This is a genomic window from Pseudomonas sp. FA-1 (genome assembly GCF_056856075.1).
Genome location: NZ_JBWXTH010000005.1, coordinates 189,605 through 247,275 on the forward strand (window position 1 = coordinate 189,605; position 57,671 = coordinate 247,275).

Sequence of the window (57,671 nt, forward strand, 5' to 3'; positions counted from 1 at the left end):
TGGTGCGAGGTGCCTGGGAATGGGCGGGTGATCATCAGCGGGCGGGGGGCGTTGTACCTGCGTGGGGTGATCTCTATCTGATGGGTTGCCTTCGGTTTCCTGGCGGCGTTCAAGTTACCGGTTGCGCCAATCGCGACGTCAGGAGGCCGGATGCAGGAGCCAGCGGTTTTGCCTACTTTTGCCCAAGAGCAAAAGTAGGTCGCCGTAAAGGCGAAAAGCGCGAGGGTGTCAGAAATTTTGTGTTCGGGCATAACATGAGTAAGAGGTGCATGTATGCCAACCAAAAAGAAACCCTTGCGTGACCTGCCCAAAATCCCCAAAGAGCTGCTGGAGCAGTTCGGTGAGGGCCTGATGACTGCAGAGGCTATCGAGGATGCGTCTGCGGCGTTCAAGAAGGCCTTGATCGAGCGCGCCCTGCATGCCGAGCTCGGCCACCACCTGGGTTATCCGCCGGGCGCGCAGCGCCCAGAGGATGAAACCAATCAACGTAACGGCAAGAGTGGCAAGACGGTTTTGACCGGTGATGGCCCGCTGCGGCTGGAAATTCCTCGTGACCGAGACGGCAGTTTTGCGCCCATTCTCATCCCAAAGCACGAGCGGCGGTACACCGGTTTCGATGACAAGATCATCGCCATGTATGCCCGTGGAATGACTGTCAGAGAGATCCGGGCCTTTCTGTCCGAGCAGTATGGAACAGAGGTCTCACCCGACTTCATCAGCTCTGTGACAGACGAGGTCATGGAAGAGATTGGCGCCTGGCAACAGCGGCCATTGGAGCCGATGTACCCGGTCATTTTCTTTGATGCACTGCGGGTGAAGATCCGCGAAGAAGGCCTGGTGCGCAACAAGGCCATTTACCTGGCACTGGGCGTTCTACCCGACGGGACGCGCGATATCTTGGGCATCTGGATTGAGAACACCGAAGGTGCGAAGTTCTGGATGAAGGTGTTCAACGATCTCAAGACGCGTGGTGTCGAGGATGTGCTGATTGCCGTGACCGATGGGCTTAAGGGCATGCCAGAGGCCCTCAGCGCAGTGTTTCCAGAGACGACGCTACAGACGTGCATCGTGCACCTGATCCGCAACAGCCTGGACTTTGCAGCCTGGGACAAGCGACGGGCACTGGCCAAGACACTTAAGCCGATCTATCAGGCCATCAACGCCGAAGCGGCTGAGCAGGCACTCGATGAGTTTGAAAATGGGCCCTGGGGCAAGCAATACCCAACGGTCGTCGCGGCCTGGAGACGCGCCTGGGATCGAGTGATTCCCTTCTTTGTCTTCCCGCCTGCCATCAGGAAAGTAATCTACACCACCAACGCCATCGAGAGTATCAATGCCCAGCTGCGTAAGGTCATCAAGACCCGGGGCCATTTCCCGAACGATGACGCAGCCACCAAGCTGATCTGGCTGGGGCTGCGAAACATCACGGCGAACTGGGGCTCAGCGGCGCATGATTGGAAAAATGCGATGAATCAATTCGCGATTTTGTACGGAGATCGGTTCATCAGGCCGACCTGGTGAAAATCAGGGCCTGCCTGACGGCAGGCCGTTACCGGCCCGCACACAAAAAATCTGACACTTCCACCACCAGAAACGAATACCCACACGACCTAAATGCCCAAGCCCAACAGGAGATCCCCAACCTATACTTCCAAACCCAATCCCCAAGGAGCTCCACCCATGCCCCTGGAAAAACAAGGCACCTGCCTCTGCGGCCAAACCCACCTGAAAGTCACCGTCGACAATACCCATATCAGCGCCTGCCACTGCAGCATGTGCCGCAAATGGACCGGCGGCCCCCTCTTGGTCGTACACTGCAGCCAACCCCCCCAGATCGAAGGCACGCCCCCCACCGTCTACGACTCCTCCGACTGGGCCCAACGCGGCTTCTGCGGCCAGTGCGGCACGCACCTGTACTACCGCCTGAAGGCCAACGACTTCTACGCCATCCCGGTTGGCCTGCTGGATGGTGATGAAACCTGGGACTTCGATCTACAGATCTTCGTCGAACAGAAACCCGCCTGGTACTGCTTCGCCAACCAGACCAAGGAACTGACCGGCCAGGAAGCCTTCGAGCAGCTCGGCTAGGCGACCCTAGGCGCCTCGCGGCCTTGCCAAAGCGGTTCATTCCTGAGAAAACGGCGGCCACGAAATCCGTTTCAGGAACAACAGGCATGAGCAGCGAACTGCAAATCATCGATCTCGAGGAAGGCCAGGGCAAGGCCGTGGTCAAGGGCGCCTTGATCACCACCCAGTACACCGGCTGGCTGGCCGACGGCAGCGAGTTCGACTCGTCCTGGTCGCGGGGCAAGCCGTTCCAGTGCGTGATCGGCACCGGTCGCGTGATCAAAGGGTGGGACCAGGGCCTGATGGGGATGCGCGTCGGCGGCAAGCGCAAGCTGCTGGTGCCGGCACACCTGGGCTATGGCGAGCGCAGCGTGGGTTCGATCCCGCCCCACTCGGACCTGACATTCGAGATCGAGTTGCTGGAAGTGCTGACGCGGGATGATTGAGTCGTTCATAGGCTCAGCCGCAACGTGCGGCAGTGGCGCGACCATGGAGCGCATAGCTGCCCGACCTGAGCCAGTGGGTCGGGCAGCGCGCAATTGAGAACCTATCGACCGAACATCATCGGCCAGCCCACCACTTTCTTCGCCCGAGGCGTGGCGTAGGTCCGCACCTTGGAAGTGCTCAGGCCCATGCGCACCAGCGACTCGGCGATGGTCACCGCCGCACTGACACCATCGACCACTGGCACGCCGGTGCGCTGACGGATCTGCTCGTCCAGCCCGGCCATGCCGCCACACCCGAGGCAGATCACCTCGGCCTTGTCGTCGCGCACGGCCCGTTCAGCCTGCTCGACGATCGCCTCCACCGCGCGCCGTGGGTCGGCTTCCAGGTCGAGCACGGCCAGGCCGCTGGCGCGCACCGAGGCGCATCGATCGAACAGGCCCGAGAGCTTGAGGCGGTCCTCGATCAGCGGCACGGTGCGGTCCAGGGTGGTGACCACCGAGTAGGCGTGCCCCAGGTACATGGCGGTGCTGGCTGCGGCATCGGTGATGTCCACCACCGGCACATCCAGCAGCTCCTGCAGGCCCTCGCGGCCATGCTCGCCGTAACCTGCCTGGATCACTGCATCGAAGGGGTCTTCGTAGGCCAGCACGCGGTCCATGACGGCGATGGCGGCCAGGTAGCTCTCGAAATTGCCTTCCACCGACTCGGCACCGAACCAGGGGGTCAGGCCGATGATTTCGGTACCCGGCGAGGCCACGCTGCGGGCCTGTTCGGCGATGGCGTCGGTGATGGCGCAGGTGGTGTTCACATTGGCGATCAAGATGCGCATGAAGGATCTCCCTATCAATGGCTGCTGTGGTCGACGGCGATGGCTTCGCCGCTGACGTCGAGGTATTGGCGGTTGCGTGGCGCGAGCAGCAGGTACAGGGCGGCGGCGGTGCCGGCGCCGATCAGCCAGGAGAACGGCGCGACGCTGTGGAAGTTGGGCACCAGGGCCAGGACGATGGCCAGCAGCGCGGTGGGCAGGAAGGCGGCGACGGCGCGCAGGTTGATGCCTCGGGTGTAGAAATAGGCGCCGGCCGGGTTCTCGCTGTACAGCTGCGGGACGTTGACCTGGCCTTTGCGCAGCAACCAGTAGTCGGCCATGATCACACCGTACAGCGGGCCGAGCAGGGCGCCCAGGCCAGACAGGAAGTACACGATCACCAGCGGGCTGTTGTACAGGTTCCAAGGCAGGATCAGCACTGCCAGGGTCGCGCTGATCAGCCCCGCGCGGCGGAAGTTCAGGTGGCGTGGCGCCAGGTTGCTCAGTACGAAGGCCGGGGCGACGAAGTTGGCCATGATGTTCACCGCCACGGTGACGATCAAGAAAGCCAGGCAACCCAGGACCAGGAACGGCGTGCTGGGGATGTTGGCGACGATCTGGGTGGGGCTGTCGATCACCTGGCCGTTGATCTGGAACTGGGCACCGCACAGCACTGCGGTGATGGTCGCGAACACCAGGATGTTCACCGGCAGGCCCCAGAAGTTGCCCACGCGGATGGTCTTGCGGCAGGGCGAGGAGCGGGCGAAGTCACAGAAGTTCAGCACCAGCGTGCCGTAGATCGCCAGCCACAGGGCGCCGCCAGCGAAGATGTTGCGCCACATCTCGTAGCCGGTCAGCGGCTCGGCCACCGACCAGGCGATGCGCGCATCGGCCTGGAAGTACATCCAGCCCGCAAGGCTTGCCACGGTCAGCAGGATCACCGGGCCGGCGAAGGCTTCGTAGCGGCGCACCATCTCCATGCCGTAGGCCAGGATCACCAGCTGCACCAGCCAGATCGCCACGAAGCACACCCAACCCAGGCTCGACAGGCCGAGGATGCTGTCTTGGTCATGGATGGCCAACTGCGGCCATATCGCCGTGAGCAATACCCGCAATACCACCGAGGCCAGGTACGTCTGGATGCCGAACCAGGCGATGGCGATGACCGCGCGGATCAGGGCTGGGATCTGTGCGCCATGGATCCCGAACGCGATGCGGCTGATCACCGGGAAGGGCACGCCGGTCTTCTGCCCCATATAGCCGGACAGGTTCATGAAGAAATACACCAGTGCTGCGCCGATGGCCAAGGACAGCAGGATCTGCCAGCCACCCAGGCCGAGCGCGAACAGCCCCATGGCGAATGAATAGTTGGCGATGTTGTGCACGTCGTTGGTCCACAGCGCGAAGATGCTGTAGCGCCCCCAGCGTCGGCCTTCGCTGCGGGTCGGGGCCAGGTCGCGGTTATGCAGGCGTGGGCTGAGTTCGAGGTCCGGTAGATCACCGGCGAGTGGAGTGGAAGTGGGGTTGGTGCTGGCAACGGATAGTTCAGGGGCAAGGTTGAGGCTGGTACTCATTCCGGCAGGCTCCTGATGCGTGTGGACTGCGATGATCGGGCATGCGCACGGGCTCGCCATCTCGTCGGTGCAGCGTTGGCATCACTGGGTTCTGGGCGCAACGGCCTGCCGGGGCAGGTGCTGCGGGTTCTTATGTATTTACGTTTTGTTTAACTTGTATACAAAACACGAGGACACAAAAGCGAGTTCCATGCCAGGCGAAAAGCAACTTTCAGCGTGAGGCTTTTTCGAATTTATCTTGTTGAAAGATAAGTGAATGAAATTGAGGAATTATAAGTTGACCAAATGAACAGTTTTTATTTTTGAGGTGCGCTGTTAGTTGATCGATTGGTCAGTTTTTAGCGGCGGAAGTATGTAACGTGCTGAGGCGTTACTGCACAAAAGTGCACACAAAAATGGCACCTAAGGTGACATTTGTGTGTACAAAAATTAACCGTTGCGTATCCGAACTGCTATTCCATGGGTGGCAGCCGGCGTTTGACCGGTGTCTTCTTGATGATCGCCGTGTTGGTTTCGGCCAGCACATTGATGCGATCGAGCAGGGTGTCCAGCTGTTCCATGGAGCGCACGTGCAGACGGGCGATGAAGCAATCCTCGCCAGTGACCTTGTCGCATTCGGTGAATTCGGGGATGGCGATGATCTGCCGCTCGACTTCCTGCAACTGTCCTGGCAGTGGCCTGATACGCACGATGGCCTGTAGCTGGTAACCGAAGCTGCGAGGGTCGACATCCACCGTGTAACCGCGCAGCACGCCACGTTCCTCCAGGCGGCGTAGGCGTTCGCTGACACTGGGTGCCGACAGGCCGCTGACCTGCGCCAGTGCCTTGAGCGAACGGCGGGAGTCTTCCATCAAGGCATTGATCAACAGCTGGTCTATGGCATCGGTCATGTCGCCCTCGTTAGGTGATTTCCTGTATTCGCCTTGATAGTAAAGGTGAATGCCCGAGAACGGCTTTGTTTTCCGCTGGATGGTCGACCGTCGCCTCGCACATACTGTGGCCCTGTTCGACAGGAGGTGTGAGATGGACAATTCGTTGCGTCGCGGCTCGCTGGAGATGACGGCCGCCATGCTGATTTCCGGTACCATCGGTTGGTTCGTACTGGTGTCCGGGCAGCCGGTACTGGAGGTGGTGTTCTGGCGTTGTGTGTTCGGCGCCGGCACCTTGCTGTTGATCTGCGCAGCCATGGGGTTGCTCAAGCCCGGTGCGCTGACCCGCACGACCTTCCTGCTGGCCGTGACCAGCGGGGTGGCCATCGTCGGTAACTGGGTGCTGCTGTTCGCCTCCTACGCCAAGGCTTCGATCGCGATCGGCACGGCGGTGTACAACGTCCAGCCGTTCATGCTGGTGGGGCTGGCGGCGCTGTTCCTGGGCGAGAAGATCACCCTGCCCAAGATGACCTGGCTGAGCCTGGCGTTTCTCGGCATGCTGGCCATCGTCAGTGCCCATGGCAGCGGCCAGGAAGGGGCGGGGGATTATCTGCAAGGCATCGGCCTGGCGTTGGGCGCAGCCTTCCTCTACGCCGTGGCGGCGCTGATCATCAAGCGCCTGAGCGGTACCCCACCGCACCTGATCGCCTTGGTCCAGGTGGTGACCGGTATTGTGCTCCTGGCACCTTGGGTCGGGGTGCGAGGGCTACCGGCAGAAACATCGGCACTGGCCAGCCTGGTGACCTTGGGCATCGTCCATACCGGGCTGATGTACGTGCTGCTGTACAGCGCCATCCAGCGCCTGCCTACGGCGCTGACCGGTGCGCTGTCGTTCATCTACCCGATCGCGGCGATCCTGGTCGATTGGGTGGCGTTCGACCATCGCCTGGCACCGCTGCAGTGGCTGGGTGTGGCGGCGATCCTGCTGGCGGCGGCAGGCATGCAGCAGGGATGGTGGTTCCGGTCGGGCAGGGGAGCGGTGAAGGGGTATTGAGCGAGGTTTGCCTTGCGGCCCTATCGCGGGACAAGCCTGCTCCCACAGGGATGCGCCGCTCTTGCGAACAGCGGTGAACCTGTGGGAGCGGGCTTGTCCCGCGATGGGGTACGTAGCAGCCTCTGACAGTGCTTATAGGCTGGCATTAGGTAGAATGCGTTCTTTTTGCTTGCGACCCCACCATGACCTCGCCGATCCATATCCTCGAGCAACACCTGCTCGCCGCCTTTGACCCCGCCCCGCAGGAAACCCGCCGCCTGTTCCACGGTCGTGGCCGCTGCTGGCCGGGCCTCGAGCAGATCACGGTCGACTGGCTGCAGGGCGTGCTGCTGGTAGCGCTGTTCCGCGAGCCGCCCGAGGGCCAGCTGGCCGAGCTGGAGGCCATGCTGCGCAGCCTCGCCGAGCGCCCGCAGTGGGCCGGGCAGGCCATCCTCATCCAGCACCGCTACCTGCCGGACAGCCCTGGCCAGTGGCTGTTGGGCGAGCCGTGCCAGCAACGCGAAGTGATCGAGGATGGCCTGACCTATCTGCTGGACCTGGGCGTGCGGCAGAACAACGGCCTGTTCCTCGACATGCGCTACGGCCGCCGCTGGGTACGCGAGCAGGCCGCGGGCAAGCGGGTGCTCAACCTGTTCGCCTATACCTGCGGATTCTCGGTGGCCGCCATTGCCGGCGGGGCGCAGCAAGTGGTCAACCTGGACATGGCCAAGGCGGCGTTGTCCCGTGGCCGCGACAACCACCGGCTCAATGGCCACGATGCCTCCCGGGTCGCCTACCTGGGGCATGAGCTGTTCAAGTCATGGGGCAAGGTGCGCAAGTACGGGCCCTATGACTTGATCATCATCGACCCACCGACCTTCCAGAAAGGCAGCTTCGTGCTGACCCAGGACTACGCGAAGATCCTGCGGCGCCTGCCGGAGCTGCTGACGGGAGAGGGGACGGTGTTGGCGTGCATCAATGACCCGGGGATCGGGCCGGACTTTTTGATCGAGGGCATGGGCGAGCATGCACCGGGGCTGGTATTCGTCGAGCGGCTGGAGAACCCGCCGGAGTTTCCGGATGCCGATCCGGCAGGGGGCTTGAAGGCATTGGTGTTTCGCCAGCGAGCCTGAGTAAGCTTCAATCGCGGGACAAGCCCGCTCCCACAGAGATCGTATCTGTCGGTGCGGGCTTGTGTCGCGAACCGTTACTGGTTGGTATAGATCTGGTCGAACACGCCACCGTCATTGAAGTGGGTTTTCTGCACGGTACGCCAGTCGCCGAAGGTCTTCTCCACCGATAGGAAATCGACTTTCGGGAAGCGGTCGGTGTACTTGGCCAGAACGGTCGCGTCACGTGGGCGCAGGTAGTTCTGCGCGGCCAGTTCCTGGGCGGCCGGCGACCACAGGTATTTGAGGTATTCCTCGGCCACGGCGCGGGATTTCTTGCGCTCGACAACCTTGTCGACCACGGTCACCGGCGGCTCGGCCTCGGCCGACACGCTCGGGTAGACCACCTCGAACTGGTCGCGACCGAATTCGCGGGCGATCATTTCCGCCTCGTTCTCGAACGTCACCAGCACGTCGCCGATCTGGTTGGTCATGAAAGTCGTGGTGGCGGCGCGTCCGCCGGTGTCCAGCACCGGAGCCTGCTTGAACAGCTTGCCGACGAACTCGCGCGCCTTGGCTTCGTCGCCGCCTTGCTTGAGCACATAGCCCCAGGCCGACAGGTAGGTGTAGCGGCCGTTACCCGACGTCTTGGGGTTGGGCACGATCACCTGCACGCCGTCCTTGAGCAGGTCGGGCCAGTCCTTCAGGGCCTTGGGGTTGCCCTTGCGCACGATGAACACGGTGGCGGAGGTGAACGGCGCGCTGTTGTTCGGCAGGCGCGTGACCCAGTTGTCCGGCACCAGCTTGCCGTTGTCGGCCAGGGCATTGATGTCGGTGGCCATGTTCATGGTGATGACGTCTGCTGGCAGGCCGTCGATCACGGCGCGTGCCTGCTTGCTCGAGCCGCCGAAGGACATTTGCACGTTGACCTTCTCGTTGTGCTCGGCTTCCCAGTGCTTCTGGAATGCTGGGTTGTAGTCCTTGTAGAAGTCGCGCATCACGTCGTAAGACACGTTGAGCAGGGTCGGTGCAGCCTGGGCCAGGTTGCCCAGGGCCATACCGGCGGCGAGCAGCGATGCGGTGAAGAGCTTTTTCACGTTGCTTCCTTGTTCTTGAGAGGTTGTAGGCAGTTTGCCAGCGACTATAGCGGGTGGCTTGGCAGGGGTTAAAGAACAAAAAACACTTTGGTTATGCCGGTGCTTGTGCGGCCCCTTCGCGGGCAGGGCATCACTGCTTCGGGAACAACGCATTGCCACAGCGCGAGCAGAACGCCGCGCCGTGTTCATGGGTGTTCTTGCGGCACGTCGGGCAATCATGCTGCAGCTGTTCGCCGCGCAGGGCGTTGGCCAGCTCCGCCGTGAAGATGCCCGTGGGTACGGCGATGATCGAATAACCGGTGATCATCACCAGCGACGACAGTACCTGACCCAGCGGCGTCTTCGGCACGATATCGCCGAACCCTACGGTGGTCAGGGTGACGATCGCCCAGTAGATGCCCTTGGGGATGCTGGTGAAGCCATGCTCGGGGCCCTCGACCACGTACATCAAGGTACCGAACACGGTCACCAGGGTCGATACGCTGACCAGGAACACGATGATCTTCTGCCGGCTGCCCTGCAGTGCCGCGAGCAGGTAATGGGCCTGCTTGAGGTAGGGGCTGAGCTTGAGCACACGGAAGATCCGCAGCATGCGGATGACCCGCACGATCAGCAGATACTGGGCGTCGCTGTAGTACAGGGCGAGGATGCCCGGGATGACCGCCAGCAGGTCCACCAGCCCATAGAAGCTGAAGGCATAGCGCAGGGGCTTGGGCGAGCAGTAGAGCCGCACCAGGTACTCCACCAGGAAGATCGCGGTGAAGCACCACTCGATCCCGGCCAGCAGGCCGGCGTATTGCTGGTGCACTTCGTCGATGCTGTCGAGCACGACTGTGACCAGGCTGGCGAGGATGACCAGCAGGAGGATCTTGTCGAAACGCCTGCCGGCGACGGTATCGGTCTGGAAGACGACGACGTAGAGCCGCTCGCGCAGGTTCGCAGGGTTATCCATGGGCTCGTTCCATTGTGCGATGGCCTGAGCCTAGGGGGTGCGTTCTAGCTGTGCAAGCGGTCTGCGTTGCGGCGCTGGGCCGATTGCGCCAGGTGGCTGCCCAGGTGCATCAGCCAGCAGGCGACGACAAAGGGTGCAGTCAGGCCAGCGATAGGCATCAGGTTGAACAAAGGCTGCAGCAACAGTGCCACGGCGATGGCCGACAACGTCACCCAGGCACGTTCGCCCTGGCGGCTGAAGGCCAGCGCGGCGAGCGCTGCGTTGAAACCGAACAGCCCCATCCAGGCAGCCTGGGCCTCGCCCGCCAGCAGGGCCACACCGCCGCCGACGGCCGAGCCGATCAACGCCCAGAGTGCGGCATAGGGGTTGGCGATGAACATGCCGATGACGATCAGCAGGCCGGCCAGCGGGTTGTCCAGCAGGAAGATCTGGCCGACACCGCGTAGCAAGGCATACAACGGGTTGGCCTCGGTGTAGAGGGCCGGCATGGGCTCTGTCACCAACAGGGTGGCCCAGCCCAGCAGCACGAAAGGTGCGGTATAGGCGATCAGCAGCTTGCCGCCGCGCTTGCGCCATTGGTGCGTGAGGATGCTGGAAAGGCCGCCGGCGGCGATGATCAGCGGTGGCATGATGGCCGACCACGGCAGCAGCGCGGCGATCAGCAGGCCGATCAGTACGCCGTTGTAGCAGTACAGGCCGGCCTGGCGATCGGCGCGTTCGTAACCGCGGCGCTGGGCGGTCAGCAGCCCGGCCAGGGCGCCGAGCAGGGCGCCGCCGACCAGGTTCGGGGCGGTGACCAGGATGGCCAGCAGACAGCACAGGCCGCACAAGGGATTGCGCAGCAGCAGTACCTGGCTGAAGCCGTTGAGCAAGGCCGTGGCCCAGTCGGGGCACGGGTTGACGAAATTCTTGGTGTACATGGGGCAGTCGGGAAGGTGGATGGAAGAGCGGTGGGCCTCTTCGGGCCTCGGTTTTCCGCAGGTTTCATGGATCGGTGTAACGGGAGGGCTGCGCCCTCCAATCGCCGGCAAGCCGGCTCCCACAGGGGGGCGCACAGCGCCCCCCCGGCATTCTCAGACCAAGGTCTCGATCCGCAGCGTGTTAGTCGTCCCTGGCTTGCCGAAAGGCACACCGGCGGTGATCAGCAGCGTGTCGCCACGGCTGGCCATGCCTTGGGCCTGGGCAATTTCCAGCGCAGTGGAAACGACCTCATCGACCTGGCGCAGGCGATCGTTGACCACCGAGTGCACGCCCCAGGTCACGCTCAGGCGGCGGGCGGTGGAGAGGTTCGGCGTCAGGTTGAGGATCGGTGCACGTGGCCGTTCGCGGGCAGCGCGCAGGGTCGAGGAGCCCGACTCGCTGTAGTTGACCAGCACGGCCACCGGCAGGATGCCACTGATGCGGCGAATCGCGCAGCTGATGGCGTCCGACACCGTGGCTTCGGCCTTGGGCCGGCCGACGTCGAGCTGGGCCTGGTAGTCCGGGCCGTTCTCCACCTGGCGGATGATCTTGCTCATCATCTGCACGGCTTCGAGCGGGTAGTCGCCCGAGGCGGTCTCGGCCGACAGCATGACTGCGTCGGTGCCTTCGGCCACGGCGTTGGCCACGTCGGTGACCTCGGCGCGGGTCGGGGCAGGGGAGAAGCGCATCGACTCGAGCATCTGGGTCGCCACCACCACGGGTTTACCCAGCTGGCGGCAGGTGCCGATGATGCGTTTCTGGATCTGCGGCACGCTTTCGGCCGGCACTTCCACACCCAGGTCGCCACGGGCGACCATGATCGCGTCGGACAGCTCGGCGATCGCCTGCAACTGCTCGACCGCCGACGGCTTCTCGATCTTGGCCATCAGGTAGGCGCGCTCGCCGATCAGTTGACGGGCTTCGACGATGTCTTCCGGGCGCTGGACGAACGACAGGGCCACCCAGTCCACGCCCAGGTCCAGGCCGAAGGCCAGGTCGCGGCGGTCTTTCTCGGTCAGCGGGCTGAGGTCGAGCACGGCCTGGGGCACGTTCACGCCCTTGCGGTCGGACAGCTCGCCGCCGGCAACCACCTCGGTGTCGATGGCGTCGCTGTGCTTGGCGGTCACCCGCAGGCGCAGCTTGCCGTCATCGAGCAGCAGGTCCATGCCCGGTTCCAGCGCAGCGATGATCTCGGGGTGCGGCAGGTTGACCCGGCGGCTGTCGCCCGGGGTAGTGTCCAGGTCCAGGCGCAGGGCCTGGCCGCGTTGCAGCTGCACCTTGCCGTCGGCGAAACGGCCGACGCGCAGCTTGGGCCCTTGCAGGTCCATGAGGATGCCCAGCGGATAGTTCAGCTGTTGCTCCACTTCGCGGATCCACTGGTAGCGCAGGGCGTGGTCGGCGTGCTCGCCATGGCTGAAGTTCAGGCGGAAGATGTTCACGCCGGCCTCGACCAGCTGGCGGATATCGCCGACGCCTTTGATCGCAGGGCCCAGGGTTGCGAGGATTTTGACTTTCTTGTCTGGCGTCATGATGGCTGAGTCTCGAGGATCAGGATGGCACGGAAGTCGTTGACGTTGGTGCGGGTCGGCTCGGTGACGATCAGCGCATCCAGTGCGGCGAAGTAGCCATAGCCGTTGTTGTTGTCCAGCTCGTCGGACGCCGACAGGCCCAGGGCCTCGGCGTTGGCATAGCTTTGCGGGGTCATGATGGCGCCGGCGTTCTCCTCGGAGCCGTCGATGCCGTCGGTGTCCCCGGCCAGGGCGTAGACACCCGGCAGGCCCTTGAGGTTTTCGGTCAGGCTGAGCAGGAACTCGGCGTTGCGCCCGCCACGGCCGTTGCCGCGCACGGTGACCGTGGTCTCGCCGCCGGACAGGATGATGCAAGGCGCCTTGAGCGGCTGGCCGTGCAGCACGATCTGCCGTGCGATACCGGCGTGCACCTTGGCCACTTCGCGCGACTCACCTTCCAGGTCACCCAGGATCAGCGGACTGAAGCCCGCTTGGCGAGCCTTGACGGCCGCGGCCTCGAGCGACTGCTGGGGCTTGGCGATCAACTTGAAGTGGCTGCGCGCCAGGGCTGGGTCGTCGGCCTTGACGGTTTCCGAGGCGGGGTTGTTGAGCCAGTCGATGACGGCCTTGGGCGCTTCGATGTCGTAGCGCTTGAGGATGGCCAGGGCATCGGCCGAGGTGCTCGGGTCGGCCACGGTGGGGCCGGAGGCAATGACGGTGGCCAGGTCCCCGGGGACGTCGGAGATGGCATAGGTGTAGACCGTCGCCGGCCAGCAGGCCTTGGCCAGGCGGCCGCCCTTGATCGCCGAGAGGTGCTTGCGTACGCAGTTCATCTCGCCGATGGTGGCGCCGGACTTGAGCAGGGCCTTGTTGATCTGTTGCTTGTCGGCCAGGGTCAGGCCTTCGGCAGGCAGGGCCAGCAGGGCCGAGCCGCCACCAGAGAGCAGGAAAATCACCCGGTCGTCTTCATTGAGGTTGCTGACCAGCTCCAGCACGCGCTTGGCCACGGCCAGGCCGGCGGCATCGGGGACCGGGTGGGCGGCTTCGACCACTTCGATCTTCTGGCAGTTGGCGCCATGGCCGTAGCGGGTCACGACCAGGCCGGACACCTCGCCCTGCCAGCTCTTCTCGACCACCTCGGCCATGGCCGCGGCAGCCTTGCCGGCGCCGATGACGATGACGCGGCCGGTGCGGTCGGTGGGCAGGTGGGGTTCCAGGACCTGGCGGGGGTGAGCGGCGGCGATGGCCGTATCGAACAGCTCGCGGAGAATTCTTTGTGGATCGACCGACATGGCAGGCTCCCAAAATCTTATTGTTCTGCAGAATCGAAAACGCCCCTGGAACTGCCTCCGTGCAGGCCGAACCAGGGGCGGGTGTTGCTCGGTGTCACCGTTGAGCCTGTGGTCGCAGGTCCAAAGGTGTGGATTTCATCGCCGACAAGCCGGCTCCCACAGGTACAGCGGAGTACTTCGGGCTGGTGGGAACCGACTTGCCGGCGATTGGGCTGCAAGGCAGCCCCTTGTCACTTGTCGTCGCGGATCGAGAAGTTGGCCATGTGCTCCAGGCCTTTGATCAGCGCCGAGTGGTCCCAGTTGCCGCCGCCCAGGGCAACGCAGGTGCTGAACACTTGCTGGGCGTTGGAGGTGTTGGGCAGGTTGATGCCCAGCTCCTTGGCGCCTTGCAGGGCCAGGTTCAGGTCCTTCTGGTGCAGGTTGATGCGGAAGCCTGGGTCGAAGGTGCCCTTGATCATGCGCTCGGCGTGCACTTCGAGGATCTTCGAGGAGGCGAAACCGCCCATCAGCGCTTCACGTACCTTGGCTGGGTCCGCGCCGTTCTTGGCAGCGAACAGCAGGGCTTCGCCGACGGCCTGGATGTTCAGGGCGACGATGATCTGGTTGGCGACCTTGGCGGTCTGGCCGTCACCGTTGCCACCGACGCGGGTGATGTTCTTGCCCATGGCTTCGAACAGCGGCAGGGCGCGCTCGAAGGCTTTCGGGCAGCCACCGACCATGATGCTCAGGGTGCCGGCCTTGGCGCCGACTTCGCCGCCGGACACCGGGGCGTCCAGGTAGGCAGCGCCGGTGGCCTTGATCTTCTCGGCGAAGGCCTTGGTCGCGGTAGGGGAGATCGAGCTCATGTCGATCACCACCTTGTTCGGGCCGACGCCTTCGGCCACGCCATTCTCGCCGAACAGGACAGCTTCTACCTGCGGGGTGTCCGGGACCATGACGATGATGAACTCGGCTTCCTGGGCCACTTCCTTCGGGTTGGCCAGGGCGACGGCGCCAGCGGCGACCAGGTCGGCCGGGGCGGCGTCGTGGTGAGTGGAGACGAACAGGCTGTGACCTGCCTTTTGCAGGTTCTGGGCCATTGGTTTGCCCATGATGCCGGTGCCGATGAAACCGATTTTAGCCATGACAATGTGCCTCTTTGTATTTGTTCGCGGAGCCTGTAGGAGCGGGCTTGTCCCGCGATGGCGGCGGTGAATCCGCCATCGCAATCGCGGGGCGAGCCCGCTCCTACAGGTCGGTGTTCAATCTTTAGATTGCGTTATGGGTCTTCAGCCAGCCCAGGCCTGCTTCGGTGGTGGTCAGCGGCTTGTATTCCGCGCCCACCCAGCCCTGGTAACCGATGCGGTCCAGGTGCTCGAACAGGAAGCGATAGTTGATCTCGCCGGTGCCTGGTTCGTTGCGGCCGGGGTTGTCGGCCAGCTGGATGTGGTTGATCAGCTTCAGGTTGGCTTCCATGGTACGAGCCAGGTCACCTTCCATGATCTGCATGTGGTAGATGTCGTATTGCAGGAACAGGTTGTCGCTGCCGACTTCGGCCTGGATTTCCAGGGCCTGCTTGGTGGTGTTCAGGTAGAAGCCCGGGATATCGCGGGTGTTGATCATTTCCATGACCAGGCGGATACCGGCGGCCTTGAGCTTGTCGGCGGCGTACTTGAGGTTGTCGACGAAGGTCTTGCGCACGGTGGCGCAGTCCGGGCCTTGCGGGCGGATACCGGCCAGGCAGTTGACTTGGGTGTTGCCCAGGACCTTGGCGTATTCGATGGCCTTGTCGACACCTGCGCGGAATTCCTCGACGCGCTCGGGGTTGCAGGCGATGCCGCGCTCGCCCTTGCCCCAGTCACCGGCCGGCAGGTTGAACAGCACCTGGGTCAGGCCGTGGGCATCGAGCTGTTGCTTGATCTCGGCGGCGCTGAAATCGTACGGGAAGAGGTATTCGACACCGCTGAAACCAGCGTCGGCGGCGGCCTTGAAGCGGGCCAGGAAGTCCTGCTCGGTGAACAGCATGGACAGGTTGGCAGCGAAGCGAGGCATGGTTGTCTCCTTGCAGATGAAGGCCCCCGGCACAGCCGGCGCGGGGGCGTCAGGCGGTCAGTCCAGCATCGAGATCGCGGTAGGCGCGTCGTTGCCGACCAGGGCGAGGTCTTCGAACTCGTTGACCGCGTTGATCTCGGTACCCATGGAAATGTTGGTCACGCGCTCGAGGATCACTTCGACCACCACCGGCACGCGGAACTCTTCGGCCATCTTCTGCGCCTTGAGCAGGGCAGGGGCGATTTCAGCCGGCTCGAACACGCGCAGTGCCTTGCAGCCCAGGCCCTCGACCACGGCCACGTGATCGACGCCGTAGTTGTTGGCCTCGGTGGCGTTGATGTTCTCGAACGCCAGTTGTACACAGTAATCCATGTCGAAGCCACGCTGGGCCTGGCGGATCAGGCCGAGGTAGGCGTTGTTCACCAGTACGTGGACGTACGGCAGGTTGAACTGCGCGCCCACGGCCAGCTCTTCGATCATGAATTGGAAGTCGTAGTCACCGGACAGCGCGACGACCTTGCGCTTGGGGTCAGCCTTGACCACACCCAGGGCAGCCGGAATGGTCCAGCCCAGCGGGCCGGCCTGGCCGCAGTTGATCCAGTGGCGTGGCTTGTACACGTGCAGGAACTGGGCGCCGGCGATCTGCGACAGGCCGATGGTGCTGACGTAGCAGGTGTCCTTGCCGAAGACCTGGTTCATTTCTTCATAGACGCGCTGCGGCTTGACCGGCACGTTGTCGAAGTGGGTCTTGCGCTGCAGGCTCGACTTGCGCTGCTGGCAGTCTTCCAGCCACTCGCGGCGGCACTTGAGCTTGCCGGCGGCTTTCCACTCGCGGGCCACTTCCAGGAACGCGTCCAGTGCCGCGCCTGCGTCGGAAACGATACCCAGGTCCGGGGTGAACACACGGCCGATCTGGGTCGGTTCGATGTCCACGTGAACGAACTTGCGGCCTTCGGTGTAGACGTCGACGGAGCCGGTGTGACGGTTGGCCCAACGGTTACCGATACCGAACACCAGGTCGGACTTGAGCAGGGTGGCGTTGCCGTAGCGGTGCGAAGTCTGCAGGCCGACCATGCCGACCATCTGTGGGTGGTCGTCCGGGATGGTGCCCCAGCCCATCAGGGTCGGGATGATTGGTACACCGGTCAGTTCGGCGAATTCGACCAGTTTTTCGCTGGCATCGGCGTTGATCACGCCGCCGCCGGAAACGATCAGCGGGCGCTCGGCTTCGTTGAGCATGGCCAGGGCTTTTTCAGCCTGGACACGGTTGGCGGCTGGCTTGTGCACCGGCAGCGGCTCGTAGGCGTCGATGTCGAATTCGATCTCGGCCATCTGCACGTCGAACGGCAGGTCGATCAGCACAGGGCCTGGGCGGCCGGTGCGCATTTCGTAGAAGGCCTTCTGGAAGGCGTAGGGCACCTGGCCTGGCTCCAGAACGGTGGTCGCCCACTTGGTGACTGGCTTGACGATGTTGGTGATGTCAACGGCCTGGAAGTCTTCCTTGTGCAGGCGGGCACGAGGCGCTTGGCCGGTGATGCAGAGAATTGGGATGGAGTCGGCCGAAGCGCTGTACAGGCCGGTGACCATGTCGGTGCCGGCTGGGCCGGAGGTGCCGATGCACACACCGATGTTGCCCGGGTTGGCGCGGGTGTAACCCTCGGCCATGTGGGAAGCGCCTTCGACGTGGCGAGCGAGGACGTGATCGATGCCACCGACTTTCTTCAGGGCCGAGTACAGCGGGTTGATGGCTGCCCCCGGGATGCCGAACGCGGTATCTACACCTTCACGGCGCATGACCAGAACGGCTGCATCGATTGCTCTCATTTTGCTCATGGTTTGTGCCTCATCGATTTTGTAATTGTATACAACTTGCTTTGCGACAGAGTGTATTCACGCTCGACGCCCTAGGTCAATCCATTTTCATCTGTAGAAGTGGCTTTCGTCGGGAAGCCGGTGAAAACGGCATTTCGTCTGATCGTGCACGATAGTCTAAAAATATTGTATACAAAAAATCTGGCCGTTGTGTTCTATTGTCGTATCGGTTTTCAACTGCCCTCAGGGCTTCTCACAACAAGAAGAGGACCTTTCCATGAACGCATTGACCCTGAAAGTCGCCGTCAGCCTGGTGAACGCCGCGCTGGACGCTGGTCGCAAGATCAACGCCGCCCCCTTGACGGTGGTGGTACTGGACGCCGGTGGGCATCTGCTCGCGCTGCAGCGCGAGGACGGCGCCAGCTTGCTGCGCCCGCAGGTGGCCATGGGCAAGGCCTGGGGGGCTGTCGCCCTGGGCAAGGGCTCGCGCCTGCTGGCGCTGGATTCGCAACAACGGCCGGCTTTCTTCGCGGCGCTCAATGGCCTGGGCGAGCGTCCGGTGGTACCGGCGCCGGGTGGTGTGCTGATTCGCGATCAGGACGGCAAGGTGCTGGGTGCGGTAGGGATCAGCGGCGATACGTCGGATATCGACGAGCAGTGCGCGATCAGTGCGATCGAGGAGGTGGGGCTGACGGCGGATGCCGGAGTGGTGGCGTAAGCGTCTGAAATCCTGGGGCCGCTGCGCGGCCCTTTCGCGGCACAAGGCCGCTCCTACAGGTTCAACGATGATCCTTGTAGGAGCGGCCTTGTGCCGCGAAAGGGCTGCGTAGCGGCCCCGCTTTTTATCAGGCCGCCTCGGGCTCGCAGCCTTTGAGCACCAGGCGGATGATGGTTTCGGCCGCCGCTTCGTAGTCGGTGTCGGACAGCTTGGCCTTGCCGGTGATCACCGAGATCTGCCAGTCGAAGTCGGCGTAGGTCTGGGTCGCCGCCCAGATGCTGAACATCAGGTGGTGCGGATCGACCGGGGCGATCTGCTTGCGCTCGATCCAGCGCTGGATGCACTCGATGTTGTGCCGCGCCTGCTCGTTGAGCTGCTGCACCTGGTTGGGCGACAGGTGCGGGGCGCCATGCATGATCTCGCTGGCGAACACCTTCGACGCATGGGGCAGGTCACGGGAGATGCGGATCTTCGAGCGGATGTAGCCGCTGAGCACCTCCTTGGGATCGCCGTCGGCGTTGAATGGCGTGGAAGCCTGCATGATCGGCGCGATGATGCTCTCCAGGACCTCGCGATAGAGGTTTTCCTTGGATTTGAAGTAGTAGTACACGTTCGGCTTGGGCAGGCCAGCCTTGGCGGCGATGTCGCTGGTCTTGGTGGCGGCGAAGCCCTTGTCGGCGAATTCTTCGCTGGCCGCGCGCAGGATCAGCTCCTTGTTGCGCTCGCGAATGGTGCTCATGTCGGGAATCTTCCTTTGTCTGGCCACCTCTAAAGAGGGTCCGGCATGGTAGCACCCGCCTTGTCGGGCGCTCAAGGCAGCCGCTTTGGGCTAGACTTCGGCCCATTCAACCCATTGGAAACACGCAAACATGGCAGGAAGCAGTCTACTGGTACTGATCGACGACATTGCTACGGTGCTCGACGATGTCTCGGTGATGACCAAGGTCGCGGCGAAGAAGACCGCAGGCGTGTTGGGCGACGATCTGGCACTCAATGCTCAGCAGGTCACTGGCGTGCGTGCCGACCGGGAACTGCCGGTAGTCTGGGCGGTGGCCAAGGGGTCGTTGGTCAACAAGGCGATCCTGGTGCCAGCGGCCTTGCTGATCAGTGCGTTCATACCCTGGGCGGTGACCCCGCTGTTGATGCTCGGTGGCGCCTTCCTGTGCTACGAAGGCTTCGAGAAGCTCGCGCACAAGCTCCTGCACAGCAAGGCCGAGGATGCGACGCAGCATGCGGCGCACACCGAAGCCCTGGCCGACCCGAACATCGACCTGGTGGCCTATGAGAAGGACAAGATCAAAGGCGCGGTGCGCACCGACTTCATCCTCTCGGCCGAAATCATCGCCATCACCCTGGGCATCGTTGCCGATTCACCGCTGACGCAGCAGATCGTCGTGCTCTCGGGCATTGCCGTGGTGATGACCATCGGGGTGTATGGGCTGGTGGGTGGCATCGTCAAGCTCGACGACTTGGGGCTGTGGCTGACCACCAAGGCATCCGGGCTGGCCCAGGCGGTGGGCAATGGCATCCTGCGCGCGGCGCCCTACATGATGAAGAGCCTCTCGGTGATCGGCACTGCGGCCATGTTCCTGGTCGGCGGCGGCATCCTGGTGCATGGCATCGAGCCGCTGCACCACGCCATCGAGGCCTTCAGCGAAGGGCGCGGCGGTGCCTTGACCGGAGGCGTGCTCAACGGCCTGGCCGGCGTGGTGGCCGGGGCGGTGGTGCTGGCCGTGGTGAGTGGGGTGGGCAAGGTGTGGAAGGCGCTGCGGCCGGCCAGGTGACCGTGGAGGATGGCCGGGGCAAGCCCCCGGATCGCGGGACAAGCCCGCTCCCACAGTCAGGAAGCGCCCTACGCCTGTAGGAGCGGCCTTGCGCCGCGAAAGGGCTGCGCAGCAGCCCCCGCGCACCGTCAGAAGTGATACTTGAGCAGGAAGCTCATGGTGTTCTGGTCGGTGGTGAACGCATCGCTGTCCTTGATGCCGTACTTGTTCTTCCAGTAATCGTACTCGATACCCACGTACAGCTGCTTCTGGCCGATCTTCAGCGCCTTGCCCAGGTCGTACTTGACCTGTGGATTGAAGTGCAGGTTGGCCTGGTAGGTGCCGCGGCGGTTCTCGTCGTTGTCCACCACCCAATCCATGAATCCGTCGATCAGGATGTCAGACGAACCCACAGGCAGCGTGTAGGACCACACCGGGGTGATCTGCCAGACGTTGTCACCCGGGCGGCTGCCGTCGGTGGTGCGCTGGTAGAAGTTCAACTGGAAGTAGTCGAAGCCCGGGATATCCAGGTCGAAGCCTGGGCCGATCAGGTAGGCCTCGGTGTCGCCTTCGCCGAACTCGTAGGTCATGGCCAGCAGCACGTCCTTGACCGGGCCGAACGAGAGCTTCTGGTCGAAGATCTTGCCGAACGACAACCGCGGACTGATTTCGCCGTAGTAGGTGTTCGGGCCATTGCCGGCGTCTTTCTTGCCCTGGTAGAAGATCTTGTCGAAGAAGATGAAGTTGTCCCCGTACTTCCAGCCATCGGCATGCTCGAAAGTGAAGGTCTGCTGGGTTTCCGGGTTCACCTTGAAGTTCTTGCCCCACAGGTAGGTGAGGCTGTTGTTCTGCCATTGCAGCAGATCGCCGGCGAACGTGGCTCCGGATGCCAGCAGGCCGCCGGCGAGTATCAGGCTATTGATGGTACGCATTGCGAAGGTCGCTCCCTTGAGTCAGATCTGTTGTCAGCGCTCTTTGGCGCTATTCTTGTCTTTCGAGTCAGCTTTTTTCGATTGGCCACAGCTGTTTGGCAAGAGCTGCGCCAACTTTCCGGGTTGGTCACAACCATCCTGCTCGACTTCGTTCTGAACGGATGAAAAGGGTGTTTCAGGCTGGCAACACGTTGGCCAACCGCCCGAATTCATTGACTGAGCGGTCAGGAAACGCGGGCAGGATCCTTCCTGCCCTGATCGAGGGGGCGCGCAGATTACTCACTTGCGCGCTGGGCCTCAAGTGCTCCGTCCTGGCGCACTATGGCATAAAACCTGATCTTTGAGTCAACTTTTAGAAGTGAACTTTCACCAAGGCGCTGGTTACGCTCTGGTTGCTGTCGATGTTGCCTTGGCTGTCGATGCCGTACTTGTCCTTCCAGTAGCTGTATTCGATACCCACATAGAGCTGCTTGGCGCCCCAGTTCAGGGCCTTGCCCAGGTCGTACTTGACCTGTGGGTTGAACTGCAGGTTGGAATGGTAGGTGCCGCGGCGGGTCTGGTCGTTGTCCACCACCCAGTCGATGTAGCCATCGATGAGGATGTCGGATTTGCCCACCGGAATGGTGTAGGACCAGTTCGGGGTGATCTGCCAGACATCATCCCCGGGGCGGCTGCCCTCGGTATTACGCCAATAGAAGTTCAGGTTGAAATAGTTGAAGCCAGGCACTGCCAGGCTGAAGCCGGGGCCGATCAGGTAGGTCTCGTTGTCGCCTTCGCCGCGCTCGTAGGTCATGGCCAGCAGGACGTCCTTGATCGGGCCGAACTCGAGCTTGCGGTCGAAGATCTTGCCGAACGACAGACGCGGGCTGAACTCACCGTAGTAGGTGGTCGGGCCTTTTGTGGCATCGGCCTGGCCGTTGTAGAAGGTCTTGTCGATGAACAGGAAGGTGTCGCCGTATTTCCACCGGTTGGCGTGTTCGAACGTCACCGTCTGCTGGATGCCTGGGTTGACCTTGAAGTCCTTGCCGTACAGGTACGTCAGGCTTTCGCCGTGCCACTCCAGCCAGTCGCCTGCGACGGCGGGGAGGGTGGCCAGCAGGCTGCTGCCCAGCAACAGGGACGAGGTGATGCGCTTCATGTTGTGATTCCCGGTTCTTGTTCTTGTTTGTGGTTTTTTCGGCGCGCAGGCGCCCCGTACGGCCCACGAGCGTGGGCCGACGGTGTTGCGGTTACTGCGGGGAAGAGCAGGGCGGCAATGCAGCCGCCCGACCACTCAGTGCTGATGCGCGGCGTTGTGCACGGCGCGCTCGGCACCGCCGAGGATGTTGAACAGCAGGTTCAACACCAGGGCGCTCACCGTGGCCATGGCGATGCCGCTGTGGGTGATGGGTTCCATCCACTGGGGCATCTGGGCGAAGAACTCCGGACGGACCACAGGGATCAGGCCGAAGCCGACGCTGACCGCGACCAGCAGCTGGTTGCGACGGTCGGAGATGTCCGCTTCCTGGAGGATCTTGATGCCCGTGGCAGTGACCATGCCGAACATGGCGATGGACGCGCCGCCCAGTACCGCAGGTGGGATCGAGGCAATCAGGAAGGCCGCCTTCGGCAGCAGGCTGAGGAGGATCAACAGGGCGCCGGCCACGATGGTGACATAGCGGCAGCGCACCCCGGTCATCTGCACCAGGCCGATGTTCTGGGCGAAGGAGGAGTGGGTGAAGGTATTGAAGAAGCCGGCGACGAACGACGCCCCCGCGTCGCACATCAGACCGCGCCGCAGCATGCCAGGGGTGACTTCACGGTCGGTGACCTTGCCCAGGGCGAGGAACATGCCGGTGGATTCCACGAAGATGATCACCACCACCAGGCACATGGACAGGATCGGTGCCAGGCTGAAGGTCGGCATGCCGAAGTGCAGTGGGGTGACCACTTGCACCCACGGCGCCTCGGACAGGCCGGACAGGTCGACCATGCCGATGGAACCGGCCAGGATGTAGCCCAGGCCCATGCCTACCAGTACCGAGACATTGACCCAGAACCCACGCATGAAACGGTTGATCAGCAGGATCACTGCCAGTACCAGGCCGGCAACCAACAGGTAGATGGGCGAGCCGAAGGTATCGGCCTCATGGCCACCACCGGCCCAGTTGACCGCGACCGGGAACAACGACAGGCCGATCGAGGTGATCACGGTGCCGGTGACCAGAGGCGGGAAGAACCGCACCACCTTGGACATGAACGGCGCGATCAGCATGCCGAAGAAACCGGCCGCGATGGTCGCGCCGAAAATCCCCTGCAGGCCGACGCCCGGCATGCCGGCCATGGCGACCATGCTGCCGACGGCAGCGAAGCTGGCCCCCATCATCACCGGCATGCGAATGCCGACGGGACCGATACCGAACGATTGGACCATGGTGGCAACGCCTGCGACCAGCAGGTCGGCGTTGATCAGGAAGGCAACTTCTTCACGAGACAGCCCGGCGGCCTGGCCAATGATCAAAGGCACGGCGATCGCGCCTCCGTACATCAGCAATACATGTTGCAGGCCCACCAGGATCAGTTGGAACAGGGGCAGAGGCTGTCGTGGGGGCGCAACGGGGATGTACGCCTTGCGGGACTCGGACATGCAGCACCTCGAGTTTTGTTTTTATTCTCGGATCCAAGCGTCGGGCTCCGGAGGGGCAGGCCCGAAGGCCTGGGGTTTCCCCTGTGGAGCCCTAGCTCGATGCTAGCTACGTACTACTTACAGCTTGACGTGTGTTACCGCGTGCAACTCAGTTGACCGGAGCGCCCTTGGCGATCCAGGCACCGACCATGTTGCGTTCTTCCTGGGTCATCTGGGTGATGTTGCCCAGTGGCATGATCTGGCTGGCGACGGCTTGCGCCTGGATGCGCGCGGCCTGGGCCTGGATCTGTTGCGGGGTGTCGAACATCACGCCGGCAGGGGCGGCGCTGAACAGCGGGCTGGTCGGCTTGGCCGAGTGGCACACGGTGCAGCGTTCCTGGATGACGGTGTGGATCTTCTCGAAACCACCGGGTGCGGCCTGGGCGGTAGCCTGGGCTGGCGCCTCGGCCGGTGCTGCAGGCGCCTCGGCGGCCTTGGTGGCCTCTTCGGCGCGCTGTTCGGCAGCGGTCTTGCCACCGATGGCGGTCGCCGGCAGCGGCTGGTACTCGATCTTCGCCGCGGCTTGCTCAGGTGCGGTAGGCATCGGCTTGGGGCCGGTCACGTAGGCCAGGCAGATCATCGCCAGGGCGCCGACAGGCAGGGTCCAGGCGTACTTGTTGCTGTCATGGCGGGTGTTGAAGTAGTGACGGATCAATACCGCAGCCACTGCGATCCCGGCCAGGATCAGCCAGTTGTACTGGCTGCCATAGGTGCTCGGGAAGTGGTTGCTGATCATGATGAACAGCACCGGCAGGGTGAAGTAGTTGTTGTGGCGCGAACGCAGCAGGCCCTTGGCCGGCAGGACCGGATCAGGGGTTTCGTTCTTTTCGATGGCCGCCACCAGCTGGCGCTGGGCCGGCATGATGATGCGGAACACGTTACCGACCATGATGGTGCCGATGATCGCGCCGGTATGCAGGTACGCACCACGGCCGCTGAATACCAGGCTGAAGCCGAAGCAGGCAGCGATGATCAGGACGAACAGCACGGCACCGAGCAGGGCCGGGCGCTTGCCCAGGGGCGAATCGCAGAGGAAGTCATAGATGAACCAGCTTGCCACCAGCGAGCCGATACCGATGGCCACGCCCTCGGCACCGCTCAGGGTGCTGCCAGGGGCCAGCAGGTAGAGGGTCGGGTTCCAGTAGAACACCACGCAGAGCAGGGCGATACCGGACATCCAGGTGAAGTAGGCTTCCCATTTGAACCAGTGCAGGTTCTCGGGCATCTTCGGCGGGGCCAGCTTGTACTTCTCGAGGTGGTAGATACCACCACCGTGGATGGCCCAAAGGTCACCCGACAGCCCGTCACGCGGATTGCTCCGGTTCAGGTTGTTTTCCAGCCAGACGAAGTAGAACGAGGCACCAATCCAGGCGATGCCGGTGATCATGTGAACCCAGCGAATGCTCAGGTTCAGCCATTCGTGAAGGTGTGCTTCCACAGTATTTACCTCTTGCCGGTCACGACCCGGGCGAACCCTGGATGACCGACCTTTTCTTATTGGTGGGGATTGAGGACCAGCATCTGTTCCTCGGTGAAGTAATGCTCGTCGCAGTTGTTGCCGGAACCACTGCGATCAACCACCAGGAAGTCATCCCGCTTTTCGATCGTCAGCACCGGGTGGTGCCAGACGCCGCGATGGTAATTAACGCCCTGCCTGCCATTACTGCGGAAGGCTCGGACCAAGCCTGATACAGGTGCATCGCCAACTGGCGCGACCACGATCAGAAAGGGGTTGCCGAGCAGCGGGATGAAAGCCTGGCTGCCCAGCGGATGGCGTTCCAGCATGCGTACGGTCAGTGGCATCTCCAGAGCGTCGGCGCGGAAGATGCTGATGATCGCTTTGTCCTCGGGCTCGGCGGTCTCGACCGTGGCGAGCTTGTGGAAGCGCATGGTCGACCCGTTGTTGATCATGAAGTGGTCGCTGCCATCGGTTTCGATCACGTCACCGAACGGGGCGAAGGCTTCTTTGGTCAGGGGCTCGATCACTAAAGTGCGCATGCGGTTATCTCTTTGTTCTATGTTCTGTTTGGGGGTGGGCCGGCCCCGGGGCGAATGTATCGCGCAGTCGGGGCCGGGCATCGCACCGTCTTTTAAAGCTGCAGCAGGCGGAACAGCGCGATCAGGTTGATCTGCGCCAGGGCTTCCTTGAATTCGGCATCGACATCGTTGTGGATGCGTTTTTCGAAGGAGGCGAGGATCTGGTGCCGGTTGCTGCCCTTGACCGCCATGATGAACGGGAATTGGAACTTGGCCTTGTAGGCGTCGTTGAGTTCGGTGAAGCGCGCGAACTCTTCGGCGGTGCACTGGTGGATACCGGCGCCGGCCTGTTCGTTGGTGCTCGACTCGGTCAGCTCGCCCTGGATGGCGGCCTTGCCTGCCAGGTCCGGGTGAGCGTTGATCAGGGCCAGCTGGTCTTCATGGCTGGCGCTGAGCAGGATGTCGCTCATGCGCTGGTGCAGCGCTTCGATCTCGTCCAGTTCAGCCAGCTGACCCAGGTCATAGGCTTTCTCGGCAACCCACGGCGAGTGCTCGTAGATGTCGGCGAAGGCTTCGACGAAGGCGTCGCGGGCCAGGGTCGATGGCTTGAGGGTCTTGAAAGCGGTCATCAGGCGTTCTCGTTCTTGTACGGGTGGGTGGCGTGCCAGTGGCGGGCAATGTCGACGCGACGAGCGAACCAGACCTGGTCGTGGCTCTTGGCGTATTCGATGAAGCGCTTGAGTGCGGCCAGGCGGGCCGGGCGGCCGACCAGGCGGCAGTGCAGGCCGATCGACAGCATCTTCGGTGCTTCGGCGCCTTCTGCGTAGAGCACGTCGAAGGCGTCCTTGAGGTACTGGAAGAACTGCTCGCCGCAGTTGAAGCCCTGGACCTGGGTGAAGCGCATGTCGTTGGTGTCCAGGGTGTACGGGATCACCAGGTGCGGTTTGCCGGTCGGGTTGTTCGGCTCCCAGTAGGGCAGGTCGTCATCGTAGGTGTCGCTGTCGTAGAGGAAGCCACCTTCCTCCATCACCAGGCGGCGGGTGTTCGGGCCGGTGCGGCCGGTGTACCAGCCCAGCGGGCGTTCGCCGGTGAGTTCGGTGAGGATGCGGATGGCCTCGAGCATGTGCTCGCGTTCCTGGGCCTCGTCCATGTACTGGTAGTCGATCCAGCGGTAGCCGTGGCTGCAGATCTCATGACCGGCTTCGACCATGGCGCGGATCACGTCAGGGTGGCGTTGGGCGGCCATGGCGACGGCGAAGATGGTCAACGGCACGCCGGTGTCCTTGAACAGCTTGAGCAAGCGCCATACGCCGGCACGGCTGCCGTATTCATAGAGCGATTCCATGCTCATGTTGCGCACGCCTTGCAGGGGCTGGGCGGCAACCATCTCGGACAGGAAGGCTTCGGACTCCTTGTCACCGTGCAGGACGTTGCGTTCGCCACCTTCTTCATAGTTGAGCACGAAGGACAGAGCGATGCGTGCATTCCCCGGCCATTGCGGGTGAGGTGGGTTGTTGCCGTAACCGATCAGGTCGCGAGGGTAGTCAGCGCTCACTGCAGTCTTCCTTCTTGTTCGTTGGTGCGTGGGGTGGGCGGCCCGCGTCGGGTTGTCGCACCACCGGATGGGGTGATTGTATACAACTTCTGAAATCTTTTGTAAGCCTGTTTTTCCGCATTTCTTCCCATTTGTCGGTTGAGAATGTATTGCAAGAAACCTGCCTGGTCGGTCAGCTAATGACGACGCCGTCGGCACGGGGCCTGTCTTTCCAGCCGTTGGTGTATTTACAAGCAGGGCAGGGGGGTAGTGCAAGAGGTGTTCAAAAAATTGTGTACAATTTCTCGGGAAAATGTCTTAATGGCTCCATTCCCGCACACCGCAGGCCCCTGGCGCGGTGATTGCCGTGTATTTTTTGCCCACGCATATGACAAGAGGCGACAAGCAAATGGGACGTTTGACTACACACGTACTGGATGCCGCTCACGGCTGCCCGGGCAACTCGATCAAGGTCGAGCTGTACCGTGTCGAAGGCCAACAGCTGGAGCTGGTGAACACCGCCCTGACCAACAGCGACGGCCGCGTCGACGCGCCGTTGCTGCAGGGTGACGATTACCGTACCGGGGTGTACCAGCTGCAATTCAGCGCCGGCGACTACTACCGTGCTCGCGGTGTGAAACTGCCTGAAACCGCATTTCTGGATGTTGTCGTGCTGCGCTTTGGTATCGATCAGAACCAGGAGCACTACCATGTGCCGCTGCTGATCTCGCCGTACAGTTACTCGACCTATCGTGGAAGCTAGTTGGTCGCTAGAAGAATCTTCGTAGGTCCTTGGCCCGCTCTCACACTGGCGGGCTTTTTTTTGTCTTGGATATTCAGTGGGGCGGTGGGCTCTTGGAGCTATCGCGGGACAAGCCCGCTCCTACAGGAAAAAGCGGCCCGAGCGTTGTGCGGTCTCTGTGGGAGCGGGCTTGCCCCGCGATTGGGCCAGAACAGCCCACCAATCAATATGATTTTTCGCCGCCACCGCCGCTTTCGCTCTTGCTTTTCCTACGCTACAGCCCAGGCGCCGTCAATCGCGACGTCAGGAGGCCGAGCGTAGGCATTGCGGAGGTGGGTGCCAGGCATGGATGCCTGGCAAGCGGCGCAGGGCCATGGATGGCCCTTCGCCGCGCCCCGCTGGGAGCAATGCCGAAGCGAGGGAACCCCGGCGCGCAGCGCCGGGGCCGGATGCAGGAGCCAGCGGTTTTGCCTACTTTTGCCCAAGAGCAAAAGTAGGTCGCCGTAAAGGCGAAAAGCGCCAGTGGCGCCACCGCCGCAAATGAATATTTACACTTTCTATAAGCCCAAGCCCAAGCCTCAAAGAAATACAAACTTGGCAATAAAGATCACGCACAGCACCCACAAGCTAGCGGAAATCTCCTTGAACTTCCCGGTCCCCGCCTTGAGCGCCACATAGCTGATAAAGCCCAGGGCAATCCCATCCGCCACCGAGAACGTCAATGGCATCATGATCACAGTCACGATCGCCGGAATCGCATCGGTCGCCTCGTCCCAGTGAATATGCGCCATGCTCCCCATCATCAGCATCGCTACATAGATCAGCGCCCCCGCCGTGGCATACGCTGGGATCATCCCCGCCAGCGGTGCAAAGAACATGGCCGCGACGAACAGCAGGCCAACCACGACAGCGGTCAGGCCCGTCCGGCCACCGGCGGCAACCCCTGCGGCACTTTCCACGTAGCTCGTCACCGGCGGAACCCCCACCGCAGCACCGAACACACTCGAGGCACTGTCCGCCTTCAATGCGCGCGACAGGTTTTCGATGCGCCCGTCGTCAGCCACCAGGCCAGCCCGCTGGGCCACGCCCATCAAGGTGCCGGCGGTGTCGAACATATGCACGAAGAGGAACGCCAGCACCACGCTGATCATGCTGACGTTGAACACCCCGGCAACGTCCATGGCCATCCAGGTCGGCGCCAGGCTCGGAGGCAGCGAGAACACCCCGCCGTATTGCACCAGCCCCAGGCCCCAACCCGCCAGGGTCACGGCGATGATGCTGATCAGGATGGCGCCGAATACCCGGTGGTAGCTGAGCACGGCGATCATCAGGAAGCACACCGCCGCCAGCAGCGGGCCTGGCTCATGCAGCGAACCGAGCTTGATCAGCGTGGCCGGGCTGTCGACGACGATACCCGCGGTCTTGAGGCCGATCAGGCCGAGGAACAGCCCGACGCCAGCACCCATGGCATGGCGCAGGCTCACGGGAATGCTGTTGAGCAGCCATTCGCGTACCCGCGAAAGCGTCAGCAGCATGAACAGTACGCCGGAGACGAATACCGCGCCCAGCGCCGCCTCCCAGGTGTAGCCCATGGTACCGACCACGGTATAGGTGAAGAACGCATTGAGCCCCATGCCCGGGGCCAGGCCAACCGGCCAGTTGGCGTACAGGCCCATCAGCAGGCAGCCAAGGGCTGCGGCGATGCAGGTGGCGACGAACGCTGCACCGTGGTCGATACCGGCGTCGGCCATGATGTTGGGATTGACGAAGATGATGTAGGCCATGGTGATGAAGGTGGTCACCCCGGCGATCAGCTCGGTCCTGACGGTGCTGCCATGTCGCTTGAGTTTGAAAATCCGTTCCAGCCAGCTCGTTTCGAGCGGTGGAGCGAGATCCAGCGTAGGGGCTTCGGATTTGCGGCTTTCCACAGCGAGTACTCCTCAAGTCTTTCTTGTTGTTTCGGAGCCTGGTCCTGCGCCATGCACTTGGGCGGCTCCGCGAGGGGATTTGGCAGACGTCCGACCGTTTGTTGACTTTCGGGTCAAGAAGTTGCTCGCAGGATTATGCGTTTGTGTACAAATAATGCAAATAATGTTTTATCTTTTGTGGGCGAAATACGACGCATAGTGGCTATATGGCGAAGGCCACCTGCAGAAACCGGTATGCCTGTGTACAATAGGCCGATACCTTGATCCCTTTTTTCTTTCCAGGACTTGCCAGCCACCCTCTGACGGGTATTACAGTCAAGGTCCCGACTGGCGGATCCTCGTGCTCGAGAGCCCATGAACGAACAGCTGCAACCTCTGAAGAAACCTGCGCGCAATGGCAAGGCCGGCCGCAGCGGTACCCAGGACGATATCGTCTATGCGCATATTTTCGAGGCGATCCTCGAGCAGCGACTGGCTCCGGGCACCAAGTTGAGCGAGGAAGCGCTGGGCGAAATCTTCGGCGTCAGCCGCACCATTATCCGCCGCGCCCTGTCGCGCCTGGCCCATGAAAGCGTCGTGCTGCTGCGGCCCAACCGTGGTGCGGTCGTGGCCAGCCCCACGGTGGAGGAGGCACGCCAGGTGTTCTTTTCCCGTCGCATGGTCGAGCGCGCCATCACCGAGCTTGCGGTGCAGCATGCCACCATCGAGCAACTGAACGAGCTGCGCCAGATGGTCCGAGAGGAGCGCGACAGCTTCTCCCGCGGTGATCGAGGCGCCGGGATCCGGCTTTCGGGCGAGTTCCACCTCAAGCTGGCGGAAGCCGCGGGCAATGCACCCTTGATCAGCTTCCAGCGCAGCCTGGTGTCCCAGACCTCACTGATCATCGCCCAGTACGAGAGCGGCAACCGCTCGCACTGCTCCTATGACGAGCACATGCAACTGATCGATGCCATCGAGGCCCGCGACGGCGAACTGGCGGTGCGCCTGATGATGCACCACATGGACCACATCGACACCAAGCTCAACCTGGATGAGGAAGGCGCCTCGGACGACCTGCACGCGGTATTCTCGCATTTGCTGAAAAAGCCCAAGGCCTCGGTCAAGGGTTGATCGTTTGCCGGTTTTTTCGTCGATCGGCCACTCAGGTGTCTAGACACTCCAGCTACTGGCTGGCTTGGGCGCGTGGGGCCTGGCCACTACCCTGTGGAGTATTTTCGAGCGTCGCCCCGCCTGATCTGGAAGAGCGCCGTATACTTGCTATAGGTTGAGCGGTGCCAAAGATCTACCGCAATTTCATGGTCACCCTAAGGGACGATTCGTGGCTCTAACACAGGAGCCACCACATGAAATCATTGGACGACCTGCTTGATGTGTTGCCGATTGCTCACGGGCAAGCACACCACGACGAAGCATCCGCTTATGCCCGATCCTGCGTGAATGCAGGGCTTGTGAATGCCCAGGCGCCCATCCTCTGGCTCAACCAACTGCACAAAGCGTTGCGCGCCCAATCGGCCAGCGATAAGGATTGGGCGAATGCCCTTCCTGATGATTTCACCAACTACGCCACGCTGATCGCGAATGACCCGGCGACATGGCGCAAGGTCGTTGATTATGCGATGAAGCAGCAGGCGCGTGATCATGTCGATCTGCTCGCGTTGGGTAGCCTGCCTGCCACTTATCCATGGCAGCTATGTAAAAACCATCGTTTTCGTTATCTGCGTGATCTGCTCGAACGCTTTGGCGAAACACCACCCTCGAAAAGCGCAATGGCCGCTTGGAATGCGGCCTTGACCCAACGACACGACTCCTGGCGGCAGTTGCAGGACGGATTGAGGGAAGCTCCGGAAAACTGGACACACCGCATCGAGACGTTTTCCTGTCACATTCAACAAGCCATGAAAAGCGAGGCGAGCCTGCTGGCCGAAGAACGCCGCCTGCCTGCTCAGGTTCATGCTTGGTTGTTTCTGCAGAGTCAAGAGGAGACGGTGCAGTGGTTGTCGGTATGCGCTGATGGGCAGGTGTTGCCTGGCATCTGGATCATGGCTCGGGCCACTGACCGGCAGGCGGGCTTGCATGACGCGCCGATCGTGCTCTGGGTACATGGCGAAAGCGGTGGGATGATTTATCTCGAGAGTCTTGAGGTGCTGCGTGAACGGCTCGGCGCCACATTGGCTATAGGTGGCTTCGCTGTTTCCACGCTCATTTCGCATGCAAGCGCCCAACTGACGTTCATACCCAATAGTGAAGGTTTGCCTGGTTTGGTACGCGACCTGTTCACATTTTGGATGGCGAGGCTGGATTTGAACTCCGACGAGCTGGTCCGAGGGGAGCTTCTTTCGAAGAAACAAAGCGCCCAGTATCGGTTGGACCTGGCCCGGGCGGCCTTGGCAATTCCTGTGGACAGCTGCCGCCAGGCGGCCATGACTGCAGCGGAGCGCCAATGGCAAGGGCAAGCCATAATGGAGATACTGCCCAAATGGATGTTGGTGCGTAGTGATGCCGAGCGCAGGGCCTATGCCGAACACTTGGTGGACTATCACCTTCAGGCGGATAGCCTGGAGCGATGGTTGAAAGCTCAACTTCCGACATTTCCCGTGTTTGCTGCAGCTCTTTTGATCGCGAGGTTGAAGACCGACAAGGGCATCACCTTGACTGCGGACACCGTGTTGCTGGAGAGGCCTGTCAGCGTCACCTATCAGTGGTTTGGCCAGGGCAGCGTCCTGGAACCTGCACCAGGATACGGGGCCGTAGGACACCGGCCAGGGGAGGCCATGAAGTGGGTGCCGAGCGAGAAGTGGGAGTCGGTCACCCTCGAAAAGCTGGCATGCGAAGGGTTCGACTCCAGCGAGCCCTCGGAGGTAGAGCGTCTGGCCATGGCCAACCTGCAAGTCGATGGGATTACGTCTAGCTACCTGTCGGATGTACTGGTTGAGCTCGATCCACTCCAGCGATACGAAACGAAGGTCCGAGCAATATTCGACCTGGCCAATGAGCAGCATGCCGAGCTGCTGGTCGAGCCCTATAGCCAAGAGTTGAAATTGCTGGGTCAGGCATGGCGATGGCGTGGCAATCTGTCCGAAAAAGGGGCGGAGATGCTTAATGCCGCAGCCCAGTCGTCTAGCGCAAAGGCCTTGAGCGAGGCCGGGCTCCGGGTGCATTGGCTGGTCATTACCAGTACGGAGGAACTCGGACGCAACATCGAGGGAGCAGGTGCGCTGGTCGATACGGCGGGAGGGCGTACCATCTTGTACCTGCCTGGCGCCCCTCACGCTCATCGACTGATCGAGCGCGAGCAACTGGACGATGCACTTGAGCATCTACGTTGGTTGATCGAAGTAGAGCCTGCGGTGGCGGAGTACGTGGCGCATCGCTCCAGCGACGAACCGGAAAAACTGCTGAGCTATTTTCGTCAGGCGGCCCTTCGTCGTTATAGAGGCTACCTGAGTGCACCTTTATCATTGACTAAAACGCTGATCCACCTGCAAGTGGCCGAGCGCAGCAATCATCTGATCAATCAAGCGAGGCGCCAGGGGCGCAGCCAGTATGGCATCCGGCAAAAAAGCGACATCCAAGCGCATCACCGCCACTTGGGCTACCTGCGTGCGGCGTTGGCCATCGTACCCGGTGTGAACCTGCCCATCGTACTGCAGGATGTCTACTACGGCGCCTTGGCCATCGGTGACGGCTGGCGTGCGAGAAAGGTCGATACTATCGGCATGGGCATTCTCAGCGTGCTCGGTGGGCTGCTCGATATCATGCTGACCGTCATTCCGGCCGGTTCAAGCGTGGCGAGCCTGCGTAGGGCGTTGCGTGTACAGGCCAGGCGACGCATTGCCATGGATCCTTTCAAAGGGTACGAGGCAAAAATCAAGTTCGATCGCGTGGTGCCATTGAGGGGGCGTGACAGCGGGACCTGGCTCCTCGATGGCAAGAAGTACATCTGGCAGGATGGTCATGCCTATGCAGTGTATCGTCGCAAGGGAGAGCACACGCTGCGCCTGGAAACCACGGCCACGCGCCATTACGATATGCCAGTGAGGGTCGATGGCGAGCGCTGGGTTGTGCATGCGGATGTCGGTCTGCGCGGCGGTGGCGGCCAAATCACCGATGCCGAGCAGGTCTTCGCCAGTTGGGGGCCAGTGAGCCGGCACCCACGTTTCGCCGGCACGACCCGGCCCACGGCTATCAGGCGAGGCCGACGTATCCTGCGGGATTATGAGTTTCCGACCGATGCCCGCGCGGTCGAGTTCGCCTATGCCTACCTGCAAGACACAACAGCACCCGCTTGGTCCCGTGCTTACTTGCGTGGCCAGGGTACGTCAGGAACACAGGCTCCCATCCCCCAACGTTGGCAGGCCGTACGCTGGCAAATCGGGGATGGTGATACCGTGGCGGTTCACGCCTACGGCGGGGAAGTCTCTGTGACATTCGGCACCGAGACGGTCCCGCGTTCTGGCGTGCGGATCTCAGGCGAGTATTACCCGCTCTTGCCAGGCTTTGTCGAAGGGCATGTTCGATACGTGGTTCCCGCGGGACGAATGCCGACGCGGTTGAGTGAGCTGGATGAGCTGATCGAGCAGGGCATGGGGCCTGTTCGCGTCACGCTTGGCAGCACTGCAATAGAGCCGGCGCAGGTGATGGGCGGTTATGGCGAGACGTTTTTCCGTCGGCTGCAAAGTCAGTTCCCCGGCATGGCTGATGAAAGCCTCTGGTCATTGGGCGAAGCGATCTACCGTAATGCAGATACTGCTCCAGGCCTGACACAGGTGCGGCTGCATGCGCTTGAGCAATGGCTCGACACAGCGACCTCCGACCCGCTGCTTCATCTGGTCGTACAGGAGGTCGCCGCGCTGAACCCGGTGGTGGCAATCCAGGATGCTCGTGCGTCCTTCGTGCAGTTGCGCTGGACACTGAACAGCACCGAACAAGTCGCCGTACGCGCTGCAGTTGAAGGCAACGTCAGTCATTCGTTGGCCGAAATACTCACCAATGTCATTAGCGATCGCGGTTACCGGGTGCTGTTCCGTCACGGCATTCACCGTCGCTGTGTGGTGCTATTTGTCAAGCCCGGACGACGTGAAATCTATGTACTGGTCCAGCATGAAGTGATGGGTGCGGTTTCGCTTCAGACCATGGACAACCTGGTGCTGTTGGGAGATGGATGGCTCGACGTGCTGCTCTCGCGGCTTGTTGATCCCGCCTTGGCAACAGCCCTGCGCTCGGCGCGCCGGCAAGGTTTGCTGCGGCCATTGCTCGGTGGCCTGCATATCGAGGGGGCGCAACGCGCCGAGTTGGTCTGGCAATCTGTCAGGATATCCCCGGGCGCTGCCCTTCAACCATTGCAGGTAAGTACTTGGCGGGAAGCAGTTCGTCCTTTGCAAGGTTCGGACCGAGAGCTGCTTCGCAGTTCCGGTTTATATGGGATGGGAAGCGATGGGCTGGTTCACGGTGTGGGTATCCAGGGCGGTTGGTTGCCGGTGTATCCCACGCAGACCTCTAGCCGGATACTGCTCTCGCGCTCGCAGGCGTTGCCGTCACCATTGACCTTCGATGATCTGGAACGCTGTGTTCGTGAACGCTTCGGTGAGCAGCCCTGGTTATTGGTCCGAGGTCCGGAAGGTTGGTCTGTACGGCGTACCTTGTTTTCCATGCAACTGGACAGCTTGATAATCAGGGCGCGACCCGGCTTTACCCGGCAAAGCGCGCAAAATGCAGCTAGAGCGATACTGGACAGAGCCCAGGGTAGCGAGTATGCAAGGTTGCTGCATCTGGAGCATGTGCTGAATCTGTGGTTGCGCGATAGTCGAAGCCTGGGCGAATTGGCCGACCCTTTCCTGTTGCTTGCCCGGCAACAACCGATTGGCCTGGATAGCGCCAGCTCTTGGCGCCTGGCATTGCCGGTCGAAGCGATAGGTAGCAGTCCGACGGTCTATTACCTGCGAGCGATGGATGACTACACCGCCAACCTATTGGCCGCCGTGCGCGGTACGCGCCTGCGTTCTCATGCCGTCAATGCGATCGACGACTTGCTGGGACGTTATGGGTTGGTGCAACAGTACCGGGTAGGAGGAATCATTCAATACCATCAGCCATCGACGGGAAGGGTCTACCTGATCGCATCGCAGGTCAGCGACCAGGCCTGGATCGATATGGCTTTCGAGCAGGGGCGGGCCGTGTTGTCCAGCAGCTGGATCGAGTCTTGGCTTGCCAATTTGCCCGCAAGCCCGGCACAGTCCCTGCGCCAGGCATTGGCAGGCGGTCAGTTGGTAAGGCTTACCGCGACCCTGCGTCTGGAGGCTGGCCCCCATGTCGGTCAGGTCGCAGTGCAGCGGCTAGTCGATTTCTGAGCCTCAGCGCTGGTGTACCAAACGCCCCGCCGCATAGGTTTCACGCACGGTGCGGTCGTCGCCCAGGGTGGTGAGCACGAACAAGGTCTCCTCGATGCTGTTGGACTGCTGGATGCGGTAGTCCAGCAGCGGGGTGGCCTTGTAGTCCAGCACCACGAAGTCGGCGTCGTTGCCTGGGCGCAGGCTGCCGATACGGTCGTCCAGGCGCAGGGCACGGGCGCCGCCCAGGGTGGCCAGGTACAGGGACTTGTATGGGTGCAGGCGCGCGCCTTGCAGCTGCATGACTTTGTAGGCTTCGTTCAGGGTATTGAGCAGTGAGAAGCTGGTGCCGGCACCGACGTCGGTTCCCAGACCGACATTGACCTTGAACCGCTCCGCCTGGGGCAGGTTGAACAGGCCGCTGCCCAGGAACAGGTTGGAGGTCGGGCAGAAGGCGACCGCCGAACCGGTGTCGGCCAGGCGCTGGCACTCTTCATCGCACAGGTGCACGCCATGGGCGAACACCGAGCGCTCGCCCAGCAGCTCGTAGTGATCGTACACGTCCAGGTAGCCGCTGCGCTCCGGGAACAGTGCCTTGACCCACTCGATTTCCTTGAGGTTCTCCGACAGGTGGGTGTGCATGTACAGCCCGGGGTATTCCTTGAGCAACTGGCCGGCGAGGCTCAGCTGTTCCGGTGTGCTGGTCGGGGCGAAACGTGGCGTCACGGCATAGTGCAGGCGGCCCTTGCCGTGCCAGCGTTCGATCAAGGCCTTGCTTTCGGTATAGCTGGACTCGGCCGTGTCGGTCAGGTAATCGGGGGCATTGCGGTCCATCATCACCTTGCCGGCGATCAGGCGCAGGTCCAGGCGCTGGGCCTCCTCGAACAAGGCGTCGACCGACTCGGGGTGGACGCTGCCGAACACCAGCGCCGTGGTGGTGCCGTTGCGCAGCAGTTCTTTCAGGAAGATGCCTGCCACCTTGTCGGCGTGGGCCTTGTCGGCGAATTGCTTCTCGCAAGGGAAGGTATAGGTGTTCAACCAGTCCAGCAGCTGTTCGCCATAGGAACCGATCATGCCGGTCTGCGGGAAGTGGATGTGGGTGTCGATGAAGCCTGGGGTGATCAGGGCATCCTGGTGGTGCACCACCTCCACGCCGGAACCCAGGGTAGGCAGCAACTCGCTGGCATGGCCCAGTGCGCTGATGCGCCCATCTTCGACCACCAGCAGGCCGTCTTCGTAATATTCGTGGGAAGCGTCGAGGCCCACCTCGGCCGGGTCGGCGATGCTGTGCAGGATGGCGGCTCGGTAGGCTTTGCGGGTTGCGCTCATAACGGTCTCGTCAATTGGCTTGGCTGCGCCGGGAGGGCGGCAGCAATTGGGCGATCGGGCCTGAATTGGCGGCAGCGTCGTGCTGGCCGAAGCAGGCGTTGTAGGTGGCGATGATTTCCCCGGCGATGGACACGGCGATCTCGATCGGCAGCTTGCCCTTGACCTCGGCCAGGCCCATCGGGCAGCGCATCCGCGCCACCACGGCGTCGTCGTAGCCGCGCTCGCGCAGGCGGTGTTCGAACTTGACTCGCTTGGTCTTCGAGCCGATCAGGCCGAACCAGGTGAAATCATTGCGTTTGAGGATGGCTGCGGTCAGCTCCAGGTCCAGCTGGTGGTTATGGGTCATGACGATGCAATAGCTGCCCGCCGGCAGCTCGGCCACCTCGTCGACCGGCTCCTCGCTGACGACCTTGGTCACGCCGTCGGGAATGGCCTCGGGGAACTCCTGTTCGCGCGAGTCGATCCAGCGTACCCGGCAGGGCAGCGCGGCGAGCAAGGGTACCAGAGCACGGCCGACATGGCCCGCGCCGAACACGGCGATCTGTGCCTGCACGGCGGCCATCGGTTCGAACAGCAGCACGGTGACGCCGCCGCAGCACTGGCCCAGGCTCGCGCCCAGGCTGAAGCGCTCCAGGTGCGGGGTGGTGCGTTGCTCCTGGAGCATCTGCCGGGCGATGTGCAGGGCCTTGTACTCCAGGTGGCCACCGCCGATGGTGTCGAACAGACCGGTGGCGCTGACGACCATCTTGGAGCCAGCGTTGCGTGGCGTGGAGCCACGCTCCTCGATGATGGTCACCAGGACACAGGCTTCGCCGCGGGCCTGGTGATCGGCGAGGGCGTTGATCCATTGGTGCATGATGCAACCTCTCAAAAAGACGACACGTTTCTCTGTAGGAGCCTTGTGCCGCGAAAGGGGCGCGTAGCGGCCCCAGGATCTGGGCAACAACGAAGATGGGGGCTGCTGCGCAGCCCTTTCGCGGCACAAGGCCGCTCCTACAGGATCAATGTGTCAAAGGTTCCAGTTCCTGCTCGACAACCTGCTGCTTGGCCACCGCCTTGCGCATCTGCTCGCAGCCCCACAGCACTCGCTCAGGCGTCGCCGGTGCGTCGACCTGCGGTTGCACGCGGTAGTCGGCGATGCTTGCCACGGCGTCCTTGATCGCGCACCAGGCGGCGATGCCGAGCATGAACGGCGGCTCACCCACGGCCTTGGAGTGGAATACGGTGTCTTCCGGGTTCTTGCGGTTCTCCACCAGCTTGACTCGCAGGTCCAGCGGCATGTCGGCCACGGCCGGGATCTTGTAGCTGGCCGGGCCGTTGGTCATCAGCTTGCCCTTGGCGTTCCACACCAGTTCCTCGGTGGTCAGCCAGCCCATGCCCTGGATGAAGCCGCCCTCGACCTGGCCGATGTCGATGGCTGGGTTCAGCGAGGCGCCTACATCGTGCAGGATGTCGGCGCGCAGCATCTTGTATTCGCCGGTCAGGGTGTCGACGATCACCTCGACGCAGGCTGCGCCGAAGGCGAAGTAGTAGAATGGCCGGCCCCGGGCCTGGTCGCGGTCGTAGTAGATCTTCGGCGTGCGGTAGAAGCCAGTGCTCGACAACGACACCTGGGCGAAATAGGCCTGTTGCACCAGTTGCTCGAAGCTGACGATCTGGTCGCGCACGCGCACATGGCCGTTGCGGAACTCCACGTCTTCCTCGGTGACCTTGTAGTGACGGGCAGCGAACTCGGTCAGGCGCTTCTTGAGGATCTCGGCGGCGTTCTGGGCCGCCTTGCCGTTCAGGTCGGCGCCGCTGGAGGCCGCGGTAGGCGAGGTGTTGGGGACCTTGTCGGTGTTGGTAGCGGTGATCTGGATGCGCTCGAAATCGACCTGGAACACCTGCGCCACCACCTGGGCAACCTTGGTGTTCAGGCCCTGGCCCATCTCGGTGCCGCCGTGGTTCAGGTGGATGCTGCCATCGGTGTAGATGTGGATCAGCGCACCGGCCTGGTTGAGGAAGGTGGCGGTGAACGAGATGCCGAACTTCACCGGTGTCAGCGCCAGGCCTTTCTTGAGCACGGGGCTGTGCTCGTTGAAGCGGCGGATCGACTCGCGGCGTTCGGCGTAGTCGGCGCTGGCCTCGAGCTCGGCGGTCATTTCCTCGAGCATGTTGTGCTCGACGGTCTGGTAGTAGTGGGTGACGTTGCGCTCGGTCTTGCCGTAGTAGTTGGCCTTGCGCACCGCCAGCGGGTCGAGCGCCAGGTGGCGGGCGATGTGGTCCATCACCTGCTCGATGGCGACCATCCCCTGGGGGCCGCCGAAACCACGGTAGGCGGTATTGGAGGCGGTGTTGGTCTTGCAGCGGTGGCCATGCACCGTGGCATCGCCCAGGTAGTAGGCGTTGTCGGAGTGGAACATGGCGCGGTCGACGATCGAGCCGGAGAGATCCGGCGAGTAGCCGCAGTTGCCGGCCAGGTCCAGGTTGATGCCATGCAGGCGGCCGGTGTCGTCGAAGCCGACGTCGTACTCGACGTAGAACGGGTGGCGCTTGCCGGTCATCATCATGTCTTCGACACGCGGCAGGCGCATCTTGGTCGGCTGGCCGGTCAGGCGCGCGATCACCGCGCACAGGCAGGCCGGGCTGGCCGCCTGGGTCTCCTTGCCGCCGAAGCCGCCGCCCATGCGGCGCATGTCCACGACGATCTTGTTCATCGGCACGTCCAGCACCTCGGCCACCAGTTTCTGTACTTCGGTGGGGTTCTGGGTCGAGCAGAAGACGATCATGCCGCCATCTTCGGTAGGCATCACCGAAGAGATCTGGGTTTCCAGGTAGAAGTGCTCCTGGCCGCCGATGTGCAAGGTGCCTTGCAGGCGGTGCGGGGCGCTGGCCAGGGCCGCGTTGGAATCGCCACGCTGGTGGGTGTGGCTGTCGAGCACGAAGTGCTTCTTGCGCAGGGCTTCGACCACATCCAGTACCGGCTCCAGGTCCTCGTACTCGATAGTCGCTGCCATCGCCGCGCGGCGAGCGGTGTCCAGGTCGCGCGCGGCCACGGCGACCACCGGCTGGCCGAAGTATTCGACCTTGTCGATGGCCAGCAGCGGGTCACCGGCGACCACCGGGCCGATGTCCTTGAGCCCGGGGATGTCTTCGTGGGTGATGGCGATGCGTACACCCTCGAAGGCATAGCACGGGCTGGTGTCGATGCGCAGGATGCGCGCATGGGCGCGGTCGGCGGTGCGCGCATAGACGTGCAGCTGGTTGGGGAATTCCAGGCGGTCGTCGATGTACACCGCTTCGCCGGACACATGCTTGTCCGCACTGTCGTGCTTGATGCTGCGACCGACTCCGGTGGTCAGGTCCTGGCTGAACAGTTCGGCCATCTCGGCCTGGCTCTTGGCTGCGTGATGGTTAGACATATGCGGTCACCCGAGTCTCGATGTGCGGCGATTGCAGTTCGATGAAGTATTTGCGCAGCAGGTTCTGCGCCGTCAGCAGGCGGTACTCGCGGCTGGCGCGGAAGTCGGTGAGCGGGGTGAAGTCCTCGCCCAGGGCCTGGCAGGCCCGTTCGATACTGGCCTGGTTCCATGGTTTGCCGACCAGGGCGGCCTCGCAGGCACGGGCACGCTTGGGGATGGCCGCCATGCCGCCGAAGGCGATACGTGCGTCGCTGACCACGCCATCCTCGATGCGCAAATTGAATGCGGCGCATACCGCCGAGATATCGTCGTCCAGGCGCTTGGACACCTTGTAGGCGCGGAACGCCCAGGCATCGCTGGCACGCGGCACGATGATCTTCTCGATGAACTCGCTGTCCTGGCGGGCGGTGATGCGGTAATCGATGAAGTAGTCCTCCAGCGCCAGGGTGCGCTGGTGTTCGCCCTGGCGCAGCACCACCTGGGCATCGAGGGCGATCAGCAGGGGTGGCGAGTCGCCGATCGGCGAGGCGTTGCCGATGTTGCCGCCCAGGGTGCCCTGGTTGCGGATCTGCAACGAGGCGAAGCGGTGCAGCAGCGCGCCGAAATCCGGATATTCCTCGTTGAGTGCGGTGTAGCAGTCGGTCAGCGGCGTGGCGGCGCCGATCTCCAGGTGGGTCGCGGTCTTCTCGATGCGCTTGAGCTCGGCCACGTGGCCGACATAGATCATCACCGGCAGGGCCTTGTGGAACTGGGTGACCTCCAGGGCCAGGTCGGTGCCGCCGGCCAGCAGGCGCGCCTCGGGGTGCGAGCTGTACAGGTCGGCAAGGTCGGCCACGGTCAGCGGGACCAGGCAGCGTTTGTCGCCACTGTTGAGCTCGCCGGTCTCGGTCGGGATGATCGCCTTCAGTCGCGCGATGGTCTGGGCCTGCTGTTCGTCGAACTGGTCGCGGCAGGGGCGGGCGCAGCTCTGCTCGGCGGCGGCGAGGATCGGGCGGTAGCCGGTGCAGCGGCACAGGTTTCCGGCCAGGGCTTCCTGGGCTTGGTGCAGGTCGTGGCCATCGCTGTTCTTCTGCAGGGCGAACAGGGACATGACGAAACCAGGGGTGCAGAAGCCGCACTGCGAACCATGGCAATCGGCCATGGCCTGTTGCACGCTGTGCAGCTCGCCTCGATGCTTGAGGCCTTCGACGCTGATCAATTGCTTGCCGTGCAAGGCCGAAACGAAGGTCAGGCACGAGTTGAGGCTGCGGTAGCGCAGGGTGTCGCGGCCCTGGTCGTCCTGGGCCAGCTCGCCCACCACCACGGTGCAGGCACCACAGTCGCCACTGGCGCAGCCTTCCTTGGTGCCGGGTTTGCCCAGGTGCTCACGCAGGTATTGCAGCACCGTCATGTTCGGGTCCAGGGCGTGCTCACTACGCAGCTCCTGGTTGACGAGAAACTGGATCACGGGGAAGGCCTCGCAATGGTTTTATTGTTGTTCGGGCGGACTCTAAGCAACGGCTGACCTTTTGGTCAATAATTTTCTGACTCAAAGGTCAAGAATTTGCCTGCGGCCCTGCCCGACGGCAGTGATCGTCCTGTTCCAAGCATAGTGCCTGCCAGCGTCCAGGCGGGCCCCGCAGGTCGAATAAAGCGCGTCGATCCGCTGCGCGGCGGGCAGGCAATTACGCTACAATCGCCACCTTGTGCCCCGTTCAAAGATTCTGAAGGAAAACCATGACGTTCAAGGCGCCGGACAGCCTCTCCGAGCAGATTGCCCATTACCTGGCCGAGCGGATCATTCGCGGCGAACTCAAGCCGGGCGAACGCATCCAGGAGCAGAAGGTCACCCAGGCGCTCAATGTCAGCCGTGGTTCGGTGCGCGAGGCGCTGTTGATCCTCGAACGCCGGCACTTGATCGCCATCCTGCCGCGCCGTGGCGCACACGTCACCGAGCTGGACGAACGTGGCGTGCGCAGCCTGTGCGCCCTGATGGGCGAGTTCTACATCCTGTTGGGCAATGCGGTGGCCAGGCACTGGCGCAGTGAAGCTGATCTCGAGCCGTTCCTGGAGATCCAGCAGCGCTTGCAGCAGGCTCATGCCCGGCAGGACATCGAGGCCTTCGTCGCCGACAGCTTCGCCGTGATGCGCGCAGCCTATCCGTTCGCCGACAACCCCTACCTGCAGGAAACCGTCGAGAACCTGCAGCCGGCCATGAGCCGCGCCTACTACCTGGCCCTGGACCAGCGCCAGGCCAACATGGTCGACTACCTGGAGCTGTTCGCCCGGCTGCTCGAAGCCGTGGTCGCCCGTGACCAGGTGCGCATCCGCGAAGTGCTGGTCGCCTATAGCCAGCGCAGTTGCGAGCTGGTGCTGGCGGCGCTGGCACGGATCTGATCGATGCGCCTGAAGTGCATTCGCCTGGCCGGGTTCAAGTCGTTCGTCGACCCGACCACGGTCAACTTCCCCAGCAACATGGCTGCCGTGGTGGGGCCCAACGGCTGCGGCAAATCCAACATCATCGACGCGGTGCGCTGGGTGATGGGCGAGAGTTCGGCCAAGAACCTGCGTGGCGAGTCGATGACCGACGTCATCTTCAACGGCTCATCCGGTCGCAAGCCCGTCAGCCAGGCCAGCATCGAGCTGGTATTCGACAACAGCGAAACCACGCTGATTGGCGAATATGCCGCCTACGCCGAAATTTCCATCCGCCGCAAGGTCACCCGCGACGGGCAGAACACCTACTACCTCAACGGCACCAAGTGCCGGCGTCGTGACATTACCGACATCTTCCTCGGTACAGGCCTGGGGCCGCGCAGCTATTCGATCATCGAACAGGGCATGATTTCCAAGCTGATCGAAGCCAAGCCTGAGGAGCTGCGCAATTTCATCGAGGAAGCCGCGGGTATCTCCAAGTACAAGGAGCGCCGCCGCGAGACCGAGAACCGTATCCGCCGCACCCAGGAAAACCTCGCCCGCTTGACCGACCTGCGCGAAGAGCTGGAGCGCCAGCTCGAGCGCCTGCACCGCCAGGCCCAGGCCGCCGAGAAGTACCGCGAATACAAAGCCCAGGAGCGCCAGCTCAAGGCGCGCCTGTCGGCGCTGCGTTGGCGAGACCTGGACGAGCGTGTGCGCCAGCGCGAGGCCGTCATCGGCGACCAAGAGGTAGCCTTCGAGGCCCTGGTGGCCGAGCAGCGCAATGCCGATGCAAGCATCGAGCGCCTGCGTGATGGCCATCATGAGCTGTCCGAGCGTTTCAATCAGGTTCAGGGCCGGTTCTATTCGGTCGCAGGCGACATCGCCCGGGTCGAGCAGAGCATCCAGCATGGCCAGCAACGCCTGCGCCAATTGCAGGATGACCTCAAGGAGGCCGAGCGTACCCGCCTGGAGACCGAGTCTCACCTGGGGCACGACCGCACTCTGCTGGCGACCTTGGGTGAAGAGCTGGCGATGCTCGAACCCGAGCAGGAGCTGACCCTGGCCGCGGCCGAGGAAGCCACCGCCCACCTCGAGGAGGCCGAGGCGGGCATGCAGGGCTGGCAGGAGCAGTGGGACACTTTCAACAGCCGGTCGGCTGAGCCGCGACGCCAGGCCGAAGTGCAGCAGTCGCGCCTTCAGCAGCTCGAAGCCAGCCTCGAACGCCTGTCAGAGCGTCAGCGCAAGCTGGGTGAAGAACGCGATCAGCTGGGCGCCGACCCTGAAGGGGAGGTGCTGCTCGAGTTGACAGAACAGCTTGCCGGTAGCGAGTTGTTGCTTGAAGAACTCCAGCTGGGCGAGCAACAGGTGGTCGAGCAGCTGGAAGATGTACGCGAGCAATTGCAGTCGGCCACCGAGACCCACCAGCAATCCCAGGGCGAGTTGCAGCGCCTGGGCGGACGCCTGGCTTCCCTGGAAGCCTTGCAGCAAGCCGCCCTGGAGCCCGGCGCCGATGCCGCCGACTGGCTGCGCGGCCAGGGCCTGGCGCAACGGCCGCGCCTGGCCGAAGGGTTGCGGGTCGAGCCGGGGTGGGAGCTGGCCGTGGAAACCGTGCTCGGCGCCGACCTGCAGGCGGTGCTGGTCGATGATTTCGGCAACCTGGACTTCGCTGCCCTCGAGCAGGGCGAACTGCGCCTGACCCTGGAGCAGCCCCAAGGTACCCGGCTACCGGGCAGCCTCTTGGATAAAGTCGAAGGCCACACCGACCTTGCGCCCTGGCTCGGCCAGGTGCGCCCGGTGGAGAGCCTCGAGCAGGCCCTGGCGCTGCGCGAAGGCCTGGGCCAGGGCGATAGCCTGGTCAGCCGCGACGGCTACTGGGTCGGGCGGCATTTTCTGCGGGTCAATCGGGGGGGCGAGTCCCAGGGGGGCGTGCTCGCCCGTGGCCAGGAGATCGAGCGCCTGGGGCTTGAGCAGCGCGAATTGGAAGAGCGCCTGGAGCACCTCGACCGCGAGGTCCAGACCCGTCGTGAACAACAGCGCGAGCTGGAAGCGCAGCGTGAGCAACTGCACCGGCGCACCCAGGAGGCAAGCCGCCAGCAGGGCGAGCTCAAGGCGCGCCTGTCGGCTGGCCGCGCCCGTGCCGAGCAGGTGGCGTTGCGCCAGCAGCGCCTGGGCGAAGAGCTGGCCGAGCTGCAGGCGCAACGCGCCCTCGAGCATGAACAACTGGGCGAGGCGCGCCTGGTGCTGCAAGAGGCCCTGGAGCAGATGGCCCAGGACACCGAACAGCGTGAACAGCTGATGGCCCGTCGCGACACCCTGCGCGAAGGCCTGGACCGCATTCGCCAGGAGGCTCGCCAGCACAAGGATCACGCCCACCAGCTGGCCGTACGCCTGGGCTCGCTGCGTGCCCAGCACGACTCCACCCGCCAGGCCCTGGAGCGCCTGGAACTGCAGGCGGCGCGCCTGAGCGAGCGCCAGGAACAGCTGAACCTGAACCTGGAAGAAGGCGAGGCCCCGCTGGAGGAGTTGCGCCTGAAGCTCGAAGAGCTGCTCGAGCGGCGCATGGGCGTCGATGAAGAGATGCGCCAGGCCCGCCTGCACATGGACGAGGCCGACCGCGAACTGCGCGATGCCGAGCGTCGTCGTACCCAGGCCGAGCAGCAGGCCCAGTTGCTGCGTGGCCAGCTGGAGCAGTCGCGCCTGGAGTCCCAGGGCCTGGACGTGCGCCGCAAGACGCTGCAAGAGCAATTGCTGGCCGATGGCTATGATTTGCAGGGCGTACTCGCCACCCTCGAGCCCGAAGCCGGCGAGCAGGGCACCGAGCAGGAGCTGGAGCAACTGGACGGGCGGATCCAGCGCCTGGGGGCGATCAACCTGGCGGCGATCGAGGAGTACCAGCAGCAGTCCGAACGCAAGCGCTACCTGGACGCCCAGGACGCTGATCTGGTGGAAGCCCTGGAGACCCTTGAAAACGTCATTCGCAAGATCGACAAGGAGACCCGCAACCGCTTCAAGGATACCTTTGATCAGATAAATGCCGGTTTACAGGCACTTTTTCCAAAAGTTTTCGGTGGCGGCAGTGCCTACTTGGAACTGACGGGCGAAGATCTACTCGATACAGGGGTGACGATCATGGCGCGCCCGCCGGGCAAGAAAAACAGCACCATCCATCTGCTGTCCGGCGGCGAGAAGGCGTTGACCGCCCTGGCATTGGTGTTCGCCATCTTCAAGCTGAACCCGGCACCGTTCTGCATGCTCGACGAGGTCGATGCCCCGCTGGACGATGCCAACGTCGGGCGTTACGCCAGGTTGGTCAAGGAAATGAGCGAAAGCGTGCAGTTCATCTACATCACCCATAACAAGATCGCCATGGAAATGGCCGAACAATTGATGGGGGTGACGATGCACGAGCCGGGCTGTTCACGTCTTGTTGCAGTTGATGTGGAGGAAGCGCTGGCCATGGTCGACGCCTGATGAGAGAACAGAGGGCACAAACCAGAGGGAAATGCCCCCGACATGTGCGACAGACGGTGTAAAGTTGTCTTTGGTCGTGCTAGCTTAATGTCACTTGTTTTTTGCGTGGGTAAAACGCCTGTCAGAACATAGAGTTGGCGCCACGTGTTAAAGGGCTTTGAAGCCTTTGTTTTCAAGCATATTTTTTAGAGGCACGGGATTACATGGAAATCGGTCTGCGCGAGTGGCTGATCGTCATCGGCGTCATTGTCATCGCCGGTATTCTTTTCGACGGCTGGCGCCGCATGCGCGGCGGCAAGGGCAAGTTGAAATTCCGTCTGGATCGCAGTTATTCCAACCTGCCGGACGAAGAGGGCAGCGCCGAGGTGCTCGGCCCTGCTCGCGTACTGGAAACCCAGAAGGAGCCTGAGCTGGACGAGAGCGACCTGCCGTCGGTCAGCGCGCCGGCGCGCGAGCGCGAGCCCAAGCCGGCCAAGGCCGCCAAGCGTGGCAAGCGTGCTGGCGAGCCGCAGCAGGGCGACCTGAACCTGGCTGCCGAGCCGCGCGAGCCCGACCTGTTCGCCGATGCCGACGAGGACTACCCGGCCGATAAACGCCACAATGGCACGGCGAGCAGCAATACCGTCAAGGAGCTGCCGCCGGCGGAGGAAGTGCTGGTGATCAGCGTGATCTCCCGTGACGAGGGTGGCTTCAAGGGGCCGGCCCTGTTGCAGAACATTCTCGAAAGCGGCCTGCGTTTCGGCGAGATGGACATCTTCCACCGCCACGAAAGCATGGCCGGCCACGGCGAGGTGCTGTTCTCCATGGCCAATGCGGTCAAGCCGGGCGTGTTCGACCTGGACGACATCGACCACTTCAGCACCCGCGCGGTGAGCTTCTTCCTGGGCCTGCCCGGGCCGCGTCATCCGAAGCAGGCCTTCGACGTGATGGTGGCTGCGGCGCGCAAGCTGGCCCACGAACTCAACGGCGAGCTCAAGGACGACCAGCGCAGCGTACTGACTGCCCAGACCATCGAGCACTACCGCCAGCGCATCGTCGAGTTCGAGCGCCGCGCGCTGACCCAGAAGCGCTGATGTACCCCAGCGGGCGGATCCGGCCTCCGGATCCGCCCGCTAGATTTCATCGAAAGAGTAGCCCGCAGAGGCTGATGCAGTTCACTTAAGCTATTTGTGACATTGGTTGGGGCTGCTATGCAGCCCATCGCGGGGCAAGCCCGCTCCTACAGCGACCACACCCGCGCCGTAGGAGCGGGCTTGCCACGCGATGGGGCGCGTAGCGGCCCCAATTGCTTAGGTACATAGCATCAGCCCCAGGCTGCTCTTTTGCTTTGCAAGAGAAAACGGACGATGAACGCCGAAAACCGTATCCATGAATTGCGTGCCGAGCTCGACCAGCACAACTACCGCTACTACGTGCTCGACGAGCCGAGCGTGCCCGACGCCGAATACGACCGCCTGTTCAACGAGCTCAAGGCCCTGGAGGCCGAGCACCCCCACCTGGTGACGCCCGACTCGCCGACCCAGCGGGTGGGTGGCGCGGCGCTGGCGGCGTTCAGCCAGGTTCGTCACGAAATCCCCATGCTCAGCCTGGGCAACGCCTTCGAGGAGGACGACCTGCGCGATTTCGATCGCCGGGTAGTGGAGGGCCTGGACCTGCCGTCAGGCGACCTGTTCGCCGACGAGGCGGCAGTCGACTACAGCTGCGAGCCCAAGCTCGATGGCCTGGCGGTCAGCCTGTTGTACCGCGATGGCCTGCTGGTGCAGGGCGCCACCCGTGGCGATGGCACCACTGGCGAGGACATCAGTGCCAACGTGCGCACCGTGCGCAACATCCCGCTCAAACTGCAAGGCAGCGGCTGGCCGGCAGTGCTGGAGGTTCGTGGCGAGGTCTACATGAGCAAGGCCGGCTTCGAACGCCTCAACGCCGCCCAGGCCGAGAGCGGTGGCAAGACCTTCGCCAACCCACGCAACGCGGCCGCTGGCAGCCTGCGCCAGCTGGACCCGAAGATCACCGCCAGCCGCCCGCTGGAGTTTTGCTGCTATGGGGTGGGCCAGGTGTCCGAGACCATCGCCGACAGCCATATCGGGATCCTCGAGAAGCTCAAGGGCTGGGGCATGCCCATCAGCCGTGAGCTCAGGCATGCCGCCGGGGTCGAGCAGTGCCTGGCCTATTACCGTGACATCGGCGCCCGGCGCAACGACCTGCCCTATGAAATCGATGGCGTGGTGTTCAAGGTCAACAGCCTGGCCGCCCAGCGTGAATTGGGCTTCCGTGCCCGCGAGCCACGTTGGGCCATCGCCCACAAGTTCCCGGCCATGGAAGAGCTCACCGAAGTGCTCGATGTCGAATTCCAGGTCGGCCGCACGGGCGCAGTGACGCCGGTGGCGCGGTTGAAGCCGGTCAAGGTGGCGGGTGTCACCGTTTCCAACGCCACCTTGCACAACATGGACGAAATCGCCCGCCTGGGCCTGATGATCGGTGACACCGTGATCATCCGGCGGGCCGGCGACGTCATCCCGCAGGTGATGCAGGTGGTGGCCGAGCGCCGCCCCGAGAATGCCCGGCCGGTGCAGGTGCCCAGCCAGTGCCCGGTCTGTGGTTCGCAGGTCGAGCGCACCCAGCTGGTCAAGCGCAGCAAAGGCAAGGAAACCACCAGTGAAGGCGCGGTATACCGTTGCGTCGGCCGCCTGGCCTGTGCGGCCCAGCTCAAGCAGGCGATCATCCACTACGTCTCGCGCCGTGCCATGGACATCGATGGCCTGGGCGAGAAGAGTGTCGAGCAGTTGGTCGATGAAGGCCTGATCCGCTCGCCGGCCGACCTGTACCGCCTGACCTTCGAGCAAGTGGTCGAGCTCGAAGGTTTCGCCGAGGTCTCCAGCAACAAGTTGCTGGACGCCATCGAGGCCAGCAAGCGGCCCAGTCTGGCGCGCTTCATCTTCGCCCTGGGGATCCCGGATGTCGGCGAGGAAACCGCCAAGGTCCTGGCCCGTTCCCTGGGCAGCCTGGCGCGGGTGCAGCAGGCCTTGCCGCAAGTGTTGACCTACCTGCCGGACATCGGCCTGGAAGTCGCCTACGAGATCCACAACTTCTTCGAGGACGACCACAACCGCGACGTCATCCAGCAGTTGCTCGACAGCGGCCTGCAGTTGCAGGACGAAGGCGAGCTGGCCGCCGAGTTCGCCGCCAGTACCACCCTGGACGGCATGATCGCCAAGCTCGACATCCCCTCGGTCGGCCCGACCGGTGCGCAGAAGCTGGTGGCCAAGCTAGGCACCCTGGACAAGATCATCGCAGCCGACGGCATCGACCTGCGCCAGGCCTTGAACGCCAAACAGGCCGAGGCCGTGCGTGAGTTCTTCAAGGCGCCGGCCAACCAGCAACTGGCCCGTGACATCGAGGCGCAACTGCTGGAATTCGGCATGCACTGGGCCAGCGAGAAGAAGGTTGCAGAAGGCCTGCCCCTGGCTGGGCAGACCTGGGTCCTGACCGGCACCCTGGAGCGCATGAGCCGCGACGTCGCCAAGGACAAGCTGGAAAGCCTCGGCGCCAAGGTGGCAGGCTCGGTGTCCGGCAAGACCCATTGCGTGGTCGCCGGCCCCGGCGCCGGCTCCAAGCTGGCCAAGGCCAACGAGCTGGGCCTCAAGGTGCTCGATGAAGATGCTTTCGTCAGCTTCCTCGAGGCCCAGGGCATCGCGGTCTGACCGACGAATGGCACAAGTCATTGAGAAATGATGGTTTTTTCTCGATGCAGAGGTTGTAACTTCGCCCCAGACCGGTACAATGGCGCGGCTCGTCACTTGGCGAGCCGCGTAGTGGTGGCCCCATCGGTCCCCCCGCAACGATTACCCGTTAACCTGGTCAGGCCCGGAAGGGAGCAGCCATAGCGGGAACATCGTGTGCCGGGGTGTGGCTGGTGGGGCCGCCTCCATTTTTGGCCGCTGCCAAGCCGTTTCATCCTTCCGACCTTGCTCTGTACCCAGCCGTCAACGCCTGGTAATACCGCGCACCTTTCTCCCGCCCCTTCGCGAGCCTTATCATGCAAGGCATTCCGCCAGTCCGTTTTGGCCGCGAGGTAACGACCATGGACCACATAGACGACCAGACCCGCCACAAGATCCGTGAGTGGCAGGTGCGCCGCCTGGAGATCAAGGACCTGATGGCTGCCCACCCCGAGCGGGTGCTGGAGCTGACCAAGGTGCTTGACCAGATGGAAGAAGAGCACGAGCGCATACTGGGCGAGGCCGAGGTGGTGAGCAGCGACAAGCCTGTTGTGACGAGCCCCGGTGGGTTCGAGCTGCAGCTGCGGGTTTCGGCCGGCAACGCCCGACACCTGCGCAAGCTGCTGGAAATGGCGTTGTACGAGCTCGACGGGGTGATCGAGGCCGACGGCGAGGCGGGCGCTGGCCAGGCGCGGGAATACCCGGGCGGGATGAGCGGCAGCCTTGGGGCCTATGAATACGCATTGCAGGTGGCGGCTAGTGCCGAGCCGTGCGCTGTTGAATGATTTTGGCGTGAGCGCGTATGCAACCTGAACACTACGATTTCACCCGCCCGGTGTTCCTGCCGGTGACCGCAGAGGCCTGCCAAGGCCTGCTCGATGCACCTGGGCTGCCTGCGTTGGAGGCTCTGGACGATCCGCAGTTGGCTGCGGTGCTGGTCATCCAGCATCTTGCCGATGTCAAAGGGCAGGTGCTCGACCCGGCAGCTGCCGAAAAAGTGCTGGCCAAGCTGCTGGCCTGGGCGGTCGATGGGCGTCATTCGTCGGGCGTCGGGCTGCTGTCGGAAGCGCGTCGGTTGTTCGATGCGCGCAAGCTGTACTTCGGCCTCGAAGTCATGAAGGGGTCGAAGCTGCATCTGTTACCGGCGGACGAAGTCGATGCGCGCGATTATCTGTTGCCCGATGGCAAGTGGGATTTCGAATTCAAGGTCCGTCGGCACCTGAACAACAACCCGTTCCGCCAGCAGGCCATCATCGGCATGAACAAGGAGCGATGGCTCACCGATGCGCAGGACAAGCTGGTCCGGGTGGTGCGGGCCAACCCGGAGGAGGACCTGCATGTGCAAGGGTATGCAGGCATCGGCAAGAGCTATCTGCTCGGCGCCTTGATCGACTGCCTGCCGGCTGGCCGGGTACTGCCGTTGGCGCGTACCACCGGGAAGCTCCAAACCCTGCGCCGCCGCCTTGGCGTGCAGGCCGACAGCAAGCGCGGCAAGACCTTCGGCGAGTTCGCCCAAGAGCTGCTGCAAGGTGCACGACGGCCTGCGGCCAAGCCGGCCCGGTTGCCGCGCAAACGCGCCCTGGCCGAGGAGCTGGGGATTCTCGGCGTTCGCCAATACGGGCCGGAGAAGGCGCTGGAGATCTGCCTGGAGGTGCTGAAGGCCTACTGCGAATCGTGGGACTACAGCATCACTGCCCGCCACCTGCCGTTCTTCGAGCAGCCCTTGTCGAATGTCGACAGCCGCGTCCTGCTCGAATATGCAAGCCGCCTGTGGACGTACTTGCAGGCCAACCCTGCGTGGGACAGCCACAGCGGTTTTGCGCCACTGTTGCTGGTCAAGCGCGCGAGCCTGGCCGGCTGCAGCGTGCCAGCGCACTACAGTCATGTGATCATCGACGAGAGCCAGGACGTGCCGGCGTCGCTGCTGCAGATCATCGAGCGTGGCCGCCAGGTTTTGATTACCCTCGGCGACGAATACCAGCGTGCCTGGGGGCCAGGTCTGCGCAGGCAGCGCGAGGTACGCCAGCGCGAAATTGCCTTCTCCGTGCGCAGTGGGCCCCAGGTCGAGCGTTTGATCAACCCGCTGATCAGCGTGCATTCACAGAAGTCCAAGCTCGCCTTCGAGGGCGCCGGCAGCGCCGAGGTCGGGATCGAGTTCTATCCGCAAGGGTTCGTGCCGCCGGTCGGGTGCATGGTGTTGACGGCCTCGCACTGGGACACCATGAAATGGGCCATGGAGCTGGCGGGCAAGCGTTGCGCGCTTGGCTTTGCCGAACAGTCGGGCATGCCGGCCTTCATGGAGACCGCAGTCAAGCTCTTTCGCGGCGAGCATGATGGCGATACCTCGCACCCGTATTTTGCCCATAGCGCCGACTGGCGCCAGGTACAAGATGCTCACCGTTACGACGCGTCGTTCCTCTGGGTGCAGGCCAGGCTGCAGGAAAGCTTCAGGATGGCCGACCTGAATGCGCTCAAGGCGCAGGTGACCGGCCAGACGGGCAGCGTCATGCTGATGCTGGCCGAGGATGCCGGGGGGCTGGAGTTCGATCACGTGCTGCTGACGCCAGAGCTGATGAGCACCGAGCCGTTCAAGGATGCCTATGCATTCGACGCTCGGGTCTGCGCGGTGTATATCGCCTTGTCGCGCGCCCGTCGGCAGCTGTACCTGCCCTACGATGTGCAGGAGTGGGTGGCCTATCACAAGGGCCAGCCGTTCCGGGAGTCTCACGGTTATTGAAGGGGGACTGTACCGGCCCAATCGCGGGGCAAGCCCGCTCCCACATGACCCTGCACGTCGTAGCCTATGGTCGATAACCCACCTTGTCGGGCTGGAACACCGACCTTGTGGGAGCGGGCTTGTCCCGCGATTGGGCCGGCGGGTTAACACTTGCGCACCTACTTCCCTGTCCGCGTGTTGAACATGCTGTGTATGGTCTCGGGTATTGCGTAGGAGTTGCCTTGCAGTAGGACCGGAGATTTCCGGCATCTACGTAGGAAATTAATCCTTATTATCCAAGCTCATCACAAGAACAAGCGGAGACGCAAACATGCAGATGAGCACAATGAAACAAGAAGAGCTGACCCCGCTTCAGGGGGTTGCCATCGGGCTTGTCGTGTTGGGGATCATCATTTTTCTGAGCGCTATTGCGCTTGCGTAGCGAGGCTCATCGATCGATGGCCTGGCGGGACGCGGCTGGTTGTATCGCAGGTGCGCCGTAGCGCTGGACGATCCGGTCGATCTGCCCTGACCGCTTCATGCGTGCCAGCGCCTCGAGGATGGGTCGGGTAGGAATAGCCGGGTCGTCGCGGACCATGCAGTGCAGGTCCTGTTCCTCCAGCACGGCCAGGGCCGGCAGTTGCCCGGCGGGAGGCTGCTGGCGGTTGAACCAGTGCAGGGAGAGCGCATTGCTCACGGCATGGCGATAGCGCCCGGCCTGCAGTTTCTGCAAGACCAGCAGCTGGTTGCGGCTGTCTTCGCGGTGCAACTTGCCTTGGGCGAACAGGCCCTCCAGGGCAGGGTAGCTGTACCCCAGCACGGTGCCCACCGGTTGTTGCACCAGCTGGTCTGCCTGGGTGGGGCGGTGCGTGCCAGGGCTGCCGACCAGCAGGTCGCTCTGGCGAAGCAGGGGTACGCTCCACACGAAGTTGGCGAAGCGTTCGCTGAACCATTGGGGCGTGACGTAGCAGCGTACATCGATATCGCCGTTGTCCATGGCCTGCTTGAGCCGCAGACGGGCCATCAGGTGATAGCGTGGGCGCACGCCTGCTTCGCGGGCCAGGGCCTGCATCAGGTCGAACAGGATGCCTTCGACCGGCTGACCCTGCTCCAGGCGGATCAGCGGCATGCTCCAGCTTTCGGCCACGGAAAAACGCAGCACCGGCTGCTGCGCCAGGCTGTGGCTGGCCCAGAATATGAGGATGAGCAGGACTCGCCGCACGTCAATCCTCCCTGATCGCTGCCAGAGCGTGCCTGTTCATAGCGTAGACGAGTTCGGCAGGGTGCAATTTTGCCCCCGCTCCGCTAGCATTAGCGATCTTCCGCTCGTTCAGGTTGCGATGGTTTTTGATGAGTTATCAGGTTCTTGCACGTAAATGGCGCCCGCGCTCGTTCCGCGAAATGGTCGGCCAGACCCATGTGCTCAAGGCTTTGATCAACGCCCTGGACAACCAGCGCCTGCACCATGCCTATCTGTTCACCGGTACCCGCGGCGTGGGCAAGACCACCATCGCGCGTATCATCGCCAAGTGCCTGAACTGCGAGACCGGCATCACTTCCACGCCGTGCGGCACCTGCTCGGTGTGCCGAGAGATCGACGAAGGCCGCTTCGTCGACCTGATCGAGATCGACGCCGCGAGCCGCACCAAGGTCGAAGACACCCGCGAGCTGCTCGACAACGTGCAGTACGCCCCTAGCCGTGGGCGCTTCAAGGTCTACCTGATCGACGAAGTGCACATGCTCTCGACCCACTCGTTCAACGCCCTGCTCAAGACGCTGGAAGAGCCGCCACCCTACGTCAAGTTCATCCTGGCCACCACCGACCCGCAGAAGCTGCCGGCCACCATTCTCTCGCGCTGCCTGCAGTTCTCCCTGAAGAACATGAGCCCGGAGCGGGTGGTCGAGCACCTGAGCCATGTGCTCGGTGCCGAGAACGTGCCCTTCGAGGAAGATGCCCTGTGGCTGCTCGGCCGCGCGGCTGATGGCTCGATGCGCGATGCCATGAGCCTGACCGACCAGGCTATTGCCTTCGGCGAAGGCAAGGTCTTGGCCGCGGACGTACGGGCGATGCTCGGTACCCTCGACCATGGGCAGGTCTATGGCGTGCTCCAGGCCTTGCTCGAAGGCGATGCCCGGGCACTGCTCGAAGCGGTGCGCAACCTGGCCGAGCAGGGCCCGGACTGGAACGGCGTGCTGGCCGAGATGCTCAACGTGCTGCACCGCGTTGCCATCGCCCAGGCGTTGCCCGAGGCTGTCGACAACGGCCAGGGCGATCGCGACCGGGTGCTGGCCTTGGCTTCGGCACTGCCGGCCGAAGATGTGCAGTTCTATTACCAGATGGGCCTGATCGGTCGTCGCGACCTGCCACTGGCGCCGGACCCACGCGGTGGCTTCGAGATGGTCCTGCTGCGAATGCTTGCCTTCCGCCCGGCGGATGCCGACGATGCACCGAAGCCGGTACTAAAGCCGGTGGGGATCAGCCAGGCCACAGCTGATCCGGCAACACCGGTGGCAGCCGCGGAGCCTGCCGTCGAGCCGGTTGTCGCCGTCGAGCCGGAGCCCACCGCTGCACCTGCGGACGTACCGGCCGTGGCCGACCCCGTCGTCGAGCCTGTCGAGGCGTTGCAACAGGCGGCTGAACCCGCTCCGCCCGCGCATCCTGAGCGCGACCCCGAGCCTGAGGTACAGGCCGAGGTCCACGCGCCAGAGCCGCAGGTGGAGGAGGTCATCGACCTGCCATGGGAGGCGCCTGTTGCCCCGCAAGCACCTGTCGCTGCGACGCCTGCCCCTGAGCCGGTACCTGCACCAGAGCCGAGCGTGGAGCAATCGAACGACGACGAGCCGCCGTTCGACCCGTCTGCGTACGGCCCTGTCGGTATGGACCGGGACGATGAGCCTCCGCTGGACGAGGACTACTACACACCGGACAGCGACCCGGCAGCCTTCAGCTACCTGGACGAGCTGGCCGAGCATGTACATGAGGCCGAGCCGGCCAAGGCGCCGGAGCCACTGCCAGCGGCCAAGCCCGCCACGGGCCTGGCCTTGCAATGGCTGGAATTATTCCCGCAGTTGCCTGTGTCGGGCATGACAGGCAACATCGCCGCGAACTGCACGCTGATCGCCGCTGAGGGTGATGACTGGTTGCTGCACCTGGATCCGGCCCAGGGCGCGCTGTTCAATTCGACCCAGCAGCGGCGTCTGAACGAAGCGCTCAACCAGCACCTGGGGCGCACCCTGCGTTTGAAGATCGAACTGATCCGGCCGGAGCAGGAGACACCAGCCCAGGCTGCCGCGCGCAAGCGTGCCGAGCGTCAGCGCGACGCAGAAGTGTCGATCGAGCAGGACCCGCTCATCCAGCAGATGATCCGGCAGTTCGGTGCGACGGTACGGCAGGATACTATTGAGCCTGTACAGGCCCTGGTCAGCCAGGACGAGTAACGGATAACCATGCGCCCGGCGCTGCGTCGGCCGCATCACATGAACCAATCGAGGTGTACCCCATGATGAAAGGTGGCATGGCCGGCCTGATGAAGCAGGCCCAGCAAATGCAGGAAAAGATGCAGAAAATGCAGGAAGAGCTGGCCAACGCCGAAGTCACCGGCCAGTCTGGTGGCGGCCTGGTGAGCGTGGTGATGACCGGTCGTCACGACGTCAAGCGCGTCAGCATCGACCAGAGCCTGATGTCGACCGAAGAGGACGACAAGGAAGTACTGGAAGACCTGATCGCGGCGGCGCTGAACGACGCCGTACGCAAGGTCGAGCAGAACAGCCAGGAGAAGATGGGCAGCATGACCGCTGGCATGCAACTGCCGCCTGGCTTCAAGATGCCGTTCTGATGCGTTGCCGGTGTTGACCGGCTGCCTATCGAAGCCGCTACCGATTATCGGGGCGGCTTTTTTTATAGCAAGGGATAGGATTACAGATTACGTGGGCGCTGGATCTTCGCACCACTACGCCACGCGAATCATACCCGCGTCCATTTGACGTGAATGACCTTGATGGGTATAAACCGCCTCCTATTGATCTGTCAGGCCTTTCCCATGAGCTTCAGCCCCCTGATCCGCCAACTGATCGACGCCCTGCGCACCTTGCCCGGCGTCGGCCAGAAAACCGCCCAGCGCATGGCCCTGCAGCTGCTCGAGCGCGACCGCAGCGGCGGTCTGCGCCTGGCACAGGCCCTGAGCCAGGCCATGGAAGGCGTCGGCCACTGCCGCCAATGCCGCACCCTGACCGAGCAGGAGTTGTGCCCCCAGTGCGCCGATACTCGTCGCGACGACACCCAGCTGTGCGTGGTCGAAGGCCCGATGGACGTATATGCGGTGGAGCAGACCGGGTACCGCGGTCGCTATTTCGTGCTCAAGGGGCACCTGTCACCCCTGGATGGCCTGGGCCCAGAGGCCATCGGCATTCCGCAGCTGATGGCACGGATCGAAGCGCAGGGTACTTTCAGTGAGGTGATCCTGGCCACCAACCCCACCGTTGAAGGGGAGGCGACCG

General features: G+C 63.0%; 45 protein-coding genes and 1 other RNA gene (2 of these 46 running past the window's edge). 21 read left to right on the plus strand and 25 right to left on the minus strand.

Annotation, left to right across the window (positions count from 1 at the left end; all coding sequences use genetic code 11):
• The 4 genes from AC1MHZ_RS11560 to AC1MHZ_RS11575 all read left to right on the plus strand — a co-directional run.
• Positions 1–81, plus strand: the 3' portion of a protein-coding gene (locus tag AC1MHZ_RS11560) for a PhzF family phenazine biosynthesis protein (protein ID WP_084858196.1). 708 nt of this gene lie to the left of the window's left edge; the window shows 81 of its 789 coding nt (coding positions 709–789); its start codon lies off the left edge, out of view; it ends in the stop codon at positions 79–81.
• Positions 82–273: 192 nt separating this feature from the next.
• On the plus strand, positions 274–1,521 hold the full coding sequence (locus AC1MHZ_RS11565; RefSeq protein WP_482966372.1) for an IS256 family transposase: 1,248 nt from the start codon (positions 274–276) through the stop codon (positions 1,519–1,521).
• A gap of 159 nt (positions 1,522–1,680) precedes the next feature.
• Positions 1,681–2,088 (plus strand): GFA family protein, encoded by a 408-nt coding sequence (locus AC1MHZ_RS11570; protein WP_084854598.1) that lies wholly within the window; start codon positions 1,681–1,683, stop codon positions 2,086–2,088.
• 86 nt (positions 2,089–2,174) lie between these two features.
• A complete protein-coding gene (locus tag AC1MHZ_RS11575; protein WP_224456368.1) occupies positions 2,175–2,513 on the plus strand; it encodes an FKBP-type peptidyl-prolyl cis-trans isomerase in 339 nt (112 codons plus the stop codon).
• Positions 2,514–2,614: 101 nt separating this feature from the next.
• Here the strand turns inward: AC1MHZ_RS11575 and AC1MHZ_RS11580 are convergent, their stop codons facing one another.
• The 3 genes from AC1MHZ_RS11580 to AC1MHZ_RS11590 all read right to left on the minus strand — a co-directional run bounded on the left by AC1MHZ_RS11580 (position 2,615) and on the right by AC1MHZ_RS11590 (position 5,783).
• Entirely contained in the window at positions 2,615–3,343 is a 729-nt protein-coding gene (locus tag AC1MHZ_RS11580; RefSeq protein ID WP_084854604.1) for an aspartate/glutamate racemase family protein, read from the minus strand.
• A 14-nt stretch (positions 3,344–3,357) separates the two neighbouring features.
• Positions 3,358–4,893, minus strand: coding sequence for an NCS1 family nucleobase:cation symporter-1 (locus tag AC1MHZ_RS11585; protein ID WP_324817601.1), 1,536 nt, complete (start codon positions 4,891–4,893; stop codon positions 3,358–3,360).
• Positions 4,894–5,345: 452 nt separating this feature from the next.
• Positions 5,346–5,783 carry an Lrp/AsnC family transcriptional regulator gene (locus AC1MHZ_RS11590; RefSeq protein ID WP_084854606.1) on the minus strand — a complete coding sequence of 146 codons (438 nt, stop codon included), beginning with the start codon at positions 5,781–5,783 and terminating at the stop codon, positions 5,346–5,348.
• 133 nt (positions 5,784–5,916) lie between these two features.
• On the opposite strand from AC1MHZ_RS11590, the gene AC1MHZ_RS11595 reads away from it, so the two are divergent.
• Together AC1MHZ_RS11595 and AC1MHZ_RS11600 are read left to right on the plus strand one after the other, a co-directional pair.
• Entirely contained in the window at positions 5,917–6,816 is a 900-nt protein-coding gene (locus tag AC1MHZ_RS11595; protein WP_084854607.1) for a DMT family transporter, read from the plus strand.
• 182 nt (positions 6,817–6,998) lie between these two features.
• Positions 6,999–7,928, plus strand: a complete 930-nt coding sequence (locus AC1MHZ_RS11600) for a class I SAM-dependent methyltransferase (RefSeq protein WP_482966373.1) — start codon at positions 6,999–7,001, stop codon at positions 7,926–7,928.
• Positions 7,929–8,002: 74 nt separating this feature from the next.
• Here AC1MHZ_RS11600 and AC1MHZ_RS11605 read toward each other — a convergent pair whose 3' ends face one another.
• The 8 genes from AC1MHZ_RS11605 to gcl form a co-directional block, all read right to left on the minus strand.
• Positions 8,003–9,001, minus strand: coding sequence for a sulfate ABC transporter substrate-binding protein (locus tag AC1MHZ_RS11605; RefSeq protein ID WP_084854609.1), 999 nt, complete (start codon positions 8,999–9,001; stop codon positions 8,003–8,005).
• A 130-nt stretch (positions 9,002–9,131) separates the two neighbouring features.
• Positions 9,132–9,953 (minus strand): ion transporter, encoded by an 822-nt coding sequence (locus AC1MHZ_RS11610; RefSeq protein WP_084854610.1) that lies wholly within the window; start codon positions 9,951–9,953, stop codon positions 9,132–9,134.
• A 44-nt stretch (positions 9,954–9,997) separates the two neighbouring features.
• Positions 9,998–10,873 carry an urea transporter gene (locus AC1MHZ_RS11615; protein WP_482966374.1) on the minus strand — a complete coding sequence of 292 codons (876 nt, stop codon included), beginning with the start codon at positions 10,871–10,873 and terminating at the stop codon, positions 9,998–10,000.
• 153 nt (positions 10,874–11,026) lie between these two features.
• Positions 11,027–12,442, minus strand: coding sequence for a pyruvate kinase (gene pyk / locus AC1MHZ_RS11620; RefSeq protein WP_482966375.1), 1,416 nt, complete (start codon positions 12,440–12,442; stop codon positions 11,027–11,029).
• Positions 12,439–13,713, minus strand: a complete 1,275-nt coding sequence (locus AC1MHZ_RS11625) for a glycerate kinase type-2 family protein (protein WP_084854613.1) — start codon at positions 13,711–13,713, stop codon at positions 12,439–12,441. Before AC1MHZ_RS11625 ends, pyk begins: the two co-directional genes overlap by 4 nt.
• 230 nt (positions 13,714–13,943) lie before the next feature.
• Positions 13,944–14,921 (minus strand): 2-hydroxy-3-oxopropionate reductase, encoded by a 978-nt coding sequence (locus tag AC1MHZ_RS11630; protein ID WP_416767690.1) that lies wholly within the window; start codon positions 14,919–14,921, stop codon positions 13,944–13,946.
• A gap of 40 nt (positions 14,922–14,961) precedes the next feature.
• Positions 14,962–15,744: a hydroxypyruvate isomerase gene (gene hyi, locus AC1MHZ_RS11635; RefSeq protein WP_070576732.1), complete on the minus strand. Its 783-nt coding sequence runs from the start codon at positions 15,742–15,744 to the stop codon at positions 14,962–14,964.
• A 57-nt stretch (positions 15,745–15,801) separates the two neighbouring features.
• On the minus strand, positions 15,802–17,577 hold the full coding sequence (gene gcl, locus AC1MHZ_RS11640) for a glyoxylate carboligase (protein WP_482966376.1): 1,776 nt from the start codon (positions 17,575–17,577) through the stop codon (positions 15,802–15,804).
• A 256-nt stretch (positions 17,578–17,833) separates the two neighbouring features.
• On the opposite strand from gcl, the gene AC1MHZ_RS11645 reads away from it, so the two are divergent.
• Positions 17,834–18,274 carry a GlcG/HbpS family heme-binding protein gene (locus AC1MHZ_RS11645; protein ID WP_465001276.1) on the plus strand — a complete coding sequence of 147 codons (441 nt, stop codon included), beginning with the start codon at positions 17,834–17,836 and terminating at the stop codon, positions 18,272–18,274.
• 127 nt (positions 18,275–18,401) lie between these two features.
• On the opposite strand, the gene AC1MHZ_RS11650 is transcribed toward AC1MHZ_RS11645, so the two are convergent.
• A complete protein-coding gene (locus AC1MHZ_RS11650; protein ID WP_084854617.1) occupies positions 18,402–19,013 on the minus strand; it encodes a TetR/AcrR family transcriptional regulator in 612 nt (203 codons plus the stop codon).
• A 130-nt stretch (positions 19,014–19,143) separates the two neighbouring features.
• On the opposite strand from AC1MHZ_RS11650, the gene AC1MHZ_RS11655 reads away from it, so the two are divergent.
• Positions 19,144–20,058, plus strand: a complete 915-nt coding sequence (locus AC1MHZ_RS11655) for a DUF808 domain-containing protein (RefSeq protein ID WP_084854618.1) — start codon at positions 19,144–19,146, stop codon at positions 20,056–20,058.
• A gap of 128 nt (positions 20,059–20,186) precedes the next feature.
• On the opposite strand, the gene AC1MHZ_RS11660 is transcribed toward AC1MHZ_RS11655, so the two are convergent.
• The 7 genes from AC1MHZ_RS11660 to puuE all read right to left on the minus strand — a co-directional run bounded on the left by AC1MHZ_RS11660 (position 20,187) and on the right by puuE (position 27,166).
• The gene (locus AC1MHZ_RS11660) at positions 20,187–20,969 is read right to left on the minus strand and encodes an outer membrane protein OmpK (protein WP_084854619.1); all 783 of its coding nucleotides are present in this window, start codon (positions 20,967–20,969) and stop codon (positions 20,187–20,189) included.
• 352 nt (positions 20,970–21,321) lie between these two features.
• Positions 21,322–22,107, minus strand: coding sequence for an outer membrane protein OmpK (locus AC1MHZ_RS11665; protein WP_084854620.1), 786 nt, complete (start codon positions 22,105–22,107; stop codon positions 21,322–21,324).
• Between the two features lie 135 nt (positions 22,108–22,242).
• Positions 22,243–23,595 (minus strand): nucleobase:cation symporter-2 family protein, encoded by a 1,353-nt coding sequence (locus tag AC1MHZ_RS11670; RefSeq protein ID WP_324813808.1) that lies wholly within the window; start codon positions 23,593–23,595, stop codon positions 22,243–22,245.
• A 148-nt stretch (positions 23,596–23,743) separates the two neighbouring features.
• The gene (locus AC1MHZ_RS11675) at positions 23,744–25,072 is read right to left on the minus strand and encodes a urate hydroxylase PuuD (protein WP_084854622.1); all 1,329 of its coding nucleotides are present in this window, start codon (positions 25,070–25,072) and stop codon (positions 23,744–23,746) included.
• A 56-nt stretch (positions 25,073–25,128) separates the two neighbouring features.
• A complete protein-coding gene (locus tag AC1MHZ_RS11680) occupies positions 25,129–25,632 on the minus strand; it encodes an ureidoglycolate lyase (RefSeq protein ID WP_084854623.1) in 504 nt (167 codons plus the stop codon).
• 92 nt (positions 25,633–25,724) lie between these two features.
• A complete protein-coding gene (gene uraD, locus AC1MHZ_RS11685; protein ID WP_084854624.1) occupies positions 25,725–26,240 on the minus strand; it encodes a 2-oxo-4-hydroxy-4-carboxy-5-ureidoimidazoline decarboxylase in 516 nt (171 codons plus the stop codon).
• The gene (puuE, locus tag AC1MHZ_RS11690; RefSeq protein WP_084854625.1) at positions 26,240–27,166 is read right to left on the minus strand and encodes an allantoinase PuuE; all 927 of its coding nucleotides are present in this window, start codon (positions 27,164–27,166) and stop codon (positions 26,240–26,242) included. The genes uraD and puuE overlap by 1 nt, the downstream gene beginning before the upstream one ends.
• A 388-nt stretch (positions 27,167–27,554) precedes the next feature.
• On the opposite strand from puuE, the gene uraH reads away from it, so the two are divergent.
• A complete protein-coding gene (gene uraH / locus AC1MHZ_RS11695) occupies positions 27,555–27,908 on the plus strand; it encodes a hydroxyisourate hydrolase (RefSeq protein ID WP_084854626.1) in 354 nt (117 codons plus the stop codon).
• A gap of 557 nt (positions 27,909–28,465) precedes the next feature.
• Here uraH and AC1MHZ_RS11700 read toward each other — a convergent pair.
• Positions 28,466–29,815 (minus strand): NCS2 family permease, encoded by a 1,350-nt coding sequence (locus AC1MHZ_RS11700; protein WP_084854627.1) that lies wholly within the window; start codon positions 29,813–29,815, stop codon positions 28,466–28,468.
• Between the two features lie 354 nt (positions 29,816–30,169).
• On the opposite strand from AC1MHZ_RS11700, the gene AC1MHZ_RS11705 reads away from it, so the two are divergent.
• Positions 30,170–30,925, plus strand: a complete 756-nt coding sequence (locus AC1MHZ_RS11705) for a GntR family transcriptional regulator (RefSeq protein ID WP_324813799.1) — start codon at positions 30,170–30,172, stop codon at positions 30,923–30,925.
• A gap of 233 nt (positions 30,926–31,158) precedes the next feature.
• A complete protein-coding gene (locus AC1MHZ_RS11710) occupies positions 31,159–36,162 on the plus strand; it encodes a dermonecrotic toxin domain-containing protein (protein ID WP_482966377.1) in 5,004 nt (1,667 codons plus the stop codon).
• 3 nt (positions 36,163–36,165) lie between these two features.
• On the opposite strand, the gene guaD is transcribed toward AC1MHZ_RS11710, so the two are convergent.
• From guaD to xdhA, 4 genes are all read right to left on the minus strand, one after another.
• Complete coding sequence (guaD, locus tag AC1MHZ_RS11715) at positions 36,166–37,470, minus strand: guanine deaminase (protein ID WP_482966378.1); 1,305 nt, start codon at positions 37,468–37,470, stop codon at positions 36,166–36,168.
• A 10-nt stretch (positions 37,471–37,480) separates the two neighbouring features.
• A complete protein-coding gene (gene xdhC, locus AC1MHZ_RS11720; RefSeq protein ID WP_084854631.1) occupies positions 37,481–38,326 on the minus strand; it encodes a xanthine dehydrogenase accessory protein XdhC in 846 nt (281 codons plus the stop codon).
• A gap of 145 nt (positions 38,327–38,471) precedes the next feature.
• Positions 38,472–40,871: a xanthine dehydrogenase molybdopterin binding subunit gene (gene xdhB, locus AC1MHZ_RS11725; RefSeq protein ID WP_368829660.1), complete on the minus strand. Its 2,400-nt coding sequence runs from the start codon at positions 40,869–40,871 to the stop codon at positions 38,472–38,474.
• A complete protein-coding gene (xdhA, locus tag AC1MHZ_RS11730) occupies positions 40,864–42,318 on the minus strand; it encodes a xanthine dehydrogenase small subunit (protein WP_482966379.1) in 1,455 nt (484 codons plus the stop codon). The genes xdhB and xdhA overlap by 8 nt, the downstream gene beginning before the upstream one ends.
• 269 nt (positions 42,319–42,587) lie before the next feature.
• Here xdhA and AC1MHZ_RS11735 point away from each other — a divergent pair, with 269 nt between their 5' ends.
• From AC1MHZ_RS11735 to AC1MHZ_RS11765, 7 genes are all read left to right on the plus strand, one after another.
• Complete coding sequence (locus AC1MHZ_RS11735; RefSeq protein WP_084854634.1) at positions 42,588–43,247, plus strand: GntR family transcriptional regulator; 660 nt, start codon at positions 42,588–42,590, stop codon at positions 43,245–43,247.
• A 3-nt stretch (positions 43,248–43,250) separates the two neighbouring features.
• Positions 43,251–46,739 (plus strand): chromosome segregation protein SMC, encoded by a 3,489-nt coding sequence (gene smc / locus AC1MHZ_RS11740; protein ID WP_368829658.1) that lies wholly within the window; start codon positions 43,251–43,253, stop codon positions 46,737–46,739.
• Between the two features lie 203 nt (positions 46,740–46,942).
• The gene (gene zipA / locus AC1MHZ_RS11745; protein WP_368829657.1) at positions 46,943–47,812 is read left to right on the plus strand and encodes a cell division protein ZipA; all 870 of its coding nucleotides are present in this window, start codon (positions 46,943–46,945) and stop codon (positions 47,810–47,812) included.
• A gap of 273 nt (positions 47,813–48,085) precedes the next feature.
• Positions 48,086–50,440: an NAD-dependent DNA ligase LigA gene (ligA, locus tag AC1MHZ_RS11750; protein WP_482966380.1), complete on the plus strand. Its 2,355-nt coding sequence runs from the start codon at positions 48,086–48,088 to the stop codon at positions 50,438–50,440.
• Between the two features lie 121 nt (positions 50,441–50,561).
• Positions 50,562–50,658: signal recognition particle sRNA small type (gene ffs / locus AC1MHZ_RS11755), an RNA gene on the plus strand.
• Positions 50,659–50,820: 162 nt separating this feature from the next.
• On the plus strand, positions 50,821–51,243 hold the full coding sequence (locus tag AC1MHZ_RS11760; RefSeq protein ID WP_084854638.1) for a hypothetical protein: 423 nt from the start codon (positions 50,821–50,823) through the stop codon (positions 51,241–51,243).
• A gap of 17 nt (positions 51,244–51,260) precedes the next feature.
• On the plus strand, positions 51,261–53,195 hold the full coding sequence (locus AC1MHZ_RS11765) for a hypothetical protein (RefSeq protein WP_482966381.1): 1,935 nt from the start codon (positions 51,261–51,263) through the stop codon (positions 53,193–53,195).
• A 427-nt stretch (positions 53,196–53,622) separates the two neighbouring features.
• On the opposite strand, the gene AC1MHZ_RS11770 is transcribed toward AC1MHZ_RS11765, so the two are convergent.
• Positions 53,623–54,396, minus strand: a complete 774-nt coding sequence (locus AC1MHZ_RS11770) for a substrate-binding periplasmic protein (RefSeq protein ID WP_368829645.1) — start codon at positions 54,394–54,396, stop codon at positions 53,623–53,625.
• Positions 54,397–54,524: 128 nt separating this feature from the next.
• Here AC1MHZ_RS11770 and dnaX point away from each other — a divergent pair, with 128 nt between their 5' ends.
• The 3 genes from dnaX to recR form a co-directional block, all read left to right on the plus strand.
• Positions 54,525–56,612: a DNA polymerase III subunit gamma/tau gene (gene dnaX, locus AC1MHZ_RS11775; RefSeq protein WP_482966382.1), complete on the plus strand. Its 2,088-nt coding sequence runs from the start codon at positions 54,525–54,527 to the stop codon at positions 56,610–56,612.
• Between the two features lie 62 nt (positions 56,613–56,674).
• Positions 56,675–57,010, plus strand: a complete 336-nt coding sequence (locus AC1MHZ_RS11780) for a YbaB/EbfC family nucleoid-associated protein (RefSeq protein WP_084854642.1) — start codon at positions 56,675–56,677, stop codon at positions 57,008–57,010.
• Positions 57,011–57,214: 204 nt separating this feature from the next.
• On the plus strand, positions 57,215–57,671 hold the 5' portion of the coding sequence (gene recR, locus AC1MHZ_RS11785) for a recombination mediator RecR (protein WP_084854643.1). 146 nt of this gene lie beyond the right edge of the window; 457 of the gene's 603 nt are visible here — the first part of the coding sequence; its start codon is at positions 57,215–57,217; its stop codon lies off the right edge, out of view.

Coding starts and splice junctions, on each gene's coding strand:
- AC1MHZ_RS11610 (WP_084854610.1), bottom strand. CDS start 9,953: ATGGATAACCCTGCGAACCTGCGCGAGCGGCTCTACGTCGTCGTCTTC.
- AC1MHZ_RS11615 (WP_482966374.1), bottom strand. CDS start 10,873: ATGTACACCAAGAATTTCGTCAACCCGTGCCCCGACTGGGCCACGGCC.
- AC1MHZ_RS11705 (WP_324813799.1), top strand. CDS start 30,170: ATGAACGAACAGCTGCAACCTCTGAAGAAACCTGCGCGCAATGGCAAG.
- uraH (WP_084854626.1), top strand. CDS start 27,555: ATGGGACGTTTGACTACACACGTACTGGATGCCGCTCACGGCTGCCCG.
- uraD (WP_084854624.1), bottom strand. CDS start 26,240: ATGACCGCTTTCAAGACCCTCAAGCCATCGACCCTGGCCCGCGACGCC.
- AC1MHZ_RS11590 (WP_084854606.1), bottom strand. CDS start 5,783: ATGACCGATGCCATAGACCAGCTGTTGATCAATGCCTTGATGGAAGAC.
- AC1MHZ_RS11710 (WP_482966377.1), top strand. CDS start 31,159: ATGAAATCATTGGACGACCTGCTTGATGTGTTGCCGATTGCTCACGGG.
- AC1MHZ_RS11570 (WP_084854598.1), top strand. CDS start 1,681: ATGCCCCTGGAAAAACAAGGCACCTGCCTCTGCGGCCAAACCCACCTG.
- dnaX (WP_482966382.1), top strand. CDS start 54,525: ATGAGTTATCAGGTTCTTGCACGTAAATGGCGCCCGCGCTCGTTCCGC.
- AC1MHZ_RS11650 (WP_084854617.1), bottom strand. CDS start 19,013: ATGAGCACCATTCGCGAGCGCAACAAGGAGCTGATCCTGCGCGCGGCC.
- pyk (WP_482966375.1), bottom strand. CDS start 12,442: ATGACGCCAGACAAGAAAGTCAAAATCCTCGCAACCCTGGGCCCTGCG.
- gcl (WP_482966376.1), bottom strand. CDS start 17,577: ATGAGCAAAATGAGAGCAATCGATGCAGCCGTTCTGGTCATGCGCCGT.
- guaD (WP_482966378.1), bottom strand. CDS start 37,470: ATGAGCGCAACCCGCAAAGCCTACCGAGCCGCCATCCTGCACAGCATC.
- AC1MHZ_RS11600 (WP_482966373.1), top strand. CDS start 6,999: ATGACCTCGCCGATCCATATCCTCGAGCAACACCTGCTCGCCGCCTTT.
- AC1MHZ_RS11735 (WP_084854634.1), top strand. CDS start 42,588: ATGACGTTCAAGGCGCCGGACAGCCTCTCCGAGCAGATTGCCCATTAC.
- AC1MHZ_RS11760 (WP_084854638.1), top strand. CDS start 50,821: ATGGACCACATAGACGACCAGACCCGCCACAAGATCCGTGAGTGGCAG.
- smc (WP_368829658.1), top strand. CDS start 43,251: ATGCGCCTGAAGTGCATTCGCCTGGCCGGGTTCAAGTCGTTCGTCGAC.
- AC1MHZ_RS11580 (WP_084854604.1), bottom strand. CDS start 3,343: ATGCGCATCTTGATCGCCAATGTGAACACCACCTGCGCCATCACCGAC.
- AC1MHZ_RS11655 (WP_084854618.1), top strand. CDS start 19,144: ATGGCAGGAAGCAGTCTACTGGTACTGATCGACGACATTGCTACGGTG.
- xdhC (WP_084854631.1), bottom strand. CDS start 38,326: ATGCACCAATGGATCAACGCCCTCGCCGATCACCAGGCCCGCGGCGAA.
- AC1MHZ_RS11595 (WP_084854607.1), top strand. CDS start 5,917: ATGGACAATTCGTTGCGTCGCGGCTCGCTGGAGATGACGGCCGCCATG.
- AC1MHZ_RS11575 (WP_224456368.1), top strand. CDS start 2,175: ATGAGCAGCGAACTGCAAATCATCGATCTCGAGGAAGGCCAGGGCAAG.
- AC1MHZ_RS11645 (WP_465001276.1), top strand. CDS start 17,834: ATGAACGCATTGACCCTGAAAGTCGCCGTCAGCCTGGTGAACGCCGCG.
- AC1MHZ_RS11565 (WP_482966372.1), top strand. CDS start 274: ATGCCAACCAAAAAGAAACCCTTGCGTGACCTGCCCAAAATCCCCAAA.
- AC1MHZ_RS11660 (WP_084854619.1), bottom strand. CDS start 20,969: ATGCGTACCATCAATAGCCTGATACTCGCCGGCGGCCTGCTGGCATCC.
- AC1MHZ_RS11670 (WP_324813808.1), bottom strand. CDS start 23,595: ATGTCCGAGTCCCGCAAGGCGTACATCCCCGTTGCGCCCCCACGACAG.
- zipA (WP_368829657.1), top strand. CDS start 46,943: ATGGAAATCGGTCTGCGCGAGTGGCTGATCGTCATCGGCGTCATTGTC.
- ligA (WP_482966380.1), top strand. CDS start 48,086: ATGAACGCCGAAAACCGTATCCATGAATTGCGTGCCGAGCTCGACCAG.
- AC1MHZ_RS11585 (WP_324817601.1), bottom strand. CDS start 4,893: ATGAGTACCAGCCTCAACCTTGCCCCTGAACTATCCGTTGCCAGCACC.
- AC1MHZ_RS11665 (WP_084854620.1), bottom strand. CDS start 22,107: ATGAAGCGCATCACCTCGTCCCTGTTGCTGGGCAGCAGCCTGCTGGCC.
- hyi (WP_070576732.1), bottom strand. CDS start 15,744: ATGCCTCGCTTCGCTGCCAACCTGTCCATGCTGTTCACCGAGCAGGAC.
- AC1MHZ_RS11680 (WP_084854623.1), bottom strand. CDS start 25,632: ATGCGCACTTTAGTGATCGAGCCCCTGACCAAAGAAGCCTTCGCCCCG.
- AC1MHZ_RS11780 (WP_084854642.1), top strand. CDS start 56,675: ATGATGAAAGGTGGCATGGCCGGCCTGATGAAGCAGGCCCAGCAAATG.
- xdhB (WP_368829660.1), bottom strand. CDS start 40,871: ATGTCTAACCATCACGCAGCCAAGAGCCAGGCCGAGATGGCCGAACTG.
- AC1MHZ_RS11765 (WP_482966381.1), top strand. CDS start 51,261: ATGCAACCTGAACACTACGATTTCACCCGCCCGGTGTTCCTGCCGGTG.
- AC1MHZ_RS11625 (WP_084854613.1), bottom strand. CDS start 13,713: ATGTCGGTCGATCCACAAAGAATTCTCCGCGAGCTGTTCGATACGGCC.